At 55.0% G+C, this 54,858-nt stretch carries 57 protein-coding genes and 1 other RNA gene; 31 read left to right on the top strand and 27 right to left on the bottom strand.

The window, feature by feature from the left end; genetic code table 11:
* On the top strand, window positions 1–170 hold a 170-nt coding region (locus QSV34_RS12045), incomplete at its 5' end, for a transposase (RefSeq protein ID WP_289151995.1).
* Window positions 171–386: 216 nt separating this feature from the next.
* Here QSV34_RS12045 and secB read toward each other — a convergent pair.
* From secB to QSV34_RS12030, 3 genes are all read right to left on the bottom strand, one after another.
* On the bottom strand, window positions 387–962 hold the full coding sequence (secB, locus tag QSV34_RS12040; protein WP_289155033.1) for a protein-export chaperone SecB: 576 nt from the start codon (window positions 960–962) through the stop codon (window positions 387–389).
* Between the two features lie 98 nt (window positions 963–1,060).
* The gene (gene grxC, locus QSV34_RS12035) at window positions 1,061–1,318 is read right to left on the bottom strand and encodes a glutaredoxin 3 (protein ID WP_289155031.1); all 258 of its coding nucleotides are present in this window, start codon (window positions 1,316–1,318) and stop codon (window positions 1,061–1,063) included.
* Window positions 1,311–1,799 (bottom strand): rhodanese-like domain-containing protein, encoded by a 489-nt coding sequence (locus QSV34_RS12030; RefSeq protein WP_353738389.1) that lies wholly within the window; start codon window positions 1,797–1,799, stop codon window positions 1,311–1,313. The genes grxC and QSV34_RS12030 overlap by 8 nt, the downstream gene beginning before the upstream one ends.
* A 257-nt stretch (window positions 1,800–2,056) precedes the next feature.
* Here QSV34_RS12030 and gpmI point away from each other — a divergent pair, with 257 nt between their 5' ends.
* From gpmI to QSV34_RS12010, 4 genes are all read left to right on the top strand, one after another.
* Complete coding sequence (gene gpmI, locus QSV34_RS12025) at window positions 2,057–3,589, top strand: 2,3-bisphosphoglycerate-independent phosphoglycerate mutase (RefSeq protein ID WP_289155029.1); 1,533 nt, start codon at window positions 2,057–2,059, stop codon at window positions 3,587–3,589.
* A 6-nt stretch (window positions 3,590–3,595) separates the two neighbouring features.
* Entirely contained in the window at window positions 3,596–4,744 is a 1,149-nt protein-coding gene (locus tag QSV34_RS12020) for a murein hydrolase activator EnvC family protein (RefSeq protein WP_289155027.1), read from the top strand.
* 85 nt (window positions 4,745–4,829) lie between these two features.
* Window positions 4,830–6,128: a S41 family peptidase gene (locus tag QSV34_RS12015; RefSeq protein WP_289155025.1), complete on the top strand. Its 1,299-nt coding sequence runs from the start codon at window positions 4,830–4,832 to the stop codon at window positions 6,126–6,128.
* A 210-nt stretch (window positions 6,129–6,338) separates the two neighbouring features.
* Entirely contained in the window at window positions 6,339–6,572 is a 234-nt protein-coding gene (locus tag QSV34_RS12010; RefSeq protein WP_289155023.1) for a DUF6316 family protein, read from the top strand.
* A gap of 80 nt (window positions 6,573–6,652) precedes the next feature.
* Here QSV34_RS12010 and ribA read toward each other — a convergent pair whose 3' ends face one another.
* The 10 genes from ribA to glyA all read right to left on the bottom strand — a co-directional run bounded on the left by ribA (window position 6,653) and on the right by glyA (window position 15,174).
* Window positions 6,653–7,240: a GTP cyclohydrolase II gene (gene ribA, locus QSV34_RS12005; protein ID WP_289155021.1), complete on the bottom strand. Its 588-nt coding sequence runs from the start codon at window positions 7,238–7,240 to the stop codon at window positions 6,653–6,655.
* 325 nt (window positions 7,241–7,565) lie between these two features.
* Window positions 7,566–8,054, bottom strand: a complete 489-nt coding sequence (locus QSV34_RS12000; RefSeq protein WP_289155020.1) for a phosphatidylglycerophosphatase A family protein — start codon at window positions 8,052–8,054, stop codon at window positions 7,566–7,568.
* A gap of 105 nt (window positions 8,055–8,159) precedes the next feature.
* On the bottom strand, window positions 8,160–9,116 hold the full coding sequence (gene thiL, locus QSV34_RS11995; RefSeq protein WP_289155018.1) for a thiamine-phosphate kinase: 957 nt from the start codon (window positions 9,114–9,116) through the stop codon (window positions 8,160–8,162).
* 10 nt (window positions 9,117–9,126) lie between these two features.
* Window positions 9,127–9,564 carry a transcription antitermination factor NusB gene (gene nusB, locus QSV34_RS11990; protein WP_289155017.1) on the bottom strand — a complete coding sequence of 146 codons (438 nt, stop codon included), beginning with the start codon at window positions 9,562–9,564 and terminating at the stop codon, window positions 9,127–9,129.
* Window positions 9,565–9,706: 142 nt separating this feature from the next.
* Window positions 9,707–10,177 carry a 6,7-dimethyl-8-ribityllumazine synthase gene (ribH, locus tag QSV34_RS11985; RefSeq protein ID WP_289155015.1) on the bottom strand — a complete coding sequence of 157 codons (471 nt, stop codon included), beginning with the start codon at window positions 10,175–10,177 and terminating at the stop codon, window positions 9,707–9,709.
* A gap of 6 nt (window positions 10,178–10,183) precedes the next feature.
* Window positions 10,184–11,314 carry a bifunctional 3,4-dihydroxy-2-butanone-4-phosphate synthase/GTP cyclohydrolase II gene (gene ribBA, locus QSV34_RS11980; protein WP_289155013.1) on the bottom strand — a complete coding sequence of 377 codons (1,131 nt, stop codon included), beginning with the start codon at window positions 11,312–11,314 and terminating at the stop codon, window positions 10,184–10,186.
* 13 nt (window positions 11,315–11,327) lie between these two features.
* Window positions 11,328–11,942 carry a riboflavin synthase gene (locus QSV34_RS11975; protein ID WP_289155012.1) on the bottom strand — a complete coding sequence of 205 codons (615 nt, stop codon included), beginning with the start codon at window positions 11,940–11,942 and terminating at the stop codon, window positions 11,328–11,330.
* Between the two features lie 51 nt (window positions 11,943–11,993).
* Window positions 11,994–13,085 carry a bifunctional diaminohydroxyphosphoribosylaminopyrimidine deaminase/5-amino-6-(5-phosphoribosylamino)uracil reductase RibD gene (gene ribD / locus QSV34_RS11970; protein ID WP_289155034.1) on the bottom strand — a complete coding sequence of 364 codons (1,092 nt, stop codon included), beginning with the start codon at window positions 13,083–13,085 and terminating at the stop codon, window positions 11,994–11,996.
* A 280-nt stretch (window positions 13,086–13,365) separates the two neighbouring features.
* Window positions 13,366–13,833: a transcriptional regulator NrdR gene (gene nrdR / locus QSV34_RS11965; protein WP_289155011.1), complete on the bottom strand. Its 468-nt coding sequence runs from the start codon at window positions 13,831–13,833 to the stop codon at window positions 13,366–13,368.
* A 78-nt stretch (window positions 13,834–13,911) separates the two neighbouring features.
* The gene (glyA, locus tag QSV34_RS11960) at window positions 13,912–15,174 is read right to left on the bottom strand and encodes a serine hydroxymethyltransferase (RefSeq protein WP_289155009.1); all 1,263 of its coding nucleotides are present in this window, start codon (window positions 15,172–15,174) and stop codon (window positions 13,912–13,914) included.
* Window positions 15,175–15,337: 163 nt separating this feature from the next.
* Between glyA and QSV34_RS11955 the strand changes: the two genes are divergently transcribed.
* Genes QSV34_RS11955 through QSV34_RS11945 form a run of 3 tightly spaced genes read left to right on the top strand, consistent with a single transcriptional unit; the run spans window position 15,338 to window position 18,389 of the window.
* Window positions 15,338–16,303, top strand: coding sequence for a DUF3179 domain-containing protein (locus QSV34_RS11955; protein WP_289155007.1), 966 nt, complete (start codon window positions 15,338–15,340; stop codon window positions 16,301–16,303).
* Window positions 16,269–17,405 carry a nucleoid-associated protein gene (locus QSV34_RS11950; protein ID WP_289155005.1) on the top strand — a complete coding sequence of 379 codons (1,137 nt, stop codon included), beginning with the start codon at window positions 16,269–16,271 and terminating at the stop codon, window positions 17,403–17,405. The genes QSV34_RS11955 and QSV34_RS11950 overlap by 35 nt, the downstream gene beginning before the upstream one ends.
* 12 nt (window positions 17,406–17,417) lie before the next feature.
* Window positions 17,418–18,389 (top strand): carbon-nitrogen hydrolase family protein, encoded by a 972-nt coding sequence (locus QSV34_RS11945; protein ID WP_289155003.1) that lies wholly within the window; start codon window positions 17,418–17,420, stop codon window positions 18,387–18,389.
* Window positions 18,390–18,491: 102 nt separating this feature from the next.
* Here the strand turns inward: QSV34_RS11945 and QSV34_RS11940 are convergent, their stop codons facing one another.
* From QSV34_RS11940 to pilG, 8 genes are all read right to left on the bottom strand, one after another.
* Window positions 18,492–19,829 carry an L-serine ammonia-lyase gene (locus QSV34_RS11940; RefSeq protein WP_502929016.1) on the bottom strand — a complete coding sequence of 446 codons (1,338 nt, stop codon included), beginning with the start codon at window positions 19,827–19,829 and terminating at the stop codon, window positions 18,492–18,494.
* A 151-nt stretch (window positions 19,830–19,980) separates the two neighbouring features.
* Window positions 19,981–20,457, bottom strand: a complete 477-nt coding sequence (locus tag QSV34_RS11935; RefSeq protein ID WP_289154999.1) for a chemotaxis protein CheW — start codon at window positions 20,455–20,457, stop codon at window positions 19,981–19,983.
* A gap of 21 nt (window positions 20,458–20,478) precedes the next feature.
* Complete coding sequence (locus tag QSV34_RS11930; RefSeq protein ID WP_289154997.1) at window positions 20,479–26,457, bottom strand: hybrid sensor histidine kinase/response regulator; 5,979 nt, start codon at window positions 26,455–26,457, stop codon at window positions 20,479–20,481.
* Window positions 26,454–27,401: a CheR family methyltransferase gene (locus tag QSV34_RS11925; RefSeq protein WP_289154995.1), complete on the bottom strand. Its 948-nt coding sequence runs from the start codon at window positions 27,399–27,401 to the stop codon at window positions 26,454–26,456. Before QSV34_RS11925 ends, QSV34_RS11930 begins: the two co-directional genes overlap by 4 nt.
* Window positions 27,402–27,443: 42 nt before the next feature.
* Window positions 27,444–29,897: a methyl-accepting chemotaxis protein gene (locus QSV34_RS11920; protein WP_289154993.1), complete on the bottom strand. Its 2,454-nt coding sequence runs from the start codon at window positions 29,895–29,897 to the stop codon at window positions 27,444–27,446.
* Window positions 29,898–29,978: 81 nt separating this feature from the next.
* Complete coding sequence (locus tag QSV34_RS11915; RefSeq protein WP_289154992.1) at window positions 29,979–30,518, bottom strand: chemotaxis protein CheW; 540 nt, start codon at window positions 30,516–30,518, stop codon at window positions 29,979–29,981.
* 2 nt (window positions 30,519–30,520) lie between these two features.
* On the bottom strand, window positions 30,521–30,883 hold the full coding sequence (pilH, locus tag QSV34_RS11910; RefSeq protein ID WP_289154990.1) for a twitching motility response regulator PilH: 363 nt from the start codon (window positions 30,881–30,883) through the stop codon (window positions 30,521–30,523).
* Window positions 30,884–30,938: 55 nt separating this feature from the next.
* Window positions 30,939–31,331, bottom strand: a complete 393-nt coding sequence (gene pilG / locus QSV34_RS11905) for a twitching motility response regulator PilG (RefSeq protein ID WP_289154988.1) — start codon at window positions 31,329–31,331, stop codon at window positions 30,939–30,941.
* A gap of 13 nt (window positions 31,332–31,344) precedes the next feature.
* On the opposite strand from pilG, the gene QSV34_RS11900 reads away from it, so the two are divergent.
* The 5 genes from QSV34_RS11900 to ruvX all read left to right on the top strand — a co-directional run bounded on the left by QSV34_RS11900 (window position 31,345) and on the right by ruvX (window position 34,652).
* The gene (locus QSV34_RS11900) at window positions 31,345–31,653 is read left to right on the top strand and encodes a hypothetical protein (RefSeq protein ID WP_289154986.1); all 309 of its coding nucleotides are present in this window, start codon (window positions 31,345–31,347) and stop codon (window positions 31,651–31,653) included.
* Between the two features lie 13 nt (window positions 31,654–31,666).
* A complete protein-coding gene (gene gshB, locus QSV34_RS11895) occupies window positions 31,667–32,611 on the top strand; it encodes a glutathione synthase (RefSeq protein ID WP_289154985.1) in 945 nt (314 codons plus the stop codon).
* Window positions 32,608–33,516: an energy transducer TonB gene (locus tag QSV34_RS11890; protein WP_289154984.1), complete on the top strand. Its 909-nt coding sequence runs from the start codon at window positions 32,608–32,610 to the stop codon at window positions 33,514–33,516. The genes gshB and QSV34_RS11890 overlap by 4 nt, the downstream gene beginning before the upstream one ends.
* Before the next feature lie 95 nt (window positions 33,517–33,611).
* Window positions 33,612–34,217, top strand: coding sequence for a YqgE/AlgH family protein (locus QSV34_RS11885; protein WP_289154982.1), 606 nt, complete (start codon window positions 33,612–33,614; stop codon window positions 34,215–34,217).
* Window positions 34,218–34,220: 3 nt separating this feature from the next.
* Window positions 34,221–34,652 (top strand): Holliday junction resolvase RuvX, encoded by a 432-nt coding sequence (ruvX, locus tag QSV34_RS11880; protein WP_289154980.1) that lies wholly within the window; start codon window positions 34,221–34,223, stop codon window positions 34,650–34,652.
* A 59-nt stretch (window positions 34,653–34,711) separates the two neighbouring features.
* On the opposite strand, the gene QSV34_RS11875 is transcribed toward ruvX, so the two are convergent.
* On the bottom strand, window positions 34,712–35,857 hold the full coding sequence (locus tag QSV34_RS11875) for a PilT/PilU family type 4a pilus ATPase (RefSeq protein WP_289154979.1): 1,146 nt from the start codon (window positions 35,855–35,857) through the stop codon (window positions 34,712–34,714).
* Between the two features lie 72 nt (window positions 35,858–35,929).
* Entirely contained in the window at window positions 35,930–36,964 is a 1,035-nt protein-coding gene (locus QSV34_RS11870) for a type IV pilus twitching motility protein PilT (RefSeq protein ID WP_289154977.1), read from the bottom strand.
* 99 nt (window positions 36,965–37,063) lie between these two features.
* Between QSV34_RS11870 and QSV34_RS11865 the strand changes: the two genes are divergently transcribed.
* The 11 genes from QSV34_RS11865 to QSV34_RS11815 all read left to right on the top strand — a co-directional run bounded on the left by QSV34_RS11865 (window position 37,064) and on the right by QSV34_RS11815 (window position 46,011).
* Window positions 37,064–37,786 (top strand): YggS family pyridoxal phosphate-dependent enzyme, encoded by a 723-nt coding sequence (locus tag QSV34_RS11865; RefSeq protein WP_289154975.1) that lies wholly within the window; start codon window positions 37,064–37,066, stop codon window positions 37,784–37,786.
* Window positions 37,779–38,624, top strand: coding sequence for a pyrroline-5-carboxylate reductase (gene proC, locus QSV34_RS11860; RefSeq protein ID WP_289154973.1), 846 nt, complete (start codon window positions 37,779–37,781; stop codon window positions 38,622–38,624). The genes QSV34_RS11865 and proC overlap by 8 nt, the downstream gene beginning before the upstream one ends.
* Complete coding sequence (locus QSV34_RS11855) at window positions 38,624–39,172, top strand: YggT family protein (protein WP_289154971.1); 549 nt, start codon at window positions 38,624–38,626, stop codon at window positions 39,170–39,172. Before proC ends, QSV34_RS11855 begins: the two co-directional genes overlap by 1 nt.
* A 15-nt stretch (window positions 39,173–39,187) precedes the next feature.
* Window positions 39,188–40,366: a homoserine O-succinyltransferase MetX gene (gene metX / locus QSV34_RS11850; protein WP_289154969.1), complete on the top strand. Its 1,179-nt coding sequence runs from the start codon at window positions 39,188–39,190 to the stop codon at window positions 40,364–40,366.
* A gap of 1 nt (window position 40,367) precedes the next feature.
* Window positions 40,368–40,958, top strand: coding sequence for a methionine biosynthesis protein MetW (gene metW / locus QSV34_RS11845; RefSeq protein WP_289154968.1), 591 nt, complete (start codon window positions 40,368–40,370; stop codon window positions 40,956–40,958).
* Between the two features lie 9 nt (window positions 40,959–40,967).
* The gene (locus tag QSV34_RS11840) at window positions 40,968–41,402 is read left to right on the top strand and encodes a DUF4426 domain-containing protein (protein WP_289154967.1); all 435 of its coding nucleotides are present in this window, start codon (window positions 40,968–40,970) and stop codon (window positions 41,400–41,402) included.
* A gap of 3 nt (window positions 41,403–41,405) precedes the next feature.
* The gene (rdgB, locus tag QSV34_RS11835; protein WP_289154966.1) at window positions 41,406–42,014 is read left to right on the top strand and encodes an RdgB/HAM1 family non-canonical purine NTP pyrophosphatase; all 609 of its coding nucleotides are present in this window, start codon (window positions 41,406–41,408) and stop codon (window positions 42,012–42,014) included.
* Window positions 42,015–42,108: 94 nt separating this feature from the next.
* Entirely contained in the window at window positions 42,109–42,981 is an 873-nt protein-coding gene (locus QSV34_RS11830) for a pentapeptide repeat-containing protein (RefSeq protein ID WP_289154965.1), read from the top strand.
* 7 nt (window positions 42,982–42,988) lie between these two features.
* Window positions 42,989–44,128 carry a radical SAM family heme chaperone HemW gene (gene hemW / locus QSV34_RS11825; protein ID WP_289154964.1) on the top strand — a complete coding sequence of 380 codons (1,140 nt, stop codon included), beginning with the start codon at window positions 42,989–42,991 and terminating at the stop codon, window positions 44,126–44,128.
* A complete protein-coding gene (locus tag QSV34_RS11820) occupies window positions 44,125–44,535 on the top strand; it encodes a YbaN family protein (protein WP_289154963.1) in 411 nt (136 codons plus the stop codon). The genes hemW and QSV34_RS11820 overlap by 4 nt, the downstream gene beginning before the upstream one ends.
* A 6-nt stretch (window positions 44,536–44,541) precedes the next feature.
* On the top strand, window positions 44,542–46,011 hold the full coding sequence (locus QSV34_RS11815) for a hypothetical protein (protein ID WP_289154962.1): 1,470 nt from the start codon (window positions 44,542–44,544) through the stop codon (window positions 46,009–46,011).
* 328 nt (window positions 46,012–46,339) lie between these two features.
* Here the strand turns inward: QSV34_RS11815 and QSV34_RS11810 are convergent, their stop codons facing one another.
* The 4 genes from QSV34_RS11810 to QSV34_RS11795 all read right to left on the bottom strand — a co-directional run bounded on the left by QSV34_RS11810 (window position 46,340) and on the right by QSV34_RS11795 (window position 50,172).
* On the bottom strand, window positions 46,340–47,704 hold the full coding sequence (locus tag QSV34_RS11810) for a leucyl aminopeptidase family protein (RefSeq protein ID WP_289154961.1): 1,365 nt from the start codon (window positions 47,702–47,704) through the stop codon (window positions 46,340–46,342).
* Window positions 47,705–47,861: 157 nt separating this feature from the next.
* Window positions 47,862–48,281, bottom strand: a complete 420-nt coding sequence (locus QSV34_RS11805) for an NUDIX hydrolase (protein ID WP_289154960.1) — start codon at window positions 48,279–48,281, stop codon at window positions 47,862–47,864.
* A gap of 9 nt (window positions 48,282–48,290) precedes the next feature.
* Window positions 48,291–49,607 carry a Xaa-Pro aminopeptidase gene (gene pepP / locus QSV34_RS11800; RefSeq protein ID WP_289154959.1) on the bottom strand — a complete coding sequence of 439 codons (1,317 nt, stop codon included), beginning with the start codon at window positions 49,605–49,607 and terminating at the stop codon, window positions 48,291–48,293.
* Between the two features lie 10 nt (window positions 49,608–49,617).
* On the bottom strand, window positions 49,618–50,172 hold the full coding sequence (locus tag QSV34_RS11795; protein WP_289154958.1) for a UPF0149 family protein: 555 nt from the start codon (window positions 50,170–50,172) through the stop codon (window positions 49,618–49,620).
* Window positions 50,173–50,389: 217 nt separating this feature from the next.
* Here QSV34_RS11795 and QSV34_RS11790 point away from each other — a divergent pair, with 217 nt between their 5' ends.
* From QSV34_RS11790 to QSV34_RS11760, 7 genes are all read left to right on the top strand, one after another.
* On the top strand, window positions 50,390–50,599 hold the full coding sequence (locus QSV34_RS11790) for a TIGR02449 family protein (protein ID WP_289154957.1): 210 nt from the start codon (window positions 50,390–50,392) through the stop codon (window positions 50,597–50,599).
* Between the two features lie 17 nt (window positions 50,600–50,616).
* Window positions 50,617–50,922, top strand: a complete 306-nt coding sequence (locus QSV34_RS11785) for a cell division protein ZapA (protein ID WP_289154956.1) — start codon at window positions 50,617–50,619, stop codon at window positions 50,920–50,922.
* A 26-nt stretch (window positions 50,923–50,948) separates the two neighbouring features.
* A non-coding RNA gene (ssrS, locus tag QSV34_RS11780) (6S RNA) lies at window positions 50,949–51,127 on the top strand.
* Between the two features lie 150 nt (window positions 51,128–51,277).
* Window positions 51,278–51,859 (top strand): 5-formyltetrahydrofolate cyclo-ligase, encoded by a 582-nt coding sequence (locus QSV34_RS11775; protein ID WP_289154954.1) that lies wholly within the window; start codon window positions 51,278–51,280, stop codon window positions 51,857–51,859.
* A 51-nt stretch (window positions 51,860–51,910) separates the two neighbouring features.
* A complete protein-coding gene (gene rpiA, locus QSV34_RS11770) occupies window positions 51,911–52,594 on the top strand; it encodes a ribose-5-phosphate isomerase RpiA (protein ID WP_289154952.1) in 684 nt (227 codons plus the stop codon).
* Window positions 52,595–52,672: 78 nt separating this feature from the next.
* Window positions 52,673–53,395, top strand: coding sequence for an SIMPL domain-containing protein (locus QSV34_RS11765; RefSeq protein ID WP_289154951.1), 723 nt, complete (start codon window positions 52,673–52,675; stop codon window positions 53,393–53,395).
* Window positions 53,396–53,440: 45 nt separating this feature from the next.
* Window positions 53,441–54,553, top strand: a complete 1,113-nt coding sequence (locus QSV34_RS11760; RefSeq protein ID WP_289154949.1) for a trypsin-like peptidase domain-containing protein — start codon at window positions 53,441–53,443, stop codon at window positions 54,551–54,553.
* Window positions 54,554–54,858: the final 305 nt, after the last annotated feature.

The raw sequence follows: 54,858 nt of genomic DNA, 5'->3' as shown, positions 1-54,858 counted from the left end.
AAGAGATTTACAGGCGCCGGCAGGAGACAGTTGAACGCAGCTTCGCTGATGCTAAACAACTACACGGTTATCGATATGCTCGCTACACCAGGCTTAATAGAGTGGCTGGTCAGTGTCTGATGGCTGCAACTGCCCAAAACATCAAGAAAATTGCTCAGATGGCGGCCTGAGCCTCTATTGAGCCCTCTCTACACTCCAAACCCCTTGCTTAGCCTCTGTAAATGCCCCAGTACGGTGTTTGCGAGGCTCAACCTAGATTCGAGAAACTCTCCGGCTTTTGGGTTAGCAATGCCCAGAAACAACAAACCCCAGCAAAAATGCCAGGGTTTGTCAGCGATCTGAGCCCACCTTGTGGTGGGCTTTAAGAAGTTATGGCGAACTCAAACTCAGTGGGTGGTTTCGCCAGCGCCTTCTTGCTGTTGCTCAGCTTGTGCTTTGGCCTGTGCCAATGCTTGCACAAACAGGGCGTCAAAGTTGATGGGCGGCAACATCAGCGCTGGGAAGGAGCCTTTGGTCACTACGTTGTCGATCACTTCGCGAGCGTAAGGGAACAGCATATTGGGGCAGGCGGTATTCAGCACTTGCGCCAGCTGTTGGCCTTCCAGACCAGTAACAGTGAACAGGCCTGCCTGCTGAACTTCTACCAGATAGAGAGCTTCTTCTTCGCTCTTTACGGTGATGGTGAGTTGCAGGGTGACTTCATAAAGACCGTCTTCGATCTTTTTGGTTTTGGTGGTCATTTCCTGATTGACGTTGGGCTTCCACTGTTTGCGGAATGCCTCGACACCCTGAGGCGTTTCGAAGGACAGATCCTTCAGGTACATGCGCTGCATAGCGAACTGAACCTGGGGTTGTTCACCTTGAGCTGCAGCCTGCTCGCCTTCAGCACCACCATCGGTTTCGGTCGGTTGCTCAGTTTCGGTGGTTTCTTCGATGTTTTCGTTGGTGGTTTCGTCAGTCATGGAACTCGCCTTATCTGTTCTACTTTAGTCATTCTTGCCAGCAAGCCGCAGGGCTTACTGCCTCCTGTGCCAGTTATATGGCACCATTTTTGGCCATTTCAAGCGCTGGCCAGTAATTTGTCTAATTTGCCGTTGTGGTCCATATGTTGAAGGTCATCAAAGCCGCCTACATGGGTTTTACCTACCCAGATTTGCGGCACTGTGCGCTGGCCACTGCGCTGCATCACTTCCGCCCGCAGTTTGGGATTGCCATCGACGCCGATGTCCTTGAAGTCGACGCTCTTGCGCTTCAGCAAGCGTCGAGCAGCGATACAGTAGGGGCAGAAACGGGTGCCATAAAGTACTACATCAGGCATTAGCTTTGGCCTTCTTTTTACCTTTGGATTTACTCTTTTCCTTGTCTTTGCTCTTGTCCTTGATCTTCTCCTTGCCTTTCACCAACGGCAGGTTCTGATTCTGCCACTCAGCAACGCCACCGCGAATACGGCGCACATCAAAGCCCTGCTTGCGCAACACCTTGCCAGCGGCACCTGCATGCTGCCCCAGCTTGTCGGCCACCACCAGGGTTTTACCCTTGTATTTGTCCAACTCTGACAGCCGCGCCGCCAGCTTGTCGTGGGGGATATTCACCGCGTCGGTGATGTGGCCTGCATCAAATTCCTTGTGAGGGCGCACGTCCAGCAACACACCGTCGCCACTGTTTAGCAGCACTACCACTTCACCGGTAGACAACAACTTGCCCCCTTTGTTGCCCTCGGTAATGGCCAGCAGGTAGATCAACACCAGTCCAATGCTCACCAGCAGCCACTGCTCACTGATAAAAACGAAAAATTCCACAGAACGATTTCCTGTTACTCAACACAAGGGGCGGGAGTATACAAGACGTGAAACGTGAGACAAATCGGCAGGATAGCCTATTTGGGCACCGAGCGAAGCGCTGGTGGGCGCAGCCCGAGCCACATGGATGTGGCGAGTCATTTAAGACGTGAGACGAACCCCGCCGCCTACGTCTCACATCTCTCGTCTAACGTCTTACGTTAAAGCCTTTAAACCGTTAATATCAGCGCTGCTTTTCACTCACCTGTACAGCCACCATGACAAAGAAACCCCTGGTACTTTTAATTCTCGACGGTTGGGGCCACAGCGACTCTACCGAACACAACGCCATCCACAGTGCCAACACCCCGGTGTGGGACAAACTGTGGGCGCAGGCACCTCGCACTCTGATCCAAACATCGGGGATGGCGGTAGGTCTGCCCGAGGGCCAGATGGGCAACAGCGAAGTGGGCCATATGACCCTGGGTGCTGGCCGAGTGGTGTACCAGAACTTCACCCGTATCAATAAAGCCATTGAAGATGGTGATTTTTTTAACAACACCACTTACGTAGCCGCCATCGACAAGGCCGTTAAGGCGGACAAGGCCGTACACATTCTTGGTTTGCTGTCACCGGGGGGTGTACACAGCCATGAAGATCATATGCTCGCCGCTTGTGAGCTGGCTGCCCAGCGAGGCGCCAGCAAAGTGTATGTACACGCCTTTCTGGATGGCCGCGACTGCCCACCACGCAGCGCCTTGCCATCCCTGGAAAAGGCCGACGCCAAACTGGCAGAGCTGGGGGTTGGCCAGATCGCCAGTCTGTGCGGCCGCTACTATGCCATGGACCGGGACTCTCGCTGGGATCGGGTGCAAAGCGCCTACGACCTGTTGACCCAATGCAAAGCAGACTTCTGTGCCGACAGTGCCGTTACTGGCCTGCAGGCGGCCTATGAGCGCGAAGAAAACGACGAGTTTGTGCAAGCCACCGCCATTGCCGGTGGCGCCGCTATCGAAGATGGCGATGCGGTACTGTTTATGAACTTCCGTCCGGACCGCGCCCGCCAGATTACGCGCGCCTTTGTGGAACCAGGCTTTGACAGTTTTGAGCGCAACGCCACCCCGGCGCTGGCGGATTTTGTGATGACCACCGAGTACGCCGCCGATATCAATACACCCTGCGCCTTCCCGCCACAACCACTGGCGAATTCCATGGGTGAGTATCTGGCCGGGCTGGGCAAAACCCAGCTGCGTATTGCGGAAACGGAAAAATACGCACACGTTACCTTTTTCTACTCCGGCGGCCGGGAAGAACTGTACGAAGGCGAAGACCGCATTCTGGTACCCAGCCCCCAGGTGGCCACTTACGACCTGCAGCCGGAAATGAGTGCTGAAGAAGTCACCGACAAACTGGTGGCGGCGATAGAGTCCGGCAAATACGACGCGGTGATCTGCAACTACGCCAACGGCGACATGGTAGGCCATACGGGTGTCTTCGACGCTGCCGTCAAAGCTGCTGAATTTGTCGACCAGTGCGTAGGGCGCATCACCGACGCGGTTAACGCTGCGGGTGGCGACTGCCTGATCACCGCCGACCACGGCAACCTGGAAGAGATGTTCGACGCCGAATCCGGTCAGATCAGCACCCAGCACAGCACCTTGCCGGTGCCTTTCGTGTATGTGGGCGGGCGTGACCTGACCCTGGTGGATGGCGGCTCCCTGGCAGATGTGGCGCCCACCATGTTGGCGCTGATGGATTTGCAGCAGCCCGCCGAAATGGGTGGTCGCTCACTGGCTATTTTGCAGGGCTAACTGCTTGTGAAAGCAGGCAACAGCACAGTTCGCGCCCTTTGCCTGCTGGCGGGCCTACTGCTGTGCGGGCCGTTGCAGGCAGACAAGGCCAGCGAACAGAAAAAGCTCGACGCCCTCAAAGGCCGTATCGCGGAACTGCAAAAAAACCTGCGAGCCAGCTCCCAGGATCACAATCAACAAAGCAAAGCATTGCGCGAATCCGAAGTAGCGGCAGGCAAACTGCGCCAGCAAATTTCCGCCAGCCAACACGCCCTCTCACAACTGAAAGCGGAACTGAAGCAGCTGGACAAGGAACGCCAGCAACTGCAACGCGCCCGTCAGCAGCAGCAGGAATTCATTGGCCAACACATCAACGCCGCCTACCGCATGGGCCGCGAAGAACAGATCAAGCTGTTGCTCAATGAACAGGATCCGGCGCGCTTCAATCGCCTGCTCAAATACCACGACTATTTTCTGCAGGCGCGCAATGACAAAATCCAGGGTTATCTGGATACCATCACCAAGCTCGAACACGTACAGGCCGACATCACCAAAAAACAACAGCAACAGTTGGCTCAGCAGCAACAATTGAAACAACAACAGGCAGGGCTGAAAGAACGCATCGCAGATCGCAAAGTGGCGCTGGCGGCACTGTCGAAAACCATCAACAGCGACAAAAAGCAGCTGAGCAAACTGCAACGTGAGCGCGCCGCCCTGGAGCAGGTGATCGCCGAACTGGAACGGGCCATTGCCGAACTGGACTTGCCAGGCAACAGCGAGCCTTTTGCAAAGCGCCAAGGCAAGTTGCAGTGGCCGGTGAAAGGCCAGTTGCGCAAACGTTTTGGCAACCGCCGCCAGGCAGACATTCGCTGGAATGGCTGGCTGTTGGGCGCCAGAGCAGGAACACCGGTGAATGCTATTCATCACGGCCGGGTGGTATTTTCTGACTACCTCAGGGGCCATGGCCTGCTGATTATTCTCGACCACGGCGACGGCTACATGAGCCTCTACGCCCACAACCAGGTGTTGTTGAAAGAAACCGGCGAGTGGGTACAAAGTGGCGAGCCCATTTCTCGGGTAGGCAGTTCAGGCGGCCTGGACAACAGCGCCCTGTATTTTGAGATCCGCAAGAACAGTCAACCGCGCAATCCGGCAAAGTGGCTGAAAAGAAGCTAAAAAGCGCCCTTCGGCAAGAAACTCTTTTCCTTTTCCGCCCTCCAAACCTACACTGTTTGATTCATAACCCAATTAAGGCAACACCATGCATTGCAACCGCCGCTTGCGCCAACTTGCCATCGCCCTGCCCCTGACGCTTTTGTTGGGTAGCCCATTGAACGCTGCCGAAAGCGAGCAGGAATCTGCCCCCAAAGCACAGCTTCCCCTTGAGGAGTTGCGCGCTTTTACCCAGATTTTCGACCACATTCGCAAATCTTACGTGGAAGAAGTGGACGACCGCACCCTGCTGCAAAATGCCATTAATGGTTTGTTGGGTAACCTCGACCCCCACTCCACCTACTTAAATGAAGAAGCCTTTGCCCAGCTGCAAAAAAGCAGCAATGGCGAGGAGTTCAGCGGCATCGGCATTGAAGTGGATATGGAAGACAACGCGGTTCTGGTGGTGGCCCCTATCGACGATTCGCCGGCCACCAAAGCGGGCATCCGCGCCGGCGACCGCATCATCAAGATCGGCGACAAGCTGGTTAAAGGGCTTAACCAGGACGAAGCCATCGCGTTGATGCGCGGCCCCCGTGGCACCCAGATTATGCTGACCATTGTGCGCAAGGGCAGCGCCCGGCCACTGACTCTGGAACTGACCCGCGACACCATCAAATCCCTCAGTGTTCGCAGCCGCATTCTGGAGCCGGGCTACGGCTACATTCGCATCGCCCAGTTCCAGGTGGAAACCGGCGAACAGTTCCGCAACAGCCTGTTGAAGTTGATGGGTTCAGAAACCCCGTTTAAAGGCTTGATTCTCGACCTGCGCAACAACCCCGGCGGCGTACTGCCCGCAGCAGTGGAAGTGGCCGACACTTTATTGGACGGCGGTATGGTCACCTATACCAAAGGCCGCCTGCCCAGCTCCAACACCGAATACGAAGCCAGTTCCGATGACATTACCGGCAATATTCCCGTGGTAGTGCTGATTGATGGCGGTTCCGCATCCGCCTCTGAAATTGTCGCTGGCGCCTTGCAGGATCACCGCCGCGCCATCGTGGTGGGTACTCGCAGCTTTGGCAAAGGCTCGGTACAAAGTGTGGTGCAGATTTCTGAAACTGAAGGAGTCAAACTCACTACCGCACGCTACTTCACCCCCAGCGGCCGCTCCATTCAGGCCACCGGCATACAACCAGATATTGTCATCAAACGGGCCGATATTGTGCCCGTTGAAGGGTCGGATTATGTGGTCAGCGAATCGAGCCTGCGAGGCCACCTGTCGAATCCGGGTAAAGATTCCGCACAAAGTGACGACAAAGATTCAGCGGAAGACATTATGGACAACCAATTGGTGGAAGGTCTGAACGTTTTAAAAGGCGTTTATATCCTCAGCCGCAAGGATTAATACCACTAAACCGAGTATTTGACCGCCTGTAACAATTAAGTCACAATTCATCTGGATTCCGATGCAGAAAAAGATCAAATTAGTGGTCGGAATTCTATATTAGGAAGGACTTCTAGTATTTGCGCAAAACGTTTGTCACAATTTTTTGTCACAACGTTGGCTGAAAACAAAGCAGTATTCACAAGCATAAACCCGTGGGAGGGTATAGAAGTGGTACCAGAGTATAGAGAAGGCGACGCTGCCCAACCGGTTCCGGTACGCAGTGAACGTTTTTTTAATTTGCACAATTTCTGGTTTTTTGCCACCAGAGAAGGTGCTGCAGTGGGCCCGTATGACTCCAAACCTCAAGCTCAGGCCGGGGTAAGTGATTACATCGAGTTTGTAACCCGCGCCGACCCGTCATCACTGCAGTTCTTTACCACAGGCACCAAGTTCGGCACCTGAGGCAAATCATCAGCAAAATCGAAAAGCCCGGCTTCGAGCCGGGCTTTTGCGTTCTGAAGAACGTTCACTCAGTCAACTTTCTAATCAAACAGGTGCCCCAGCTTACCCGCCTTGGTAGCCAGATATTTGGCATTGTGGGGGTTGCAGCCAGACTGCAGCGGCACTCGCTCTACAACTTCCACGCCATGATCTGAAATGGCCTTCACTTTGCGGGGGTTATTGGTCATCAGCTTTACCTTGCTGATCTGCAAGTGCTCCAGCATCGGCTGGCAAATGCTGTAGTCGCGCATATCCGCGCCGAAGCCCAGTTTCTCATTGGCTTCCACGGTATCGTGACCGGCGTCCTGAAGGTTGTAGGCCTTAATCTTGTTAAGCAGGCCAATGCCACGCCCCTCCTGACGCAGGTACAGGATCACACCACGACCCTCGGCAGCAATTCTTTCCATGGCGGTTTGCAGTTGCGAGCCACAATCACAGCGCTGGGAAAACAGTGCATCGCCGGTCAGGCATTCGGAATGCACTCGCATCAGAACCGGCTCATCGCCGGACAGATCTCCCATAGAAAGTGCAATATGCTCTTTGTTGTTGGCGCGGTCGTCAAAGCCATGAATGGCAAATACGCCAAATTGTGTGGGAAGTTGTGAGGATTCCACAAATTGCAGGGTCACAAAACGCTCCGAAACATCATTGGGGCGGCTATTGTAGGGTCTGTTGGCGCTTCATATCCACCTCTGCTGAGAGCAATTTTTGCGCTCAACAAGGCGTAAAGAGTGCCGTGTAGTCACTCTACATAAGCGATTTACAACGCAGTGGAGCGCAAAAATAGCCTCAGCCCCCGGGGTTGGGGCTGAAAAGGCGCCCCTCGTTGTTGCTCGTCGCTACTCCCCATCATGGAGAGGGGAATGACCAAATCACATTCCTCGCGCCTAGATGGGCGCCTTTTCAACCGCCAACAGTGGCGGAGATGAAGCGCCAACAGACCCTACCGCTTGCTCAAAAAAATTGATAGGCCGCAAACAGAATTATCCAGCTGTAAATACCCGCCAGCAGGTCGTCCAGCATAATGCCCGTGCCACCATGGACGCGCTTGTCACACCAGCCAATGGGCCAAGGTTTGGCGATATCGAATATCCGAAACAGCACAAAACCCGCAGCTATCCAGCACCAGGTAGCTGGCAGTGCAGCCATGGCCAACCAGAAGCCAACAAACTCATCCCAGACAATACCAGGGTGGTCGTGCACCCCCAGATCGCGAGCGGTTTTGCCGCACAGGTAAATGCCCAGCAAAGCCGTTAGTGCCACTACCAGCAGATACCAGGGCAGCGCCAGTTGCGACAGAGGCAGGTAGAACAACACCGCCAGCACCGTACCTGCTGTACCGGGCGCCTTGGGAGAGAGGCCGGAACCGAAACCGAAGGCCAGCAGGTGGACTGGATTCTTCAGTAATTGTGGGAAGGTGGGGCTCTTTATCACTTCGCTCATTTATTAATCCTTGTCATCCTGAGGGAGCGAAGCGACCGTGAGGATCTCGCAATCACCAAGTACGGGGATCCTCACAGCCGCTACGCGGCCTCAGGATGACAATAGTCAAAAATGTTGATAACCGCTGGCGCTAAGTTCTGTACGCTGACCATTGCCATCGATAGTCCACAACCCTTCACCTTCCATGACTTCACCAATAGCGGTAATAGCAAGTTCAGATTGTAGCGCGGATAGTGCATCGAGGTTTTTCTCGGGCACCGCAAAGCAGAGTTCGTAGTCATCGCCCCCTGCCAGCGTCCATCGCAACAAACGTTTTTCCGTGTTCAGTGTTTCAGGCCATGGCAACGCTTCTAATGCCTTAATGTCCAACTGAGCTCCAACACCACTGCGCTGGCAAATATGGCCGAGATCCGCCAGCAGGCCGTCGGAGATATCGATAGCGGCACTGGCAATACCCCGCAGTTTCAGGCCCAGTTGTAGACGTGGTTCAGGTTTGAGAAAACGATTCAGTAGCTGTTGGCGGGCACCGCTGTCTGCCACATCCCAATCACCTTGCAGGCAGGCCAACCCGGCCGCCCCCATACCGGGCACACCGCTGACAAACAGGCGATCGCCAGGGCACGCACCGCATCGTGTGAGGGCTTTGTTGCGAGGCACGGTGCCATGCACCGTGATCGTCACTGACAATGGGCCACGCGTGGTATCGCCACCCACCAGAGCACAGCGATGAGTGCGGGACAGCTGCGCCAACCCCTGGCTAAAACCAGCCAGCCAATCGGCATCCACTTGGGGTAGAGTCAGTGCCAGGGAGAACCAGCGCGGCTCCGCTCCCATGGCTGCCAGATCGCTGAGGTTGCTGCCCAGTGCGCGGCTGGCCACATGCTCTGCGGCAATATCTGCGGGAAAATGAACCCCTTCCACCAGAGTATCGGTGGTCACAACCAGTTGTTCATGAGGGGGGATTTCAAGTACAGCGGCGTCATCGCCAATACCCAACACCACCCCATCGGCGAGCTGCTGCAGGCCGGAGAAGTAACGCTGGATCAGCCCGAATTCATCCATCTGGCGGCAGTCAGCCCCGCGCGGCTTGTACTTCGGCGGCACGCTTGTCCGCCGCCACTTTGTCCATCACGCCGTTGATGTATTTGTAGGAGTCGGTGGCGCCAAATTTTTTCGCCAGAGAGACTGCTTCATTGATCACTACTTTGTAGGGCACATCAATGCGGTAGAGCATTTCGTAGCAGCTCAGTTGCAATACCGCCCGTGCGACAGGGTCAAGCTCGTTTTCTGCGCGATCCAGATGGGGTTTGTAGGTGGCCTCAATGGTATCCGCCTGTTTGGCAACGCCGTGGAGAATCTCCCGGAAGTAATCGCCGTCCAGTTTTTTCATATCGTGGTCGGTGTGAAATTCCGCTTCGATGTCCACCAGGGAGCTGCCGCTCATATGCCACTGGTAAAGCGCCTGCACCAACAAGTGGCGGGCTTTTTTGCGCTGTGATGGTGTGCTCACGTTTTTCTCTCTTCAGTTTGTCATCCTGAGGAGCGAAGCGACGTGAGGATCTCGGCGTTTGAGAGTTGTGAGATCCTCACGCGGCTGCGCCGCTCAGGATGACGGTAATTACTTAAAGGTTGCGGAACTATAGATTTCTAAACTATAAATTCCGAAACAAGGTCAGCATTTCCAACGCCGTCAGCGCCGCTTCTTCACCCTTATTTTCTTCGTTGTCCGCAGAGCGCAGCTGCGCCTGTTCCAGTGTGTCGGTGGTCAGCAGGCCGAAGGCCACCACTTTGCCCTCTTTCAGGGATACTTCGCCAAGACCGCGAGTGGTTTCCGCACACACGTAGTCGAAGTGGGGGGTATCGCCGCGAATCACGCAGCCCAGTGCCAGCACCGCATCAAAGCGACTGGTATCGAGTACCTTTTGCGTTGCCAGTGGCAGCTCAAAAGCACCGGGTACACGGAATACTTCCAGGTTGTGCTCGTCAAAACCGTGGCGCGCCAGAGCGCGGCGTGCACCAGTCAACAAGCCTTCGGTAATTTCACCGTTCCAGCGCGCTACAACAATGGCAATGCGCGCTTCGCCAATATCAAAACTGCCTTCGTCCGGGCGGTATTCACTCATAACTGTTTACTCTGTATCGATCATTTCCACCACTTCCAGGTCGAAACCGGAAAGCGCGGGGAATTTAAACGGGGCACTCAGCAAGCGCATTTTGGTAACGCCCAGCTCCCGCAGTATTTGCGAGCCGGTGCCTACCTGCTGGTATACCATGGGCGCCTTGCTGTTGCTGACCGGCGCTTCATCAAACAGGTGTTGCAGCTGCTGCTCCACATCGTCGGCGCTCTCTTCATGACATAACAGCACCACCACACCGCGCCCTTCACTGGCGACTGTTTGCATGGCCTTGGGGAAAGTCCAGCTGGCGTGAGTGCTATTGGGCTTGTGCAGTGTAAACACGTCTTTAAGTGTATTCCCCACATGCACCCTTACCAACGGTGGCTCTCCATCCAGATCGCCTTTTACAAAGGCGAAGTGTTTTTCGCCTCGCGCCACATCCAGGTAGGTGTGCAGCTGAAAATCACCATAACCGGTGTTGATTTCGCGGCTGGCGATGCATTCCACGGTTTTTTCGGTGGCGATGCGATAGTGAATAAGATCGGCGATGGTGCCAATTTTCAGGTTGTGCTTTTTGGCAAATTTTTCCAGATCCGGGCGGCGCGCCATGGTGCCGTCCTCGTTCATGATCTCCACGATCACTGCCGCGGATTCATAACCGGCAAGGCGGGATAAGTCGCAGCTGGCTTCGGTATGTCCGGCACGACTCAGCACGCCACCGGGCTGCGCCATAATCGGAAAGATATGGCCCGGCTGAACGATATCAATCGGCGTAGCATTGGGTGCCACCGCCGCCTGGATGGTGCGAGCGCGATCCGCTGCGGAAATACCTGTTGTCACGCCTTCTGCCGCTTCAATAGACAGGGTGAAATTGGTACCAAAACGACCACCGGCGGTGCCCACCATCAATGGCAGGTTGAGCTGCTCGCATCGCTCCCGGCTCATGGGCATGCACACCAAACCGCGGCCCTCGGTGGCCATAAAGTTGATGTCTTCCGGGCGCACCTGGGATGCGGCCATCACCAGGTCGCCTTCGTTTTCGCGATCCTCATCGTCCATCAGGATCACCATGCGCCCCTGGCGGATTTCGTCGATCAGTTCTTCCGTGGTATTTAAACTTAAACAAGAGTTGTTCAGTGTCATGGGGTTGTGCCTTTTAAGCGTTTCTCTCTGCGGCTTGGTCACCGAGCAGTAAACGTTCCAGATAGCGGGCAATCAAGTCCACTTCCAGATTGATTTTTGTGCCTGGCTGGTAAGCGCCCATCACGGTTTTTCCCAGCGTATGGGGCACAATGTTTAAATCAAAATCACAGCCGTTCACCGCATTTACTGTCAGGCTGGTGCCATCCACGGTAATGGAGCCTTTGTGGGCGATGTACTTGGCCAGCTCTGCGGGTGCGCGCAATACAAAGCGTTCAGAGCGGGCATCCGGGTGACGGCTCACCACTTCGCCCACTGCATCCACATGGCCGCTGACCATATGACCGCCAAGGCGAGTCTGGGGGGTCAGCGCCTTTTCCAGGTTGACCGGTGTACCTACCGCCCAGTTGCCCACAGTGGTCAAGTTCAGGGTTTCCACCGACACATCCGCCACATAGCCATCACCGGGCAATTCGATTACGGTCAGGCAGACGCCGTTGGTGGCAATGCTGTCGCCAAGGTCAACGTCGCCGAGGCCCAGGTCATTGGTTTTTACCCGCAGGCGCACGTCGCCGCCGCGCTGTTCCAGCTCGGCAATTTCACCTACGGCTTCGATAATTCCGGTAAACATAGTAATCCTTGAGTCGGATGTCTGACGTCAGAAGTCGCACGCTAAACCGCCTTACATTTTTGGAACCGCAGTAATACGAATATCGTCGCCTACGGTTCGAGTATCGGTAATGGTTAACTGCAATTGCTCGGCCATTTTTTCAAATGGCAGGTTTAACAATGGCAGGGCGCTGCTGCCCAGCAATGTCGGGGCTTGATAGATCACAAGCTGATCCACCAGCCCTGCCTCTACAAAAGCCCCAGCCAATTCCGCGCCCGCTTCCACCAGCACTTCATTACACTGGCGCCTTGCCAATTCCTGCAACAGTGCCAGCAAGTCTACCTGACCGCTGTCTGCGGGAAGTGCGATGCTCTCAGCATCACTTACGCTCGCTCCCGCAGTGACAACCAGCAGCTCTCCAGGCTGATTGCGGATAGTGGCATCCACAGGTAGTTTGCCCGCGCTGTCCACCACCACTTTCAGGGGTTGGCGAATGTGCTGCTGGCCAGCCCGTAAAGCGCCAAGGTCATTATCGCGCACGGTCATGGCCGGGTCGTCCTGCAATACCGTGCCAATGCCGGTGACAATGGCGCAGCTGCTCGCGCGCAGTTTTTGCACATCGGCGCGCGCCGCCGGGCCGGTGATCCACTGGCTTTCGCCACTGGCCATGGCAGTGCGGCCATCGATGCTCATGGCCAGCTTTACCGCTACTCGCGGCAAATCAGACGTCATGCGCTTACAGAAGCCGGGGTTGAGCTGCTGGCACTGCGCTTCCAACAGTGGGCCTTCAACGGCAATACCCGCATCCCGCAAGAACTGCAGCCCGCGACCTGCCACCTTGGGGTTAGGGTCTTCCATACCGTAAATAACTTTCGCCACATTGGCGTTAACCAGCGCTTCGGCACAAGGGCCTGTCAGGCCCTGATGGCTGCAAGGTTCCAATGTGACATATACCGTGGCACCAGAGGCATCGCCCGCTGCAGCCAGAGCGTTGACCTCCGCATGGCCCTCGCCAGCCCACTGGTGCCAACCTTCACCAATCACCACACCATCACGCTCAATCACACAACCTACCCGCGGGTTTGGGGAAGTGGTGTAACGCCCGCAGCGCGCCAATTGAACGGCGCGGGCCATGTGAATTTGGTCAGTGGTGTTCATAGAAATAGGGCTTGTTCACGCTTCATATCCACCACTGCTGAGAGCGATTTTTGCGCTCAACAAGGCGGAAAAAGTGACGTGTAGTCACTCTACACCAGCTTTTTCCAACGCAGTGGAGCGCAAAAATAGCCTCAGCCCCATACGTTTTAATAAAAGGGGTTGGGGCTGAAAAGGCGCCCCTCGTTGTTGCTCGTCGCTCATTTGAAATGACCAAACCACTCTCCTCGCGCCTAGATGGACGCCTTTTCAACCTCCAACAGTGGCGGATATGAAGCGTCAACAAGCCCTACTTGGCAGCGCGGCCGTTGCTTTCCAGTTTATCCAGCTCGGCGCGAAATTCATTGAGATCCTGAAAACTGCGATACACAGAGGCAAAGCGCACATAGGCCACTTCGTCCAACTGGCGCAGCTGTTCCATCACCTGCTCGCCTACCACCCGGCTGGGTACCTCGCGCTCCCCTGCAGCCTGCAGTGCGTGTTTGATATGGGAAAGCGCTGCCTCAATCTGCTCGGTGCTTACCGGGCGCTTTTCCAACGCCCGCAGCAAGCCGGCGCGGAGCTTGTCTTCATTAAAAGGCTCGCGGTTGTTGTCGCTTTTGATCACCCGCGGCATCAACAACTCTGCCATCTCGTAGGTGGTAAAGCGCTCCTTGCAGGAAAGGCACTCGCGACGACGGCGCACCTGGCCGCCTTCGGCAACCAGGCGCGAGTCGATAACTTTGGTGTCGTCTGCGCTGCAGAATGGGCAGTGCATAGGTGCTCCTTTCAGTCGCGAGAGATGGGAGGCGAAAGACGAGAGACTCGTCTTTCATCTCACATCTCTCGTCCCACGTTACTTCCCGTAAACAGGGAAAGCAGCACAAAGCGCCAACACCTGCTCTTTCACCTGTGGAACTACCTGTTCGGAAGTGCCGTTTTCCAGGGATTCGAGAATGTCGCAAATCCAGCCGGTCATTTTCTCGGTTTCCGCTTCGCCAAAACCGCGGGTGGTAATAGCTGGCGTACCAACACGCAGGCCGCTGGTAATAAACGGCGAACGCGGATCGTTAGGTACGGCGTTTTTGTTGACGGTGATAAAGGCGGCGCCCAAGGCTTCCTCAGCATCTTTACCGGTGTACTCTTTGCCAATCAGACTCACCAGCAGCAGGTGGTTGTCAGTGCCGCCGGAAACAATGTCGATGCCTCGCTCCAGGAATACTTTGGCCATGGTGCGGGCATTGGCGACCACTTGCTCTTGATAGCCTTTGAAGTCATCGGAGAGCGCTTCCTTGAATGCCACTGCCTTGGCAGCGATCACATGACACAAGGGACCGCCCTGGCCGCCGGGGAACACCGCGGAGTTAATTTTCTTGGCCACGTCTTCGCTGTTGGTAAGAATGATGCCACCGCGGGGGCCGCGCAGGGTTTTGTGGGTGGTGGAAGTCACCACATCCGCATAGGGCATGGGGTTGGGGTAGACACCAGCGGCGATCAGTCCAGCCACGTGGGCCATATCCACCATCAACCAGGCACCCACTTTGTCGGCAACGGCGCGGAAGCGCGCCCAATCCACGACCCGTGAGTAGGCGGAGAAACCGGCAACAATCATCTTCGGCTTGTGTTCCAGTGCCAGCGCTTCCATTTGCTCATAATCCAGCTCGCCGGTTTCGGCGTTCAGGCCATACTGCACCGCGTTGTACATTTTGCCGGAGAAGTTGGGCTTGGCACCGTGGGTGAGGTGGCCGCCTTCCGCCAGGCTCATGCCCAGCACGGTATCGCCGGGCACACACAAAGCCTGGTAAACCGCGGAATTAGCTTGGGAGCCGGAGTGGGGCTGCACGTTGGCGTATTCAGCACCGTAGAGTTCCTTAACGCGCTGAATAGCGAGGTCTTCGGTGATGTCCACGTACTCACAGCCACCGTAGTAGCGCTTGTGGGGGTAACCCTCTGCGTATTTGTTGGTCAGTTTGGAGCCCTGAGCCTCCATCACTGCGGGGCTGGTGTAGTTCTCGGAGGCAATCAGCTCTATGTGTTCTTCCTGGCGAGCATCTTCTTTCTGGATCGCAGCGAACACTTCCGGGTCGTATTGGGCAATGGTCAAATCTTTGTCGAACATCTCAGCTCCACGGGGTACAAATGGACAGAAAAAATGAGCGCCGATTGTACACGAGACAACCAGCCGCCGCTATCGGCCAGGCGCCGTGCAAAAACCTGTAAACAACGCCGCCTGCGCCGCCATTTGTGGCACCATAGCGAGCAATCGCAATTGGAGACTGACCATGAAATTGGCCACCCTATTTGGCGCCGCATTACTGGCCACAATCAGCTGGGCCCAGAGCGCTGGCCACGCCACCCCATCTGCCAGCCTGCCGACCATTCTCACCGATACCTTTAACTACAATCTAAACACACCCAGCATTATCGATATTAATGAGTTAGTGGCTGGCTGCCCCAAGCGTGACTGCATTCCCTCCATCGACAACCCCAAATTCGACAGCATTCTCAACACCGATTACCTGCAAGAGGATGATCTGTTGCTGGTGGTTGAGCACGACGGTCAAACCAAGGCCTACCCCCACCGCATTCTCAACCGTCGGGAGGTGGTCAACGACCGCTTCGGCGACACCCCCATTGTGGTGACGTACTGCCCACTGTGTGCTTCCGGCGTGGCTTTTGTGGCACAGGTCGACGGGCTGGTCACAGAGTTTGGCGTTTCTGGTCTGCTGCACAACAGCGATCTGGTGCTTTACGATCGCCGCACCAATCATCTGTGGGGACAAATAACCGGGGAAGCCATTATCGGCCCGCGCTCCGGGGAAAAGCTGCAACGGGTCACCACCCGCACCCTGCCCTGGAACAAGCTCAAGGCCAGCCTGCCGCGCACGCAAATCTTGCAGCCGGACAGCCGTGACAAGGCAGCTCTGAATAACCCATCTCAATACGACAACTACGCCAAAAACGAGCGGTTGTACTTCCCGGTGAGCCTCAAGGACGCCCGCCGTAAACCCAAACAGCTGGTGTACGGCATTGACGTGGATGGTCGCGCATTGGCGGTAACCGAAAATTACCTGCAACGGAACAAAGCTTTCAACCAAACCGTGGGCAATTACACTGTGCGCCTTTTGCGCCGCCAGGACGGCTCCGTAGTGGCCTACAACATGGACACCCGGCAAACCATTCCGGTCACCCGGCTCTACTGGTTTGCCTGGTATGCTTTTCATCCGCGTACTGAACTGTTGGAGTAAGGGTTCCACCGATATAATTGCGCCTTCTACCACCGCGAGTTACCCCACTGCCATGCCCATCAGCCACGTTATTGCCCACCGCCTGCAACGTATTCCCGGCGGCGACACACAGTTCCAGTCGCGGGAAGATGAATTGCCCCTGGACGGAAAGGTGGAAGAATTGCTGCGAGAGTTAAAACGCACTTTCTGCAATCGGGCGGGCAAAAACTGGGGATTGTTCAGCAATGACAGTGGCAGCTTTCCGCTCCCTGGCTTGCTAAAAAGCTACTGTGAAGACAAGTTGGGTTTTGCCAGCTTCTCCCGCAAAGCCGCCGAACTGTTGGCCGAACAACTGGGCAAGTGCGATGCTGCCGTGGAGGCACACTTGCTTGTGTGCAGGGAAAACCTGGCCGACGCCGACTATCTCTACCTGTTTATGGTGGATCACGACGAAGCCCTGTATATCGACAACAAGCTCTCTATTCAAAGCACATCGAACATCGGCAGCTTGATGTTGGGAGCGCGGGTTAATCTGGGGGAGTGGCAAGGGGGCGGTAGCAATTATTTATCCCTTTTGCGCCTGCGCGGCGACAAACCACTCACCGACGCCTTTTTCAACACCCTGGGCTTTGACGACCCACAGATTGATCTTTACGCCGACACCAGCCAATTCCTGGAAGCGGTAGACAGTTACAGCAAAACCCTGCCGGAAGAACAGGCTCAGGAAACCCGCCACAAAGTGGTCGATTACTGCATTGAGCAAGATCGCAACGCCGAGCCGGTGGTGTTTGAAAAACTGTCGCGGGAACTCAACGAAGACAAACCCCAGGAATTCGCTCAGTACATCGAACAGAGTTACGAAGAACAAAAAGGCTTTGCAGAGCGAGCCGAAAAGCTGCCACCCAAAAAAGAACTGATCCCCCACCGGGGGCGCCTGAAACAGTACATTCGCCTCAGCGGCCGCGACCCAGAAATGAGCATCAGTTTCAACGCCGATTGCATCGGTAACAGCGTGGAATACGACCACGAAAACGATGTGCTGACATTAAAGAAGTTGCCTAAGGCGTTGCGGTCAAAGTTGTTGGAGCATCTACGCAATGAGAGCAGCCCATTGCAGTCATAACTGGAGAGCACCATGACCCACAGCAGCGAACTCACCGTGGCACTGGGGCAAATTTCCCCTGTATGGCTCGACCGCGAAAAAACCGTTGAAAAGATTCTCGCCGCCATCAGTGAGGCCGCCGATAAGGGCGCTCAACTGATTGCCTTTGGCGAGGCACTGCTTCCCGGCTACCCTTTCTGGTTGGAACGCACAGGAGGCGCCGTATTTAACTCCTCGATGCAAAAGCAGATTCACGCGCACTATCTGCAACAGGCCGTGGATATCGAAGCGGGTCATCTGGAACCGGTTTGCCAGTTAGCCCGGCAACAACAGATCTCTGTGATCCTTGGCATCGCTGAACGCCCCGCCGATCGTGGCAGCCACAGCCTGTATTGCTCACTGGTGTATATAGACACCAACGGCGTCATTCAAAACGTCCACCGCAAATTGATGCCTACTTATGAAGAACGCCTGACCTGGTCACCCGGTGATGGCCACGGCCTGCGCACGCATCCTTTGGGGCCGTTTACTTTGGGCGCATTGAACTGCTGGGAGAACTGGATGCCTTTACCGCGGGCCGCGCTGTATGCCCAGGGAGAAAACCTCCACGTCGCCATCTGGCCCGGCGGAGATCACAACACAGAAAACATTACCCGGTTTATCGCCCAGGAAGGGCGCTCCTACGTGCTCTCTGCATCCAGTTTGATGAAAGTCGAGGACTTCCCCATAGATACACCTTACCTGGAAGAGATTACCAGCGGAGGCGGCCCTCTACTGGCCAATGGCGGCTCCTGCATCGCAGCGCCAGACGGCAGCTGGGTGATCGAACCCCAGGTGGGCACCGAGGGCGTGTACGTAGCCACTATTGATCACAACAGAGTGCTGGAAGAACGGCAAAATTTTGATCCGGCAGGCCACTACTCGCGGCCGGATGTCACGCAACTGAGCGTCAATCGCCAACGGCAGTGCACGGTTTTATTTAAAGATTCAGAAGGTAACGATTAAACGGAAACGGCTGCACAATCAGGCAGCCTGACTCATAGCTCGCTCTTCAGTTCTGCCGTCAACCGTATCAAGTCCGCGGGAATATCAAATCTAGGCTAATTATCAACACTCAACAATATTCACCGGCACTTCAATCACATTTACTGCCAATCCGCCGCGGGCGGTCTCTTTATATTTATCCTGCATATCACGGCCGGTGTCGCGCATGGTTTTGATCACTTTATCCAGGGACACAAAATGTTTGCCGTCGCCGCGCAGGGCCATGCGCGAGGCGCTGATGGCTTTGATGGCGGCCATGGCGTTTCGCTCAATACAGGGCACTTGCACCAGGCCACCAATGGGATCGCAGGTGAGGCCAAGGTTGTGCTCCATGGCAATTTCGGCGGCGTTTTCCACTTGTTCCGGGGTGCCACCCAACACTTCGGTGAGTGCACCGGCAGCCATCGAGCAGGCAGAACCCACTTCGCCCTGGCAGCCCACTTCGGCACCACTGATGGAGGCGTTTTCTTTGTACAAGATTCCGATGGCCGCGGCGGTGAGCAGGAATTTCACAATCAGATCGTCACTTTTGCTGCTATCGCAAAAGTGGTGGAAGTAACGCAGTACGGCGGGAATGATGCCGGCAGCACCGTTGGTGGGGGCGGTCACTACCCGGCCACCGCCGGCGTTTTCTTCATTGACCGCCAAGGCGTAAACGCTGACCCAATCCATACTGACCATAGCGTCATTATTCAGATCGTTGCTACTGCTGGAGAGCTGGCGATACAGCTGGGGGGCCCGGCGCTTTACTTTCAAACCTCCGGGCAGCATACCTTCGGTTTGAAAGCCGCGATCAATACAGCTGTCCATCACCCGCCAGATGTTGAGCAGCTCGGTTCGTATCTGTTGTTCGCTGCGCCAGACTTTTTCGTTTTCCAGCATCAGTTTGCTGATCGAAAAGCCACTGTCCGCAGACATTTGCAAAAGCTGCTCACCGGTTTTAAAGGGGTGAGGTTGTACTGTGCTGTCCTCAATAATGCGCCCTTCTTCTGAGGCAGCATTTTCATCCACCACAAAACCGCCGCCCACCGAGTAGTAAACACGGGCATCCAGTACCTGTTGGTCGCTGCCGTAGGCGGTAAACTTCATACCATTGGCGTGATACGGCAGTGATTCGCGGCGATGAAGCAACAAATCAGTTTCGTCGTTAAAGGTCACGGCCTGTTTGTCCAACAGTTTCATACTCTGTTGTTCGCGAATGTTTGCTACCCGCTCGGCAATGCTGTCCACATCCACAGTTTCCGGGTCTTCCCCTTCCAGCCCCAACAGCACCGCTTTGTGGGAACCGTGGCCTTTGCCGGTTGCCCCAAGCGAGCCGTAGAGTTCGGATTTGACACGGGCCACCTGGCTCAGCAAGCCGCTTTCTTCGAGACAAGCAGCAAAAGTTGCGGCGGCACGCATAGGGCCGACAGTATGCGAACTGGACGGGCCAATGCCGATTTTAAAAATATCAAATACGCTGGTGGCCATAGTTTATTGATCCTGAAATAACGGCAAAGAAAAAGGGCTATCAACCGATAGCCCCAGTATGTCGCCGACAGTAGGTTTTTGTCTACAACTGCTGCAAGCGCTGCTCAATCTCTGCCAGATCCGGCATGATTACCGCCTGGTCGTCCAAAGTAGCGTACATCAGTACGCCGTTTTCATCCGGCTCATTACCCTGAGCGCGAAAATCGCTGGTGGGTGTTACCCGGGCACTGCGCGGGTAACCCTGGGTGACAATACCGTAGTATTCAAACTCGCTGTTTTCGTCTGCGGCCTTAAGCACTGCCAGGCGACTTTGCTCCGTAATAGCGGGTTTCTCCGCCCCTACCAATGCTTCATAGCAAATCACTTGCAGTTGATGCTCCCGCCAGGCCCCGGTGCCATACAACCAGGCTGGCAGGTCATCCGCGGTTTGCAGCTGGATGTCATCCATCACTTCCGACACAGCGGATACCGGCAACAGCAACGTGGTACCGGTAATGGGAATCAGCAGGCTATCCACAAAGGACGCCAGTTGCTGGGGGGTATGGACTAGTTGATTCATGCTCATTTCTCGTTACCGGTTCTACTCGACCTCTGCGGTCAGCAATTCGTCGATGGCATCGCGCAGGTCTTCTTCCCGATAGGGTTTACCCAGATAGTGATTAACGCCCAGGGACAGTGCCCGCTCGCGGTGTTTGTCACCGGTACGCGACGTAATCATGATGATGGGCAGGTTTTTAAAGCGGCCCATGGAGCGCACCCGGCTCGCCACTTCAAAGCCATCCATACGGGGCATTTCGATATCCAGCAACATCACATCCGGGTCGTGCTCACGCAGCAACAGCATGGCGTCGGCACCATCTTTGGCGGTGAGCACCTGGAAGCCTTCCCGCTCCAGGAAACGGCTGGTGACCTTGCGCACGGTCACCGAGTCATCCACCACCATCACCATGGGTACGCTGGATCGGGCGGCGGCCGCCTCGGCGTCTTCCACCCACTGTACTTTCGCCAGGGCAGAGGACTTCTGAGTGCGCAGCAGCGCCAGCAGGTCGAGAATCACCACTACCCGGCCATCACCCAGCACCGTGGCACCGGACAGCCCCGGCACCGTACTGAACTGGGCGCCCAGGGTTTTCACCACAATTTCGCTACTGCCCACCAGACGATCCACCTGCACGGCGTAGCACTGTTGTTCAGAGCGCACCAACACCAGCGGTATGGCCTGTTCTTCGGCGCTGATGCGCGGTGCGGCACCCTCTTGCAGCAGTGAGCCCAGGTGGCGCACGCTGTATTCCGAGCCACCGTATTCGTAGCGCAGTTGCGGGTTGCTGTAGAAGTTTTCCAGTTGTTGCGGCGACAACCGCACCACGCCGTCGATGGAGGTCAGCGGCAGCGCGTAGCTGTCGTCGCCAATCTCGATCATCAGGGCGCGGTTGATGGAAACTGTAAACGGCAAGCGCACCTGGAATTCAGTACCCTGCCCCTGTTGGGAACGAATGGCGATGGCACCACCCAATTGGCGCACTTCGGCGTTGACCACATCCAGGCCAACACCGCGGCCGGAAATGTGGGAAACCGTTTCCGACGTGGAGAAACCGGGCTCGAGAATAAACTGCACCACCTCATGATCGCTGAGGTTGGATTCGTGAGCCATCAAACCCTGCTTGATGGCCTGCTTGCGAATAGCATCGATATTCAGGCCGCGACCATCGTCCGCCAGCTTGATAATAATATCGCCGCCCTCGCGGGCCAGATCGATGCTGATGGTACCGCGCTCCGACTTACCCACGCCGCTGCGGTCTTCACCGCTTTCTATGCCGTGGTCAATGGCGTTGCGCAGCATATGGTCGAGAGCCGGCAGCATTTTTTCCAGCACCGAGCGATCCATCTCCCCTTCCACATTGAGCAGCTGCAGTTCCACCTGCTTGTCCAGCTCGGCACTCACCTGGCGCACAATACGGCGCAGGCGCGGCACCAGACGACTGAAAGGCACCATCCGCGAGCGCATCAACCCTTCTTGCAAATCCGTGTTAATGCGGCCCTGTTGCACCAACAGGTTTTCAGTTTCCTTGGCATTCTGACCCAAGGTGGTTTTCAAGTCCTGCAGGTCAGAAGCGGACTCCATCAGCGAGCGTGACAGCTGCTGCAACTTGGAGTAACGGTCCATTTCCAGGGGGTCAAATTCTTCGTCGCTGCCGGCGGATTCAATCTGCTCGCGGCGGAAAATAATCTGCGCCTCAGTTTCGATACCCAAGCGGCGCACCTGATCCTGGAGGCGGCGAATAGTGGTATTCATTTCCTCCAGAGCGAAACCAAAGGAGCTGATCTGCTGCTCTACCCGACCGCGGGAGATACTGGTTTCCCCCGCCATATTCACCAGGTTATCCAGCAGGGTGGCGCTCACCTTGACCATTTCTTCCGGCGCCTTGATGTCACTGTCTGCCAACAGTTGCGGTAGTGGCACCTTGCCCAGATCCGCAGCCACCGGCGCGGCGTTTTCCGCGGTATCGCTTTGCGCCACCTGACTGCCGGAAACCGACACAGCCAACTGGCGCACACCGGCATGCAGTTGGTCCAGGCGTTGCTGCAATTCGTCAAAGAAGCCGTCGTCACCGCCAGCGCGATGCTCCGACTCGATCAGCCAGCTCTCGAAGTTGTGGCTCAGGTCGCCCAGCTCATCCTGGGCAGCCATGCGGGCGCCACCTTTGAAGGTGTGCAGGGCACGCTTGATTTCATCCGGCCAGGTGCTGATATGTGGTTCTTCACGCCAGCTGTACACGGAGTTATCAATGGTCTCCAACAGCTCGCCCGTCTCCTCCATAAAGATGGCCAGCACTTCCAGGTCAAACTGGTCTTCATCGCTGCTATCCGTTACGGCAACCGGGGGAATAAAGGCCAGTGGCGCTTCCGCTACCAGCTCGCTGTGTGCAGGCTCTGGCTCTTGACCGGTTGCCTCATCGGCTTGGGTTGTTTCACTGTCAGACTGCTCAGCGGATTCCAACTCATCTGTCTGCTCGTCTTCCAGAACCTCTGTTGGTTCTGCATCCTCGACGTCTTCAAGCTGATCGTGTGGCTCCTCCTGCTGATCCATGAGTTCAGCAACGTCTTCTGCAACCGCCTCGATGGGCAGTTCAGTGTCGTCGTCCTGTTCGACACTTTCCTGTGAAGCGTCTTCCTGAGCAGTTTCCTCATGAACAGTTTCTTCCTGAACCACTTCTTCCTTAACAGTATCGTCAGCCGCGTCTACTTCGGATTGCGCTGCCTGGTGGTGCAGGTCGCTGGCCAACAATTCCAGACTGGTGACTTCTTCGTCCGCTTCCGGCATCTGTTGGCCAGCGGCGAGGGCATCAATCATTACCAGCAACTTGTCGTGGGCACCAGCCAGGGTAGTCACCACCGCCTGGGGATCAGCAACCGCTGACATATCCACCACCTGTAAGGTGTCCGCCACTTTCGCAGCCAATTGCGCCAGTGCTGGCTCCTCGGCCTTGGCCGCGGCATGACCGAGCTGGTCGTATTCTTCCACCAAAGTGTCCAGAGAAGGCTGCTCGCCGCTGTCGCGCCAGTTGGCAAACAGGGTTTCGGCATCCATCAACTGGTCCAGGCCATCGGTCATCAGCGCGATCAATGGGCGCAGATGCTCAGCAAATTCCTGCTGCGCCTGTTCGCTGATGGACGGCTCTTCTGTCTCGTCAACCAGGCTTTCTACAGACTCATGTTCAGCCAGTGCATCGGCAAAGCTGTCGTCGTCAACATCGTCTTCCGGCTGCTCGCTGGCAACCATCGGCAGCAGGCGTTGGCGGGATTCATCAATACGTACCAGCAGTTCGTCACTGCCTTCGATGGCACTGTGCTGGTCGCCGGATTCCAGCACTGGCAACGCATTTTGCAGCACCGTAACGCTATCCGTAAGCAGCTGCACCAGAGGCCAATCCACCGCTTGCTGGAAGTTGTAGAGGTCTTTGACTAAGCCTTCCAAGGGCTCCATCAATTGCGACACCGGCGCCACTTCCGCCATCAGGGCGCTGCCCTTGAGAGTGTGCAAGGCCCGCAACAAACCAGGGGTGGGCAACCCGTAATGGGGCGCCAATTGCTGGATTTCGGTGAGGAACAGGGAAACATCTTCCAGGTGGCGACGGGTTTCGTTGACAAAAATCGACAGCAGCTCACCGCTTTCATCTTCGGCCGGGCTGTTGTCAACCAAGTCCAGTTCTTCTGTTTCGCTATCGTCCGTTGTCGCCGCATCCACCTCAGTTGCGTCAGTTGCAGCCAGCACTTCCACTTCATCGTCAATGGGCAGGGCGTCTTCGTTATCGGCGCTGTCGATGCTGGACAAATCCACCGCCTGACAATGAGCCACCGCATTGGCGTTGGCAATCAGCTGATCGATTTCCGCGCTGTTGTCTTCTTCCTGACGCTGTTCGAAGTTGCTCACCATGGTGGGTAGCAGTTTTACCGCCTGCCCCACCAGCACCGGGATGTCGGAGCTCAGCGGAATCAGGTTATCGATCACCCGGTTGAGCATGTATTCAACGGACCAGGCCAGCTCGCCGACACGCATGGCCTCTACCATGCGACCACTGCCCTTGAGAGTGTGGAAACCACGGCGAATATCGCCGAGTTCGTCGCCAGTGGTGGGATTGGCCTGCCAGTTCGGCAGCTGCTCGCGCAGCATATCCAGTACTTCGCCCGCCTCTTCCACAAAAATTTCGATAATTTCTTCGTCGATATCGCTGTCAGTTTCCTGTGCCGCTTGCTCCGCGGCCTGAGCAACCAATACTTCATTTACGTCGCCCGCTGCGGACTCCGGCTCCTCGCCAAGCAGCTGACTGCTATCGTCTAACAACGTCAGCTCTTCGGTGGCCTCAGCCACTGGCTCTTCGCCGTGCAACAGGGCCGCGCTGTTTTCTGCCATGGTCAGTATGGAAATGGCGTCGGGAGTTTCCTCTCCGGACACACCGACACAGCCATCCAGGTAATACTCAATACTGGTAATGGCATCCGCCAGGCTATCGAGGGTTCTCCAGTCGGGAATGGAGGCGTCGGACAACAGCTTTTCCTGAATGTAGCGGCAGGATTTATCCAGCACTTTTGCCGGGCGTTCCAGAGACATCATCTCCAGTGCGCCACGCACTTCGGTGAGCAGTTGCGGAGCGTGCTCCAGGAAGTGTTTGTCCCACTGTGAGGAGATGTACTCGACAATACTGTCTTTGACTTTTTCCAGACCGTTGCGGGTTTCCCGCAGCAGGGCTTCGCGAGCCCGGTGCAATTCCATATTGGCCTGGTTTTCCGCCGATTCTATCTGGCCACCAGAACTGCCCCATGCCACCAGAGCGGATTCGATATCCACCAGATGGTTGGCGATATCACCCAGCAGTACCACATTCATGGTGTCGGAGCGATCGCTCACTTCCTGCATGCGCTGCTGCAATTCGTCCAAGGGCTCCGAGAGGCGGGTTTGACCAACAAACGCCAGGGAGTCAGACATACGTGTAAAGATTTCACACAGCTGGCCAATCATGCTGCCATCCAGGCCGCCTTCCAGCTGATAGCGGGTCACCATTTCCTTGGCGTTATTCACTTCTTCCAGCAATGCGGTGGCGATGGCGCGTACCGCATCGGCATCGAACGACGGCGTCAATGAGCCTTCGCCGCCAAAAGAACCCGCAGGCAAGGCCTCCCGCAGGCGGAATGCCTCGGTCACTTCAAGAATGCGGTCAGTGCTGGCGTTGCTGAACGCCACGTAGTAGAGCAGGTTTTTCAGCAAACCCTGGGGCACTTCCCGCTCCAGGGAGGAAACTCCGTGCTGCTGCAACTGGCGAATTTCCCGATCCAGACCACGCAGCAGCGAAGTCACCGCTGACGAAGTGGGAATACTGTGGTGGCTGATGCCTTCCTGTACCGCAAGAGCGACCCGCCACAACTGGTATTGGGCGGTGCCTTTGCTGAGCTCACTGAGGCGGCTGAACACCCGGTTGATGTAACCCAGGTTCTTGTCCCGGTCGGCACCGCGAATCAACCCCAACAACGCCACCTGGTACATCTGGCGTAGCTTTTTGACCAGCTCTACAAATGCGTCGTTGTTTGGCAGGGTACTGCTGTTTCCTCCGGTGCCGATATCACTGATATCCATATGGGGTGAAAACAACGAACCCTCAGATAACAGCGGCTTGCCACGCACTGCGCGCAGGTCGTTGATCAGGGAAATCAGGGTGGCGGGCTGGTCACTGCCACTGCTGCTCACCTGGCGGATGTACTGAGGCAGTTTCAGGGAAGCCTGCACCAACACTTCGCTGGCTTCCGTTACGTTGCTGATGCGGTTTTCCAGCAAGCCACTGACCAGTTCTTCCATTTCTTCTGCCAACAGAATCGCACCGTGGCATTCGGTGATTTTCAGGGTGCCATGCACCTGGTGGATACTGCTCTGGCAAAAGCGGATCTGCGGCTCATCGCTGGGGTCTTTGAGGTAAGCATCCAGGGACTCGTAGGCCTGTTTTAACGATGCTTCAATTTCGTCAACCAACCAATCCAGGCTGTGCAGACTGCCGTTTTCTCTGTTCACTTACGAATCCTCATTGGCGCCGGGTGTGAAACCCCTGCGCTTGCGCTGATACATGTGTTGCGCCGATACATTTGTACTGCCGGTTCCGCCACGCGTTCTGTATGCGGCGGTTGCCAGTTAGCCAATTCTCCGGGGCCAACAATCAGGTGGCCACCGGGCTTCAGATTGGCAGCCAGACCGGCCACCAGTTGCTGGCGTTGCCAGCGGCGAAAATAGGGCAGCAGGTTTTGGCAGTAAATCAAATCCGCACCTTGCATTTGCGGGATATGCTGCGAACTGTCTGCCGCCACCTGTAGTACATTGCCGCGAATAAAACAGGTGCGGCGACGCAACTGCTCGCCTACCTGGTAGTCACCGTTCTTACGGCACTGAAAATAGTGGTCTCTCTGACGCTGGCTCAGGGCCGCCAACTGCGCTGAGGAGTAGATACCATTGCGAGCAGTAGCGATGGCCTGAGCGCTGATATCCATACCGATCACACCGTAGCTTACCTGGTGATCGAGGCAGTTGTCGGCAAGAACCAACGCCAGGGAGTAGGTTTCTTCACCGCTGGAGCAACCCACGCTCCAGGCGGTAAAGCTGCTGCCGGAATTATTCTTCTGGTGGTTTTGTTGGCGCTCATTTTGATAGTCCTGCCAAATCCGGCCCACCGCATTCATGGATTCGCGGTGGCGCAGAAAGCGGGTATCACGCACCAGAATTCGATCCAGCAGTCGTGTCCATTGCGGGTGGTTGTCCCCGCCACAGGCCAGTTGCCGGTAGTAATCCATGGTGTCAGTAAAACCCAGCTCATCGGCCAATTCACCGATGCCCGCTGCCAGCCAATCGAGGTTCAGGCTGGCCGCACGTACGCCGGTGCGGCGCTCCAGCAGTTGCTGCCACAGCTGCGCCTGGCGGTGGTCAAAACCGCTGCGAGTGCTCTGCACACTGCTGGTCGACATCATTGAGTTCACCGCCATGGAAGTGGCCAGTACCAATAATAAAAGTTAGTAACGACGCTCTTTGTCGTCTTCCAGATCGCCATCCAGTTCGACGATAAAGTCCTGGTCGTCTACCGGTTGCTCTCCATCCAGGTCTGCGTCCAGATCAAGGTCGCTGTCGCCATTGGCCAGATAATCCGTATCGGCGGCAATATCAAGGCCATCAAGATCACTGCCTTCTGTAGCTTCTGCTTCAACTGGCTCACTGGCATCGTCTTCCGCCAGGGTGTCGGCAATGTCTTCTGCCATGGCAACCAGCTCGTCAGTGGGCTGTGACTCATCATTTTGAGGCTGTTCAGAGTCCTCCGCAAAACGCGGCTTAAAGCCGGCGAATTCTTCCGGGTGGCGGTCAAAGTCCTCATTGCCCAGCAGTGCATCGTCTTCAGCAAGTTCTTCGTGCTCGGCCTGTTGCACGTCGCCAAAGTCATTGGCTGCAGCCACTGACGCAGAGGAAAGCTGCCCTGGCAGTTTGAAACCACTCACTGACTCACGCATGTCTACCGCCATCTCCGCCAGTTCACCAACCGAGGATGCGGTGGTGGTGGTACCGGACAGGGTTTGCGAGGAAATTTCCTGAATCACGTTCATAGTGCCGGACACATGGCTGGCGGTTTTCGCCTGCTGGCGCGCCGCCGAGGAGATGTCCTGAATCAATTCCGCCAGGTCGGCAGATACGTTTTCAATTTCTTCCAGTGCCACACCGGCGTTGTGAGCCAGATCAGCACCCTTCACCACTTCGGTAGTGGTGGATTCCATGGAGCTCACCGCTTCGTTGGTGTCGGTCTGAATGGTTTTTACCAGCGAGGCGATCTGTTTGGTGGCCGCTGCGGAGCGTTCCGCCAGGCCCTGTACCTCGTCCGCAACCACCGCAAAACCGCGACCAGCTTCACCGGCCATGGACGCCTGAATGGCGGCGTTCAAGGCGAGGATGTTGGTCTGGTCGGCAATTTCGTTAATCAGGCTAACAATATCGCCAATTTCCTGTGACGACTCACCCAGGCGCTTGATTCGTTTGGAGGTGTCCTGAATCTGCTCGCGAATGGTGTCCATGCCATCGATGGTATCCCGTACCACCTCACCGCCTTTCTTGGCGATGGATACCGAGCGCTCTGCCACCACAGCGGATTCGGAAGCGTTGGTGGATACCTGATCAATGGTGACCGCCATTTCGTTAATGGCCGCAGAGGCGCCAATAATTTCCTGCGCCTGATGTTCGGAGGCTTCCGATAACTGGAGTGCCGTGGCACGGGTTTCACTGGCGGAGGCATTTACGTTTTCCGCGGAATCCTGAATGCGCGCCACCAGGGTGCGCAGCTGGTCAATAGCGTAGTTAATGGAGTCGGCAATGGCGCCGGTAAAGTCTTCCGTTACTGTGGCCTCCGCCGTCAGATCACCTTCACCCAAGTCACCGATTTCATCCAGCAGGCGAATCAGAGCATTCTGGTTGCGGTCGTTTTCTTCTGCAGTTTCCAGCGAGCGACGGCGGGTAGCCACCAGAGACTGAACAATCATCAAGATCACCAGGACAATCGCCAAGCCACCGCCTAACAACGCGGTTTGCTGGTTGAGTTGGCGTTCGCCCTGCAGGCCGTTAATAGTGTCGCCCAATATGTTGATTTCATTAACCAGGTTGCCGGACTCATTGAGTACCGCTTCACTGGCTTTACGGGCAGCAAACAGCACCGGTGTGGCATTGTAGATTTCTTCCACCTGGCCGCTGACAAATTCAAACTGCTTGTTCACTTCATCCAGGCTGGCGCGGGCATTGCGGTTGGCCACACGGCTGATGGCCATGGCGGTGTCGCCTTTTAACAGACCATTAAGCACCACACCAAACTTGCGGGCGTCCTGGTTAAATTGGTCGGCAGCGGCTTCTGACGCAGCACCGCCGGCGAGCATCTTGTCGACATTTCGGCCGATACGCTCCGCCAGCCAAGCCTGCTCCTGGGCGTTGGCAATCTGGTCGCGGGGAGAGCCACCGCTGATCAGCAGGTCCACCACTTCCACGTGCTTTTCCTGCAGCGCTGGCAGGGTGTCATTGAGGTTGGCGGCCACTTCATTGAGCAGCAAAATAGTGTCTTTGTCGTTGAGGATCACTTCGGTATTGCTTTTTACCGCACCCCAGCTGCGCTCCATATTGGCAAGGGCAGTGCCCGCCATTTGCGCCTCGGCAGACAATTCCGCTTTCAGCTGTGACCAGGTACTGTCGATGCTGGCCACCTGGCCCGACAAGGTATCGAACGCTTCCCGGTTACCACTGGTGGCTTCCCGCAATGGCCCTGCCAATGCTGAAGATAACGAGCGCAGCTCGCCCACTTTCTCACGGTTATCACTGTCCCGCGCGGAGTCCTGAATTACTATCCACACGTTGTAGGCGACGAATCCCAGCACCGCCACCAGCAAGATCGCCAGTAACAGTTGCAGGCCGCTGAATTTTGCCTTTTTGGCACCGCTAATCATGGTATTTCTCCGTGAAATAAATCTGATGTTCTGTTTATTATTGTGTCGTTGCTTTGTTTCAGTGTTTGTTTAGATATTTTGTCAGGCGGTAACGCTTAGAAAGCGTACATCGCTCACCAGCCGCAGGGGCCGAAATACGCCCCACACTTTGTCGCCATCCCGGTAACCGCCTTCCAGATAGGGGGAAATGGCACCGCAGTCGTCCACCTCTTCCACAAAGGTATCCACCGGGAAGTGGCGCATACCCAGCACTTCATCCACCTGTAAACCGGCAAATACCCCGTGCATATCCATCACCAGCACCCGCTGCTGTTTGGGGGCGGTGGTTAACCGGGAACCGGCAAATTCCGCCAGGTCGATAATTGGCAACAGGCGACCACGGACATTGGCCACCCCGCGCACCCAGCTCTGTACCCGCGGCAGGCGAGTGCAGGCTGGTACTTCAAGTAATTCGACAATGTCGCTGAAAGGCACCGCAAATTGTTGCCCTTGCAGGGCGAAGCACACCACCGACACGGTGGGTACTACCTGGTCTTCGCTGGGCAGGCGGCGGTCGCTCTGGCGGCAGTAGGTATCCAGTGCCACCAGGGTTTGAAATGCGGAGGAGGCGCGCAATCCCACGGTCAGGCCACCACGTCGTTAATGGCCTGAATCAGGCTCTTTTCATTGACGGGTTTGGCCAGGTAGGCGCTGGCGCCCTGGCGCGCGCCCCACACCCGATCGGTCTGCTGGTCTTTGGTAGTGACAATAATCACCGGAATATGACTGGTTTCCTCACCGCGTGTAAGTTGCCGGGTGGCCTGAAAGCCGTTGAGCCCTGGCATCACAATATCCATCAGCACCACATCTGGCTGCTCCTGACGGGCCATTTCAATCCCCAGTTCGCCAGACTCTGCGGACAACACGCTGTGACCACCTTTGGACAACATGGTGGTGAGCTTGTGAGTCTCGGTGGGAGAGTCGTCTACGATTAACACTTTTGCCATAACGGAAATAACCCCTTAGTTATTATGTTTTGAGGGTCGGGTAGCGGGTGCGCGATCACGCAGTTTGCGGTTGCGCGTAGCGATCCAACGCCTCAAATAATTCGTTCTTGCTGAATGGCTTGGTGAGGTAATCGTCGGCACCGACGATACGCCCCTTGGCCTTGTCAAACAGCCCGTCCTTGCTCGACAGCATAATCACTGGCGTGTGGCGGAACTGACTGTTGTTTTTGATGAGCGCGCAGGTCTGGTAACCGTCCAGTCTGGGCATCATGATATCCACGAAAATAACATCGGGCTGACAGTCGGCAATTTTTGACAGGGAGTCAAAACCGTCTACTGCGGTAATCACATCACAACCGGTTTTGGACAGCAGCGTCTCCGCTGTACGGCGGATGGTGTTACTGTCGTCAATCACCATCACCTTGAGGTCTTTGCGACTCTCTTCCATAACTACAACACCATTGATTGGATTATTTATTTTTTTGCCGCTGGCGGCGGGTTCCAGCCCCTTTGCCAACGCGGCTTTTGTAACACACTTTATCGGCACATACTATCGCGGACTTGATCGAAAGTACGCCGTTGAAAAACCATTTTTACACCCGTTGATGACTCCTTTCAGCTCAGGGTCACAAAAACATCAATTTCAGTTGCCAGACAACCGCCAACCACTTACCTTTATCGCCATGTTTCTGGCCTTGGCGGCACCTTGTCACAACATGAATGACCGTCAAACACCGTTATCATACGAACTTCCTACTGCCAAAACGTGATACAGGTATCAGTATGACTATACAGCTCGGCGTGATCATGGATCCGATCCACACCATCAACTACCGCAAAGACACTACTCTGGCCATGATGCTGGCCGCCAGTCGCAAGGGCTGGGATCTCTGGTACATGGAACAGGGAGATCTCGCTCTGGACAACAGCGTTGCCACGGCTCGTATGCGCCCGCTTCAGGTATTTGCCGACCCGGACAATTTCTACCAGTTGGGGGAGCCGCAAATTCGCCCGTTGAATACCCTTAATACGGTGCTGATGCGCAAAGACCCGCCCTTTAACAGCGAGTACATTTATTCCAGCTACATTCTGGAAGCCGCCGAGCGCGACGGCGTGCTAGTCGTTAACAAACCCCAGAGCCTGCGGGACTGCAACGAGAAGGTGTTCGCCACTCTGTTTCCCGAATGCACCCCGCCGCTGCTGGTGAGTAGTGACGAGCAACAGCTGAAGGCCTTTCACCGGGAGCACGGTGACACCATTTACAAGCCTCTGGATGGCATGGGTGGCTCGGCCATTTTTCGCGTCAAGGGCGACGACTCCAACCTCAGCGTGATTATCGAAACCCTCACCAACTACGGCCAGCAAACCATCATGGCGCAGCGCTATATCTCGGAAATCAAAGCCGGTGACAAACGCATCCTGATGGTGGATGGTGAACCCATGCCCCACTGCCTGGCGCGCATTCCCAGCCAGGGGGAACTGCGCGGCAACCTGGCAGCCGGTGGCAGCGGAGTCGTGCAACCTTTGAGTGACCGGGACCGCTGGATTGCCGAACAGGTAGGGCCAGAGCTGAAAAAGCGCGGCCTACTGTTTGTGGGCCTGGATGTGATCGGCGACTATCTCACCGAAATCAACGTCACCAGCCCCACCTGCATTCAGGAAATTGATCGCGACAGCGGTTCTGATATTGCCGGCCAATTAATGGATGTCATTGAGAAAAAGCTTTGAGCAATCCAGCCGCGGAAAAAAACAGCTTTCACAATGTGGAGCAGGCGCAGATACCCGTCGACAGCGGCGGCGACCAGCTGGGCTTCGCCCTGTTTCTGGCCATTGCGGTACACGCGCTGATTATCTTTGGCATCGGCTTCACCATTGCCCTGTCGAGCCCACCGGCGCCCACACTGGAAGTGACGCTGGCGCAACACAACACGGAACAGCAGCCCGAAGAGGCGGACTACCTGGCCCAGCACAACCAACAGGGCAGTGGTGACCAGTCTGACAAAGCCCAGATCACCACTGACCGGCAATCGCCTCTGCCAGCACCGGCAGTGCAGGAAACCGAACCTGTCGCCGCCACCCCGCAACAGCGTCGCCACGCCGAAGCCACGGCACTACTGACCACCACCGCTGCCAGTGACCGCAGCACCCCCAGCGCCGAACGAGCAGAGCAGGACACTGGCGAACAAGCCGAAAACTTCGACCAGGCAACCCGTCAGGAGCTGGCCAGCCTGCAGGCGCGCCTCGATCAGCAGCGCCAGGAATACAGCCGTATGCCGCGCATCAACCGGCTCACTGCCGCCAGCACTCGCTCTGCCAACGAAGCCGCATATATGCATTACTGGGTGCAACGCATCGAACAAACCGGCAACCGCTTCTACCCGGAAGAAGCCCGCCGCCGGGGTATCTTTGGCAACCTGCGTCTGGCAGTTACCCTGTTGCCAGACGGCGACGTGGAAAGTATTGAAATACTGCAGAGTTCCGGCCAGGCAATTCTCGACCAGGCCGCCATCCGCATCGTGCGCCAGGCTGGCCCTTTTGACCCATTCCCCAGCGAGCTGAAAGAGTGGGACAAGTTCGAAATCATTCGCACTTGGCAGTTTATTGCGGGCAATCAGCTAAAAACTGACAGTTAGACGTTCACTTCGAACCCACTTCGTCGAACATCCAACGTCAAACGTCTAACCACGGACTATTGAAATCCCACCACCGGGGCCCAATACTTACCACCATGAAGCCCAAACGCACATCCAGCCTGATCCCTCCCAGCGAAGAAGTTCGCAGCGGCAGCCTGCGCGACCACTTTCTGATCGCCATGCCCGCCATGGCGGACGGCAATTTTTCCGAAGCATTGGTGTACATTTGCGACCACAGCAAAGAGGGCGCCATGGGCCTGGTGATCAACCGCCCCATGGACGTTCCACTCAGCACAGTGTTCGAGCAGATGCAACTGGACAGCAGCAGCCCCCTGGACAGCCAACCACTGCTTTCCGGCGGCCCAGTAAGTGTTGAGCGCGGTTTTGTACTGCACACCGGTGACGATCAAAGCTGGGAATCCACCATGAAAGTTTCCCCGCAAGTGAGCCTGACCGCCTCCCGCGACATCATCGCCGATATGGCGGCGGGCAATGGCCCCAGCGACGCGCTGGTGGTACTGGGCTACGCGGGTTGGGGCGCCGGCCAACTGGAGCAGGAAATCGCCGACAACGCCTGGCTTACAGTACCTGCCGACTCCGAAATCATCTTTCGCACTCCGTTTGCCGAGCGCAATAGGGCCGCAGCGGCTTCTATTGGTGTGAACCTTCAACACCTCAGCCACAGCTTTGGCCGCGCTTAAAAAATGTTAGCTGCCGTTAAAACCCTGCTCGCCTTCGACTACGGCACCCGCTCCATCGGCGTCGCCGTGGGCCAAACCATCACTTGCAGCGCCCGCCCGCTCACCGAGCTACGCGCCAAAGACGGCACCCCCAACTGGGACGACTTGAAAAAGCTGTTGGATGAATGGCAGCCGGAATTGGTATTGGTGGGGTTGCCACTGAACATGGACGGCAGCGAAAGTGAATTTGCCGTTCGCGCCAGAAAATTTGCCCGCCGCCTGCACGGCCGCTTTGGCACGCGAGTATTGATGGTGGATGAAAGACTGACCACCCAAGAAGCCAAATCCATGGCAGGGCACAGAGCAAGCTACCGGGATGAACCCGTGGATGCAATTGCAGCACAGTTGATTATGGAGAGTTGGCTAGGGGAGCCAGACTGCGGTAAGGAGCCTTAAAAAAACCGTTTCGGGTTTCGGGTTACGCGAAACACGCAACCCGTAACTCGCAACCGAATCTAAAAATTCCGAAACGGATCCATTTCCTGCTCTTCCTCCACCTGCAAATCATCGGCAGCATTGGACAGGTAGTTGGCATCGGTTTCTGACTGCAGTTTGATCATCAGGCGCAGGTCGTTCTTCGAGTCCGCGTGGCTGAGGGCATCTTCGTAGGAGATAATACCCTGGTCATACAGGCGGTAAAGGGCCTGGTCGAAGGTCTGCATGCCCTGCTCCGTAGAGTTGGTCATCACTTCCTTGATTTTGTGTACGTCACCCTTGCGAATCAGGTCACTCACCAGCGGGGTGTTGATCAATATCTCAATGGCGGCACGGCGACCACTACCGTCGGCAGTAGGAATCAGCTGCTGGGCCACCATGGCTTTCATGTTCAGGGACAGATCCATCCACAATTGCGAATGACGATCTTCCGGGAAGAAGTGAAGAATGCGATCCAGCGCCTGGTTGGCATTATTGGCGTGCAGGGTGGCCATTACCAGGTGGCCGGTTTCGGCGAATGTCACCGCGTGCTCCATGGTTTCCCGAGAGCGAATCTCACCAATCAAAATCACATCTGGCGCCTGTCGCAGGGTATTCTTCAAGGCCACTTCAAAAGACTCGGTGTCCACCCCCACTTCCCGCTGGGTAACAATGCAACCGCGATGCTGGTGGACAAATTCGATGGGGTCTTCGATGGTGATGATATGACCTTTGCTGTTGTTGTTGCGGTAGCCAATCATCGACGCCAGCGAGGTGGATTTACCCGTACCGGTGGCGCCCACAAAAATAATGATGCCGCGTTTGGTACCAGCCAGATCCGCCAGAATCGGTGGTAGATGTAAATCTTCAAAGGATGGAATTTTGGTTTCGATGCGACGCAGCACCATGCCCACGTGGTTGCGCTGGTAAAAAGCACTGACGCGGAAGCGTCCGAGACCGGTAGAACTGATGGCAAAGTTGAGCTCCTTGGTGCGCATAAACTCCTTGCGCTGGTCATTGTCCATCACCGACAGCACCGCCTCACGGGCTTTCTCCGGGCTCATGGGACCAGAATTTACCGGCATTAACTGACCGTTCACTTTCACACAGGGGGGCACACCGGCGGTTATAAACAGGTCCGATGCCTTTTTTTCCACCATCAGTTTTAGCAGTTTGTCGAAGTCCATGGTTCCACCCTGTAATCCAGTTTGTTGTTATTTTGGTTTACATCTGTCATCGCAAGCGTATTGCGACGATCTTTAGAAATCATCCGGTATCTTGGCTTTCTCCCGCGCCTGTTCTTTGGTAATCACTTTCTGTGCAATCAGTTTGTGCAGACACTGATCCATGGTCTGCATACCCAAGGCGCCGCCGGTCTGGATGGCGGAGTACATCTGCGCCACTTTGTCCTCGCGAATCAGGTTACGAATAGCGGGGGTACCCACCATGATTTCGTGAGCCGCCACCCGGCCGCCACCAATTTTCTTCATCAGCGTCTGGGCGATTACCGCCTGCAGGGATTCCGACAACATGGCGCGCACCATGGATTTTTCCGCCGCTGGGAATACGTCGATAATCCGGTCGATGGTCTTGGCCGCGGAGTTGGTGTGCAGGGTGCCAAATACCAGGTGGCCGGTTTCCGCTGCGGTCAGCGCCAGGCGAATGGTTTCCAGGTCACGAAGCTCACCCACCAGAATCACATCCGGGTCTTCCCGCAGGGCAGAACGCAACGCCTCGTTAAAACCGTGGGTGTCTTTGTGCACCTCGCGCTGGTTCACCAGGCACTTTTTACTCTCGTGCACAAATTCGATGGGGTCTTCCACCGTGAGGATATGCTGATAGCGATTCTCGTTAACGTAATCCACCATCGCCGCCAGAGTGGTACTTTTACCGGAACCGGTGGGGCCGGTCACCAGCACCAGGCCGCGGGGCAGCATGGATAGATCCCGAAATATCTGCCCAAAGCCCAAGTCTTCCATCGTCAGAACCCGGGAGGGAATGGTACGGAACACTGCACCGGCACCGCGGTTCTGGTTAAAGGCGTTCACCCGGAAGCGCGCCACACCGGGGACTTCAAAGGAGAAGTCGGTTTCCAGAAACTCTTCGAAATCCCGCCGTTGTTTGTCGTTCATGATCTCATACACCAGGGCATGTACCTGGCGGTGATCCATGGGGGGCAGGTTGATGCGGCGAATGTCGCCGTCAATGCGAATCATCGGCGGCAACCCGGCTGAAATGTGCAGGTCGGAGGCACCCTGTTTAACACTGAATGCCAGCAGCTCGGTAATATCCATCCATACGTCCTGTTTGTTGCTAATTATTATTACTGTGGGGCTTTGTGAGCGATTGCATTAGAATGCATAACGTCGCTCTAGTATATGCCCCATGCCACCATGAATGTAACCTCAATCAGCGCCAATCTGAACGCTGTGCAGCAACGTATTGCCGACTCATCGGCGGCTGCCGGTCGCGCTCCTCAGGAGATCACCCTGGTGGCCGTCAGCAAGACCAAACCGGTGAGCGCCATTGAAGCCGCCTGGCAGGCAGGCCAACGCCACTTTGGCGAAAATTACCTGCAGGAAGCACTGGAAAAGGTTCAACAGCTGCACGGCAAAGGCATTCACTGGCATTTTATCGGCCCGCTGCAGAGCAATAAAACCCGTCTGGCGGCAGAAAACTTTGACTGGGTTCACACAATCGAGCGAATCAAGGTGGCGCGCCGCCTCAACGACCAGCGGCCCTCGGCGCTGTCGCCGCTGAATATCTGCCTGCAGGTAAATATTGACGGCGAAGCCAGCAAATCCGGCATATCTCCGCAGCAACTGCCCGAGCTGGCCGCCGCTGTCGCACCATTGGGCAACCTGCGATTGCGTGGCCTGATGGCGATTCCCGCCCCCGACAACGACCCTCAGCAACAACGCCAAACCTTTGCCAGGCTGGCACAACTGCTGGATAATCTGCGCCGCCAACTGCCCGATCAACATCATCTGGACACCCTTTCCATGGGCATGTCCGGGGATATGGACGCCGCCATTGCCGCCGGCTCAACCATGGTGCGCATTGGTACGGACGTGTTTGGAAAAAGAGAGCCCGGAAAACAACACCACAATGACTGACACCAACTCACGTATCGCCTTTATTGGCGCCGGCAATATGGCAGGCAGCCTGATTGGCGGGCTATTGGCACACGGCCACCCAGCAAACAACGTGCGCGCCAGCACCCGCAGCCAGGCCAGTGCAGCACAGGTACAGGACACCTTTGGTATCGACTGCACCACCGACAACCGCGACCTGACTGCATGGGCCGACGTACTGGTGCTGGCCGTCAAGCCGCAAATGATGCGTGACACCTGTGAGTTATTGGCGGATGCCCTGGATCACCAGCCATTGATCATTTCTGTGGCAGCAGGCATCACCACACAACTGATGGACAAATGGCTTGGTGGAAACCGCGCCATCGTGCGCTGTATGCCCAACACCCCATCGGCGCTGCACACCGGAGCCACCGGGCTTTATGCCAACACCAAAGTCAGCGCTGAGCAACGCCAGCAAGCGCAACAGCTGTTGCAGGCGGTGGGCATTGCCGAATGGGTGGCAGACGAACAGCTGATGGACGCCGTTACCGCCGTTTCCGGCAGCGGCCCCGCTTATTACTTCCTGTTGATGGAACTGATGGAGAAGGCCGCCACCGAGCTGGGACTGGACGCAGGCACCGCCCGCCGCCTCACCATCCAGACCGCTCTGGGTGCGGCTCGCATGGCGGCGCAAGGAGAACACGATCCCGCGGAATTGCGCCGCCGGGTCACCTCCAAAAACGGCACCACCGACCGCGCCATTACCACCTTCCTTCAAGAGGGGCTTGCAGATACCATTCGCAAAGGCATGACCGGCGCCCGTGACCGGGGCCGTGAAATGGCGGCAGAAAATAAAGAGAACCCAACGGATATCAACTAATGGCTTTTGTAACTGACATAATCAGTTTTATTGGCGGCTTTTACTGCTACCTGCTAGGCGCTCGGCTGCTGTTGCAGTTGGCCCAGGCTGATTTTTACAACCCCATTTCGCAAATGATTGCCCGTTTTACCGCGCCGCTGGTGCACCCGTTGCAGAAGGTGCTGCCTCCCATTGGCCGCTTTAATACCGCCACCTTTGTGATACTGCTGGCTATCCAAACCCTGATCGCCGGCCTCCAATACGGGGGCGGTAGCATCCTCGGGCTGTTCGTGATCGGCACTTACTACAGCGTAGAAACCGCACTGAATATCTACCTGTTCAGCTTCTTTGTTATCTTTATCGCCAGTTGGGTAGCTCCCGGCTCGTCTCATCCGGGTCTGCAGCTGGTGCACCAGATTGCCGAGCCGGTGATCAAACCCATACGCAACCTGATCCCCCCCATGGGCGGCCTGGATTTTAGTTTGATGATCACCATGTTTGCCCTGTGGATGCTGGACAAACACCTGATTACCCCTCTGTTTTCCGCCCTGCTCAGCAGCGTTCAATAACCGTAGCCAAGGATCATGACAGATAGCAGCCAACCCGACTGGCCCGACCAATCCGTCGGTATTGTTGAACCCCAGCGCTTTCACTTTGACGAACCTCTGGAGCTGGCCTGTGGCCGTACCCTGACAGAGTACGAGCTGGTAGTGGAAACCTACGGCGAACTCAACAGCGAGTGCAGCAACGGCGTGTTGATTTGCCACGCCCTGTCCGGCCACCACCACGCCGCCGGCACCCACCACAAGGGCGATAAGCCCGGCTGGTGGGACAACTACATCGGCCCCGGCAAGCCCATCGACACCGACAAGTTCTTTGTGGTGTCGCTCAACAATATTGGCGGCTGCCACGGCAGCACCGGGCCCAGCTCCACCAACCCGGCCACCGACAAACCCTGGGGGCCAAGTTTCCCGCCGCTGCGGGTACGGGACTGGGTACACAGCCAGGCGCGCCTGGCTGATCGTCTGGGCATCCAACAGTGGGCCGCCGTCGTTGGCGGCAGCCTTGGCGGTATGCAGGCCATGCGTTGGGCACTGCTGTACCCGGAACGCCTGCGCCACTGTGTGGTGATCGCTTCCTCCATGAAGCTGAGCGCCCAGAACATCGCCTTCAACGAAACCGCACGCCGCGCTATCACCTCCGACCGGGATTATCACGACGGCGACTATCTGGGCCACCAGACTGCCCCCAAGCGCGGCCTGGCACTGGCGCGCATGATTGGCCATATCACCTACCTGTCGGACGAGTTGATGGGCAATCGCTTTGGCCGCGAGCTGCGCAGCGGTGACCTGCTGGGGCAAAACAATGCCCCCATCGAGTTCCAGGTGGAAAGTTACCTGCGCCATCAGGGGGACAAGTTTTCCGGTCTGTTCGACGCCAACACCTACCTGCTGATGACCAAGGCGCTGGATTACTTTGACCTTGCCAGAGAGTACGACAACGACCCGGTGGCAGCACTCAGCCAGGCCCAGTGTGACTTCCTGATCCTGTCGTTCAGCAGCGACTGGCGCTTCTCTCCGGAGCGCTCCAAAGAATTGGTTGACGCACTGGTGGCCGCTGGCCGCAACGTCAGCTACGTAAACATTGAGTCCGCTCACGGTCACGACGCCTTTTTGCTTCAAGATCAGCGCTACCGCACGGTGTTTGGCAATTACATGAACAACATCGCCGAGCAATTGGCTGCCACAGGTGAGGGCCTATAAGGTGCGCGTAGATTTCGATATTTTGCAGCACTGGGTCAGCCCCCGCAGCCGGGTTTTGGATTTGGGCTGCGGCGATGGCAGCCTGTTGAAAGCCCTCAAAGAAAACCAGCAGGTGGAAGGCTACGGTCTGGAGATCGACCCAAATCAGATCAGCGCCTGTGTCGGCAACGGCGTCAACGTGATTGAGAAAAACCTCGACAATGGCTTGGCGAACTTTGCCGACAAGAGTTTTGATACGGTAATCATGACCCAGGCGCTGCAGGTCATGCGCGAGCCGCACAAGGTGCTGGAGGAAATGTTGCGGGTGGGCAAAACCTGCATCGTCACCTTCCCCAACTTTGGCAATTGGCGCGCCCGCTGCCACCTGATGTTCCGTGGCGGCATGCCGGTCACCAAACAGTTGAGTTACCAGTGGTACGACACCCCCAACATCCACTTTTGCACGGTCAGTGATTTTGAATCGCTGTGCGATCAGATGGGCATCCACATTCTCGATCGCCAGATGGCTGCCGGGCACAGCCCCGACCAGCAACTGAAAGGAATATGGCCTAACCTGTTTGCAGAGACTGCCATTTACCACCTGAGCCGTTAGGAGGCCCCCATGAAAACTCTCGGCCTGTTTATTGCCACCGCGCTGCTGGCTATCGGAGCCCACGCCGGTGGCGATACCTATAAAGTGCACGACGGCAATAAAATTTTCTACAGCACCTTTAACAGCAGCTTTATTCCGGCAGAAGTGGCTGCCGCACACGACATTGTGCGCAGCAAAAAACGCGGCCTGGTAAACATTGCCGTGGTGCCTGCCGATCAGGTAGTCGGTGGTGTGCAAGCACTGGTGAAAGGCACCGTATCCAACCTGTTGCAGCAATCCCAACAACTCGATTTTTTCGAAGTGCGCGAAGGCGATGTGGTTTACTATCTGGCGTCGTTCAAGTTTGATAACAAGGATTCCCTGACCTTCAAAATTGACGTTAAGGCAGACCCCAACAAACCCAGCTATCGACTGAAATTTCAGCAAACCTTTTACAGGGATTGAGGCATGAGCGACAGAGTCGTACTAGCCAGCGGCAACGCCGGAAAACTCAACGAATTTCAGCAACTGCTGGCGGACTGTGACATCGACGTTGCACCACAATCGGAATTTTCCGTACCGGAAGTGGCAGAGACCGGCCGCACCTTTGTGGAGAACGCCATTCTCAAAGCCCGCTGCGCCTCCCACTACGCCGGGCTGCCTGCCATTGCCGACGACTCCGGCCTGGAAGTAGATTACCTGAAAGGGGCGCCGGGCATTTATTCCGCGCGTTTTTCTGGCCATGGAGAGTCTGGAGAAGACGCCAGCGACGCCCGCAACAACCAGAAGTTGCTGGAACTGATGCAGGACGTGCCGGAAGAACAGCGCACCGCTCGCTTCCAATGCCTGCTGGTGTATCTTCGCCACCCGGACGACCCCACGCCGCTGATCTGCCAAGGCACTTGGGAAGGTCGCATTCTGTTTGAACCCAAAGGTGACAACGGCTTTGGCTACGACCCACTGTTCTTGGTGCCGGAGCATAACTGCGCCAGCGCGGAATTGCCGAAGGTCGTAAAGAACCAGATCAGTCATCGGGGCAAGGCGATGGCCAATTTACTGCAAAAACTAAAAATCTGATAGCTCCTAGTGCATACAAACAACAGCCCACACCTACTCTTTAACCAATCTACTATGGTTAAATAATCGTCATCTCTTCCCAAGGATGCATTCAATGCAAAAAAACGATGAAGAGCGGTTAGATATTTTAGAAACTCGCCTTATAGAACAAGATCACAGGTTACTCCATGTATTAAATAACTTTTTTATTCAAAGACGAGATTGGCCAAAAGGTGACCCAAGGCGCACAGCTGCTTTCAAAGCCCTTTTGCATCGACTGTTTTTTTCACCGTCAACTGTAGCAACAGCTGGAAGTTTGATTGCAGTCGCCTCTCTCATAGTTTTATTTCAGCAAAATGCAATACTCTTCGATCAGAACCAGTTAATCAGTGATCAAAACCATTTCTTCCAAGAACAAATTTCTAAACAAAGCGCACAACTAGAAATTCAAAAGCAGCAAATAGAGGATCAAAACGAGCAGTGGATTAGTCAACGTCGTTCTCAACTATTAGACATACTCTATGAAGACGGACCAGATGGAAATCTGGCAAAAAATATCAGGGCCAAAAGCGAAGCCGTTAACGCGTTTATTAAGTTAGAACGCAGGAACGACCCAGATACAAAAGTCGACTTAAGCCAAATCAACTTAATTGGGGCAAACCTAACTAACATGGATTTAAGTAATGTGGACTTATCTCATGCAAAGATACAAAACGCCAATTTAAGAGGCACAAACTTTGCCCACTCAACCCTTGAAAAGGCATCTCTTGAAGGAAGCAACCTATGGTCGAGTAATTTCAACGATGCATCTCTTCGAGGTGCAGACTTGTCAAATACTAAGCATATAGGACTAACAAACCGTTGGAAAAACACCAATATTTACGGCGTTATTGGCCTTACGAAACAAAATTTGGTGTGGGTTAAAAGGCGTGGTGCCGTAGAAATTGGCTATAGGCCAATGCCACCCAGCATGTTTGAGATTCGCTAGGCACGCAATGTTACTGCTTCCTCCATTATCACTTTACATCCATATCCCCTGGTGTGTACGCAAATGCCCCTACTGCGACTTTAATTCTCACGCTGCTGGGGGGGATATCCCTGAAAAACAGTATGTGGCAGCACTACTGCACGATCTGAAAAACGATCTGCCCTATGTGCAAGGGCGCCGAATTCATTCGATCTTTTTTGGTGGTGGTACGCCGAGTTTGTTTTCCGCCTCCGCTATCGAGATGATTCTGCAAGGCGTGGAACAGGAGATTGGTTTTGACGGCGATATAGAAATCACCCTGGAAGCCAACCCCGGCACCTTTGAACAGGAAAAGTTTGCCGGTTTTCGCGCTGCTGGCATTAACCGCCTATCCATCGGCATCCAGAGCTTTGACGACTTGCACTTGCAACAGCTAGGCCGTATTCACAGCGCCCGCGAAGCGCATACCGTCGCCAGCATGGCCCGCGCAGCCGGGTTTGATAATTTCAATCTCGATTTAATGCATGGCTTGCCGGGGCAAACGGAGGAAGATGCTCTCAATGATCTGCGCCAGGCCATCGCCATCGAGCCCAACCACCTGTCCTGGTACCAGCTCACTATCGAACCCAACACCGCGTTTTACCGCCAGCCACCACAACTGCCAAAAGACTCGGTACTGGAAGCTATTTCTGACAGAGGCCAACAGCTGTTGGCGGAGAGCGGATTTCAACAATACGAAGTGTCCGCCTATTGCAGAAATAAGCAAGCATCGCAACACAACCTCAACTACTGGCAGTTTGGTGACTACCTCGGCATCGGCGCCGGCGCCCACGGTAAAATCACTCTGCTAAATGAACAGAAAATAGTTCGCACACGCAAAACCCGCACCCCCAAAGACTATTTTTGCAAAGAAAAAAATTTCTGTGCAGCAGCTGATTCAGTTCTCAACGAACAATTGCCGGTGGAATTTTTAATGAATGCACTGCGCCTGAATCGCGGTGTCGACGCGGCATTTTTTGAAAATTACACCGGCCTGTCGCTGGACAGTATCAAGCCCGCCTGGCAACAGCTGCAGCGACGAAAACTGATGGTGGACGATTCACAACGCCTGCAGCCCACCGCAACCGGGCACCGTTTTCTGAACAGCTTATTGGAAGCTTTTTTGTGAAACGGCACTTGCTGATATCTTGCGGTTGGCTGGCGTTGTTCTTGGGTGCCATTGGCATTGTTCTGCCACTGCTGCCTACAACCCCCTTTGTGCTGCTGGCCGCCGCCTGCTTTGCCCGCTCTTCACCACGCTTTCACCGCTGGCTGCTGTCCCATAAAACCATGGGGCCGATCATCGCCCGTTACCAGCGAGGCGATGGCATCTCCAAAACCGTACGCAATAGGGCGGTACTGGTTCTGTGGTTAGGCATGGGGATTTCCATGTGGATTATTGGCCAGTGGTGGAGTTTTGTACTGCTGGGAGGTATTGGATTGTGTACCAGTATCTATTTATGGCGACTAGCCAAAGACCAATGTGCTGTTAATGGTCTACGCTTTAAACAACCGTCAGATAAACCACAAGAATAATCAACCATGGACATGAAAATGGGATTTTCTCAGATTCACAGCAAACCGTCGTTTCGTGTTTACACAGCATCACTCTTGTTTGCCGCCCTTTTATCCGGATGTAACGAGTCAGCAAATCAAGCCCAGGACGACCCAATTGCTCCGCCAGAAACAAACGACGTTGGCGCCCAGGATACAGACTTCAACAGCTCAACTTTCAACAACCACGACATTAGCCGCACTCAGTACCAAGTCGATCCCGGCTTTATCAGCGAGGGCAAATTAAATATTGGTGATGGGGTGGATATGTCAGATCCCGGTGCACCACTGCGCCGGGTGGGGCAGCAGCCGTTGAAATTGGCTACCCAACTAAAATCGGTGCCCACTGAAGATTACACCCTGACTGAAAACTTTCGCCTGCAAGAAACCAGCTCCGTTCGCGACGAAGCCAATATCCTCTCTGCGTATTTTCAGGGCTCATACAACTTTGCCTCCGCAGATGTTGCTTACGAACAGGCTCGCCAGGAACGCCAATCTTCCCACTCCATCTATGCAGTGATCGACGCCAAAGGCATTGTCCACGACATTGTGGAATCCGCCCCCAACGGCGAGGTTAAGTGGAATACAAATGTTGTGCCCCGCTTTGAAAACGGTGGCGCAGATAATGCTGAATTCCGCCAACAGTTTCTGGCGGACTACGGTTCCCACTATATTTCCGCCATCACCTATGGCTACCGGATTGCTGTGCGCGGCAAAATTACCGAAACCGACAGCAGTAAATCCAGCAGAATCAAAGCGGCGTTTAAAGCTGCATTTGTCTCCGGTAGTGCGGAAGGCGGCATTTCCAATGACAATCGGCAAATACTTACCAACAGCAACGTTGAGCTGATGTTCGCCGCTCGGTCAGGGGGTTTGTACGTGGATGGGGAACGCCGCCCAGGCGTGCTCACTAACTTGGACGATATTCTCACCATGCTCAAGGATATGCGTGAGGGCAAAATAAAAATTCATAGCGCACCTATCGCGGCCACCGCACGCAGCTACTGGAGCCACTTGCCATTGGAATACAAACGCTCGCGGGCACTGTTGAGAGATTATGGCACGCCACCACTGCCGGAGAGCGTGTACGGCGTACCCAGAGGCACCGTGATTGCCTGGCAACCCAGAGAAACCTACTTAAAAGAAGATAACGACGGAAATACCTATTTACAACCGCCTCTGGGATGGGCAATTTGCAACGGTGAAGACGGCACCCCCGACTTGCGAAACCGATTTATTCGCGGCACCAACCTATTCGATAGTGTTGGCAAAAGCGGCGGCCAAAGCAGCCATACACACACCGCAAACAGTGCTAAAACAAGCTCAACAGTCGATATTAAAAGTGGTGCGTTTGGAGCAAAAAACGCAGCAACTGGCAGCCATAAACACGATATTACGGTTGAGAACAGCACCAATCTGCCGCCGTTTTTGAGTTTGGTTTATATCGTTAAGTTGTAGTGAAAAAGGTTAATAACCAGCAATCAAAATATTAGCCAAGAAAAGTATCACTGCTGCGATTGCACACCATAGAGCTATAGACGACCTACGTATAATAGATATGTACTTTGCACTCCCCCTTTCATAGTCAAACAAAACCCAAGGGGTAAAGAACATTGATAAGGGAACCAAAGTGAAAAGAACTCTTTTCTTTTTCGGTAAGTTTTTTTCTACCGATAAGAATTCCAAAAGAATACTCATCGATGAAATGGTAGCAATAGCTATGCTTACTACCCCTACCATTTCAAGAAATCCCTCAACATCCATCCTTATTCGTCCAAAAGCAAGTTTATTCCAAGTAACGCTTTTTTAAGGTTTCAAAAACCGCCCTCATTCCAAACGCCTCACCCCCCACCGGACGACCTGACTGTTTGCGATTATTCCAGGCCATAATATCGAAGTGCACCCAAGGGATATCCTTGCCCACAAATTCCTGCAGGTATAACGCCGCAGTAATCGCACCACCAAAAGGGCCGTTGGCGCAGTTAGACAAATCGGCGATCTCGCTTTTCAACATTTGCTTGTAGGGTTTGTGTAAGGGTAATTGCCACACCGGGTCGTCAACGGATTCACCACTGTCGGCCAGGTCTTCAGCCAACTGCTTATCGTCGGTAAAGAAACCCGGCAGTTCGGTACCCAGCGCTACTCGGCAAGCGCCGGTTAGAGTCGCAAAGTCGACAATCAATTCTGGATTTTCGGTGCAGACCTCGGTCAGCGCATCACACAACACCAGGCGACCTTCCGCATCAGTATTGTCGATTTCCACAGTTAACCCCTGGCGGGTAGTAATCACATCGCCGGGGCGGAAGGCGTTGCCCGCTACCGCATTTTCTACAGCGGGAATCAGCATTCGCAAACGTACCGGCAAATTGTGAGACATTATCAGCCGTGCCAAGCCCGCCACATGGGCGGCACCACCCATGTCTTTTTTCATAAAGCGCATTCCAGCAGCGGGTTTTAAATCCAGACCGCCGCTATCAAAACATACGCCTTTACCCACTAGTGTTATCTTGGGGTGACTTTCATCTCCCCAGCGCAGGTCGAGCAACCGCGGCGCATGCACACTGGCGCGGCCAACAGCGTGGATGGTTGGGTAGTTTTCTGCCAGCAAATCATCGCCAACAATCTGGCTGAATTCAGCGCCAAATTCGTTAGCCAGGCTTTCCACCACCTCCGCCATATGCTGGGGCATCATGTCACCAGCAGGCGTATTCACCATATCCCGTACCAGTGCCACTGCTTGCACTAATTTGTCCGCCTCATCCACTAATTCCTGAGCTGGCAAAACCAGTTGCGGGCGTTCTTTTTCTTCCCTTTTTTTGTAGCGATCGAAATTGTAAGCACCCAAACCCCAGCTAAACGCTGCCAGCTTTTGCTGCGCTTCATCCGCTTCCAGACGATAGTCACCAACCGGCAAACTGGTGGGTAAATCACCACACATAAAATGATTACTAGCATCACCCACACCGAGAATCACCTGATTCAACACACCATCCTCACCGGGCACCAAACTAATTCCCTTACCCTTGAACTCGGTACTGGCCAGCCAGTTTTGCAGGGGCTCCGATTGTTGCTCTAACCACGAATCGTAGTTAGCGGTTTCTACCAAGGTGATTGGGGTGCCGTGGTCGCCTGTAGTAAGTAGCGTGTTCATATAAATTTCCAAAATCGTAAATTATAGGGTGGGTGAAGCTTTGCCGTGCTTCATTCACAAGTTGAAAACTGTCATCGCGAGCGCAGCGCGGCGATCCAGAGGCTTTGCTTTTTTAGACGCTAGATTGCCGCGTCGCTACGCGACTCGCAATGACAAATCAGGGCTTTTGGCAACTTTCCAGATATTCTGAAAGTCGCTTTTTAAGCGCAGAGATCGCATCGGGAGCATTTATAAACTCTTCCACAGACATCAGTCGCCAAAACTGCCCCTCTTCACCAAAACAAATTTTATCCGCGTCTGCTTTATCGCTTCTGGCAACAAAGAAAAACGAAAAGCCTGTATTGGTATAATTTGCAACACGCACTTTGTAAATCAGCTTTGATTCAGGAAGCACCAATGAGAATTCTTCTGCAAGTTCTCGCAATACACACTGTTCTGGCGTTTCGTTTCCCTCGCGACCACCACCGGGAAAATCCCACTGGCCTGGAAAAGGTATATCCGAGAAATCATCACGCTTGTAGACCAGCAGCTGATCGCCAATAAAGTAAGCAAGTTTACATCCAGTAAACGATTCCATCGCCACCCTCTAGCCCGCAGCCATCAACTGCTCAATTTCTTCCGGCGCTTTGGGCACCCCCACCGTCAAGTTTTCATACCCATCCGCGGTAACCGCCAAATTATCTTCAATACGAATACCAATACCGCGCCATTTTTCTTCCACATTCAGGTTGTCCGGGGCGATGTAGATGCCCGGCTCCACGGTCAGCACCATACCCGGTTCCAGTACACGAGAGTGGTCGTCTACTCGATAGTCGCCCACGTCGTGTACATCCAGACCGATCCAATGCCCGGTTTTGTGCATATAGAATTCCCGGTGGGCGCCACTTTCTATCAGTTCTGCACGCTCGCCACGCAGCAGTCCCAATTCCAACAAACCATCGACAATTACTTTGACTGCGGCATCGTGACCAGCACTCCAGGGGTTGCCAGGTTTGACTTGTTCAAAGGCCGCCTGCTGAGCGGCCAATACAATTTCGTAAAGCGCGCGCTGCTGTTTACTAAAGCTGCCATTCACTGGGAAGGTGCGGGTAATATCCGCTGCATAACCGTGCAGTTCACAACCGGCATCGATCAATACTAAGTCACCGTCTTTGAGGCGGTCGCGATTTTCAATGTAGTGCAGAATACAACCGTTGGCACCGCCGCCAACAATAGAGCTGTAGGCCGGTGAGCGAGCGCCCGCCATGGCAAACTGGTGGTGCAACTCCGCCTCCAATTGATATTCGTACAGGCCGGGTTTGCACACTTCCATGGCGCGGCAGTGGGCGGCGGCGCTGATTTCTCCGGCGCGGCGCATCACTTTGAGTTCAGCGCTGCTTTTGTAGAGCCGCAGGTCGTGAAGAAAATGATCCAGGTCGCTGAATTCATTGGGGGGCACGGCACCGGTTTTCACTTGGCTACGGATGTGGTTGATCCAGCCCATCAACTGGTTGTCGAATTCCGGATGGCGACCCATGGAGTAATACACCCGGTCGCGCCCTTCCAGCAACCCCGGCAGGATGTCATCGATATCGCCAATGGGAAAAGCATCATCGGCCCCATAGTGCTCACAGGCACCTTCCGGCCCTTGGCGGTAACCATCCCAGATTTCCCGTTCACGGTTGCGCTCGCGACAAAATAATACGAACTCGCCTTGCTCACGGCCGGGCAATAACACCAGTACGGCCTCCGGCTCAGGGAAGCCGCACAGGTAATGGAAATCGCTGTCCTGGCGGTACAGATATTCGGTATCGCGGCTGCGCACCCGTACTGGTGCAGCGGGCAGCACAGCAATGCTGTTGTCGCCCATCAAATTCATCAGGGTACGGCGGCGGCGAGCAAACTCGGCGGCGGGAATAGCCATTGGGTTTCCGTTAATGAATCGTTGGCTGCTGGGCACTGCTGACGGTATTCACTTCCGAGTGCACCATTAGCGCTGCCATGCGCACATATTCGGTCACCTCAAAGAAGTTGGTTTCACTTTCTTCGCTCTCCAGCTCGGCGGGGTCGATCTGGGCAATCTGTGCCAAATCCTTAAGCGCGTCTGCAGCATCAGGGGAAAACTGTGTATCGCTGGAGAGGCCAGAAAGCCCCAACCCCACCAAAAAACCCTGGCACCACTGGCCAAGGCAGTCGAGCCGTTGGGCCAGCTCGTAATCATCATCCGGCAGCAGCAGCTCAAAGCCAAAGCCGGTATCGCGCAATTTGTCGCCGGCCAATTTGCCGAGAGCGAGTAGTTGCTCGGATATAGAAGAAAATTTGTCGGAATCTTCCGGGTAATGTTCGGCTATTGCCGCCAGGCAGGCGTCGTCTGTGAGTTTTTGCCCACCGGCGATGCGGCCACACAACATGCCGTGCAGTTCGGAGGGGCTTTCGTTTATTGCGGCCTTGAAAAAGGCATCGGCAACGCTTTCAAAATCGACTTTCATGGTATTTAGGAGCGTTCTCAAGCAAATTAAGTGCAAATGCTAACACACAACCCGGAGCCGGGTTTCGCCTTAAAGAACATCACAGAAAGTGTCGATAATCACAGAAGCTAGCGCCGTATTCTAGAAATCACTTTAAATCGTTGACCCTTGCTATGGGTCACAATATAGTTAGCGGTCAATACGTAGCCACTCGGCTCTTTGAGGTAATCGCAAGCTCATGCAGCAGGATCAGCTCCAACACATTGAACAAAAGGTCGATCGCCTGATTGCCCTGTGCACCCGACTGCATCAGGAAAACAAAACCCTGCGGGAGCGGGAAGCCAGTCTGTTGCGGGAGCGCAGCAAACTGATTGAGAAAAATGAGCAAGCCCGCAACCGGGTTGAGGGCATGATCACTCGTCTGAAAAGCCTCAACAGCGAAGCCTGACCGCGAAGGAATCCACAGTGAGCAACACCACCAATATCAAAATTCTCGACAAAGAGTATCAGGTCAGCTGCCCGCCGGACGAGCGCATTGCCCTGCTGGACTCAGCCCGCGTACTGGATCAACGTATGCGCAATATCAAAAACAGCGGCAGCGTGCTGGGTTTGGAACGCATTGCCGTAATGGCCGGGCTCAACCTCACCTACGACTTGATGAAAGTGCAGCAGGATGGCGCTATGGGCGATGAGGCCAAACAGCGCCTGCAGGATTTAAACAACACCCTGGATGATGCCCTGCAGCAATTTGAGAACGCCGAACTGTTTTAAGCCGCCCCTCACGCGCTATAATCCCCTCAACCCTGGGGTGTTCGCCAGTCAACGAATGTCCTGAGCCGATAGCGTTACCCCCGGAAGCTCTTTGTCGGCACTGTTGTGCAAGTCCGTGCGGCGGAAAGCCTGATGTGCCTCTGGAGCCTCCACCTTGAATCGTACGGTTCAAGGCTAACGTTGGCAGCGGCATCTTGGGGCCCCTTTGGACGTTGATGGAACATGTAGGTCGGGCTTTAGCCCGACTCTAAAACACCCAGAACGTCGGCCCTCTTCATAAAAGAGAGTGCCGACCTACAAGGTAATAAGCCCTCTCGTCAAACGTCGAACCTCAAACGTCCAACATCCGCCTCCAATGGATAAGAAAAAGATACGCGCCGAAATTCGCCACCGCCGCCGCACCCTGTCGCCACAACAACAGCGCCAGGCCGCTGAGGGCTTGTCGAGGCAAGTTTCCAACCTCGCCGCTTTTCGCCACGCCCGGCGCATCGCTCTGTATTTGGGGAATGATGGGGAGATAGACCCCCTGCCCACGCTGTTGCTGGCGGAGGCCGCGGGTAAGCGCTGCTACTTGCCGGTGTTGCACCCACTGAAACACAATCGCATTCACTTTGTGCCCTACCGCAGCGGCGATCGGCTGACTGTCAGCCATTTTGGCTACCCGGAACCCACCCTTGCCGGCAGCCGCATCACACCCGCCTGGGCAATGGACTTGATCCTGATGCCGTTAGTAGCTTTTGACGCCAGTGGCAACCGCATCGGCATGGGGGGTGGCTTTTACGACCGCACCCTGGCATTCACCAAAGTCAGCCCGCGACGGCCCACGTTAATTGGCTTGGCTCACAGCTGCCAACAGCTGGATGAAATCGCTGCCAACCCCTGGGATATCCCCCTGGATGCTATTGCTACAGAATCCAGAGTGATTTCCTGTCGATAGCCCGAAGCGGTATCGATATAATGCCGCCCACTCCCCTGAATCGAGCCTCCGATGACTCAAGATGAACTCAAGCAGGCGGTCGCCCAAGCCGCTGTCGACTACACCCTGACACGCATAGACGACAACAGCATTATTGGCATCGGTACCGGCTCTACCGCCAACTGTTTTATCGACGCACTGGCGGAACACAAAGCCAAATTCTGCGCTGCAGTAGCCAGCTCTGAAGCCTCAGCGGAACGCCTGCGCAGACACGGCATTGACGTGGTAGACCTCAACAGCGCCGGCACTCTGGACATTTACATTGATGGCGCCGACGAAACCAACCCCGATCTGGAACTGATCAAAGGCGGTGGCGCTGCACTGACACGGGAAAAAATTGTCGCCGCTGCATCCAAAGAATTTGTCTGCATTGCCGATGGCAGCAAATGGGTTGATACCCTGGGTGAGTTCCCGCTGCCGGTGGAAGTCATCCCCATGGCCCGCAGCTACGTAGCGCGGGAGCTAACCAAACTGGATTGCGACCCGGTGTACAGGGAGGGCGTTGTCACCGACAATGGGAATGTCATACTCGACCTGTACAACTTCTCCATCCCCAACCCCAGGGAAACCGAAGCCCAGATCAATAGCATTGTAGGCGTAGTCACCAACGGTCTGTTTGCCCAACGGCCAGCGGATGTGCTGCTGTTGGGCACCGAAGAAGGCGTACAAAAAATTGAAGGCAATTCCAACAAATAAACTCCAGCGAATATCCACAGTTTTAATATAACGCTTATTGCACAATAAGGATTTATAAAAACACGCAAGGACACAGCAATGAGTACGCCGAAAACCAACCACTTTCTTACCGCCCTGCTGATCGCCGCGGGGCTTGCCACCGCTGGCTACTTTATTGGCCAAACCATGTACAACGCCAAGGTGGCGCTCAACACCGCCGAGGCCAAAGGACTCGCCGAGCGCCGGGTGCGGGCCGACCAAGCGAACTGGCAAATTCTGTTTACTGTTGACGGCAAATCCAGAGAGCAAATCCCTACCCTTTACCAGCAGGCCGAAAAGCACCAGCAGACCATTATTGCCCTGCTGCAGGAAAACGGTTTTGCCGAAGACGAGCTGGATATTGGCGTGGTGGATTACCGTTATCAGGAATACCGCGATGAAGACCAAAATCTGGTGGACCAATCTCACCAGCTGATTGGTTCCATCAGCGTGGAAACCGACAAAGTGGATCTGGTGGCGCAGGTGCGCACCAAAGTAAACAAACTCATTGCCACTGGCATGAACATCAGCAACCGGGCTCCCACCTACCGCTTTACCCGGCTCAATGACATCAAACCGGAGATGTTGCGGGAAGCCACCAAAAATGCCCGTATCGCCGCCAATGAATTTGCCGAAAATGCCGGTGTCAAAGTGGGCGGTATTCGCGATGCCCGCCAAGGCAGCTTTTACGTACGTGACGCCGGTGAAAACTACGGCGACACTGAGAAAATCGACAAAGATGTGCGAGTGGTGACAACCATCACTTTTTACCTGACGGATTAACGCTATACCTGAAATCTGATATTTACGGACGATAGTGACGGGATTATGAAAAACCAGACAACCTTGGCACTCGCAGCCCTGCTTGCCACCAGCTTGACGTTGCCAACCATTGCCACTGCGCAGATTTATAAATACAAAGATAAAAACGGCCGCTGGGTCTACACCGATAAAAAGCCCAGCGAAGACAAAAACGCCGACACCATTGGTGAAGAAAAAACATCTGGCGGCAATACCGATAACGGCCCCAAGGTCGATCTTAAACAGCAACTGGAATCCAAATATCCCGCCAGTTCCGCGGAATTAAAAGCCTCGCTGGCGGTAGTGACAGTGCGCACCAAATCCGGCTTCGGTTCCGGCTTTTTTGTTACCGATAATGGTTACTTGATTACCAATAAGCACGTTGTGCGCCCTAATAAATTTGGCCAGTTGCAGCAGCAGGATAAACAACTTGAAAACGAGGCGCAGAACCTTCGGCGGAGAAAATCCTGGCTAAAGGAAGAAAAATCCCGCATCGCCAGTAACGAAGGTCGTTTGAGGGAAATGAAAAAGTCCGTTGAATCCCCTGGACTATATCGCAACCCAGTTACTCGCGAGGAGTACGAGGCTCACAAAGCCAATCACGAACAGCGCAAGAAAGACTACAAACAGCAGTTGCGCGAAACCCAACAACAGGAACGGGATTTCAAAAAACGGCAGCGGAGTTTTGCGCTAACCAGTAGCGCTACTGCCATCGCCAAACGCTTTACGTTAATCCTCAAAGACGGCCAAGAGATTAATGCCAGCCTAGTAAAAATATCCAAAGAACACGACTTGGCGTTACTAAAAGTCAGTGGCTATCACACTCCTTTTCTGACACCGGCCAATTATCCATTGCCGAGCCAGTCACAACCCGTGTTCGCTATTGGCAGCCCCAAAGGTGTAACTGACTCCATTACCGCCGGAAAAGTAATGTCCATAAGAAAAAACCGCATTATGGTGGATGCCAAAATTCTGTCCGGTAACAGCGGCGGCCCTCTGATTGATGACAACGGCTATTTACTGGGGGTAAACACCTGGCGCATTAATGATAGTCGCTTTAGTGGCGATAACGGATTTGGAGTGGCGATCCCAATCAAAGTGATTATGCAGGAATTTGGGCAGTTAATTAATGGCAGTTAATTAGGGATTTTTGTAAAAGCTATTCTACAAATTATTATGGAAATCACTTTTTTACAGGTATATAGACCGGCAGGTAGGCCAGACCTTTTTGTATAGTTTTGATATTTACTGGACTACTTTTTTCTATTTGATCTACTCATAGGTAAAACCACCGCACATAAAAAAACCGGCGCCAAATGAGACTGTGTAAAAACCAGTTTTCGAACGGCCGACTTCAAAGCCTTCACTTTTTGAGTGGAGGCTTTGTCGTTTAAAGGCAGTTGTTTCTCACTTCAACTCCCGGAGTAGTGCATTAACCCCATACC

Origin of the sequence: Porticoccus sp. W117 (genome assembly GCF_030341905.1) — a bacterium.
In the GTDB taxonomy this organism is placed as follows: Bacteria; Pseudomonadota; Gammaproteobacteria; order Pseudomonadales; family Porticoccaceae; genus SCSIO-12696.
This window is presented reverse-complemented; position numbering and strand designations above follow the sequence as displayed.

Bases quoted from the DNA above. Each gene is read 5' to 3' on its own strand.
- QSV34_RS11805 (WP_289154960.1), bottom strand. From the start codon at position 48,281: ATGGAATCGTTTACTGGATGTAAACTTGCTTACTTTATTGGCGATCAG.
- metX (WP_289154969.1), top strand. From the start codon at position 39,188: ATGACAGATAGCAGCCAACCCGACTGGCCCGACCAATCCGTCGGTATT.
- QSV34_RS11795 (WP_289154958.1), bottom strand. From the start codon at position 50,172: ATGAAAGTCGATTTTGAAAGCGTTGCCGATGCCTTTTTCAAGGCCGCA.
- proC (WP_289154973.1), top strand. From the start codon at position 37,779: ATGACTGACACCAACTCACGTATCGCCTTTATTGGCGCCGGCAATATG.
- QSV34_RS11815 (WP_289154962.1), top strand. From the start codon at position 44,542: ATGGACATGAAAATGGGATTTTCTCAGATTCACAGCAAACCGTCGTTT.
- rdgB (WP_289154966.1), top strand. From the start codon at position 41,406: ATGAGCGACAGAGTCGTACTAGCCAGCGGCAACGCCGGAAAACTCAAC.
- QSV34_RS12000 (WP_289155020.1), bottom strand. From the start codon at position 8,054: ATGAGCGAAGTGATAAAGAGCCCCACCTTCCCACAATTACTGAAGAAT.
- QSV34_RS11830 (WP_289154965.1), top strand. From the start codon at position 42,109: ATGCAAAAAAACGATGAAGAGCGGTTAGATATTTTAGAAACTCGCCTT.
- QSV34_RS11935 (WP_289154999.1), bottom strand. From the start codon at position 20,457: ATGAATCAACTAGTCCATACCCCCCAGCAACTGGCGTCCTTTGTGGAT.
- gshB (WP_289154985.1), top strand. From the start codon at position 31,667: ATGACTATACAGCTCGGCGTGATCATGGATCCGATCCACACCATCAAC.
- QSV34_RS11760 (WP_289154949.1), top strand. From the start codon at position 53,441: ATGAAAAACCAGACAACCTTGGCACTCGCAGCCCTGCTTGCCACCAGC.
- ruvX (WP_289154980.1), top strand. From the start codon at position 34,221: ATGTTAGCTGCCGTTAAAACCCTGCTCGCCTTCGACTACGGCACCCGC.
- QSV34_RS11920 (WP_289154993.1), bottom strand. From the start codon at position 29,897: ATGATTAGCGGTGCCAAAAAGGCAAAATTCAGCGGCCTGCAACTGTTA.
- hemW (WP_289154964.1), top strand. From the start codon at position 42,989: ATGTTACTGCTTCCTCCATTATCACTTTACATCCATATCCCCTGGTGT.
- rpiA (WP_289154952.1), top strand. From the start codon at position 51,911: ATGACTCAAGATGAACTCAAGCAGGCGGTCGCCCAAGCCGCTGTCGAC.
- pepP (WP_289154959.1), bottom strand. From the start codon at position 49,607: ATGGCTATTCCCGCCGCCGAGTTTGCTCGCCGCCGCCGTACCCTGATG.
- QSV34_RS11955 (WP_289155007.1), top strand. From the start codon at position 15,338: ATGAAATTGGCCACCCTATTTGGCGCCGCATTACTGGCCACAATCAGC.
- pilG (WP_289154988.1), bottom strand. From the start codon at position 31,331: ATGGAAGAGAGTCGCAAAGACCTCAAGGTGATGGTGATTGACGACAGT.
- QSV34_RS11790 (WP_289154957.1), top strand. From the start codon at position 50,390: ATGCAGCAGGATCAGCTCCAACACATTGAACAAAAGGTCGATCGCCTG.
- QSV34_RS11810 (WP_289154961.1), bottom strand. From the start codon at position 47,704: ATGAACACGCTACTTACTACAGGCGACCACGGCACCCCAATCACCTTG.
- QSV34_RS11765 (WP_289154951.1), top strand. From the start codon at position 52,673: ATGAGTACGCCGAAAACCAACCACTTTCTTACCGCCCTGCTGATCGCC.
- thiL (WP_289155018.1), bottom strand. From the start codon at position 9,116: ATGGATGAATTCGGGCTGATCCAGCGTTACTTCTCCGGCCTGCAGCAG.
- QSV34_RS11870 (WP_289154977.1), bottom strand. From the start codon at position 36,964: ATGGATATTACCGAGCTGCTGGCATTCAGTGTTAAACAGGGTGCCTCC.
- QSV34_RS11855 (WP_289154971.1), top strand. From the start codon at position 38,624: ATGGCTTTTGTAACTGACATAATCAGTTTTATTGGCGGCTTTTACTGC.
- QSV34_RS11975 (WP_289155012.1), bottom strand. From the start codon at position 11,942: ATGTTTACCGGAATTATCGAAGCCGTAGGTGAAATTGCCGAGCTGGAA.
- glyA (WP_289155009.1), bottom strand. From the start codon at position 15,174: ATGTTCGACAAAGATTTGACCATTGCCCAATACGACCCGGAAGTGTTC.
- ribH (WP_289155015.1), bottom strand. From the start codon at position 10,177: ATGAGTGAATACCGCCCGGACGAAGGCAGTTTTGATATTGGCGAAGCG.
- gpmI (WP_289155029.1), top strand. From the start codon at position 2,057: ATGACAAAGAAACCCCTGGTACTTTTAATTCTCGACGGTTGGGGCCAC.
- QSV34_RS11945 (WP_289155003.1), top strand. From the start codon at position 17,418: ATGACCCACAGCAGCGAACTCACCGTGGCACTGGGGCAAATTTCCCCT.
- QSV34_RS11875 (WP_289154979.1), bottom strand. From the start codon at position 35,857: ATGGACTTCGACAAACTGCTAAAACTGATGGTGGAAAAAAAGGCATCG.
- QSV34_RS11885 (WP_289154982.1), top strand. From the start codon at position 33,612: ATGAAGCCCAAACGCACATCCAGCCTGATCCCTCCCAGCGAAGAAGTT.
- QSV34_RS11775 (WP_289154954.1), top strand. From the start codon at position 51,278: ATGGATAAGAAAAAGATACGCGCCGAAATTCGCCACCGCCGCCGCACC.
- QSV34_RS11940 (WP_502929016.1), bottom strand. From the start codon at position 19,829: ATGCGTGCCGCCGCAACTTTTGCTGCTTGTCTCGAAGAAAGCGGCTTG.
- QSV34_RS11925 (WP_289154995.1), bottom strand. From the start codon at position 27,401: ATGATGTCGACCAGCAGTGTGCAGAGCACTCGCAGCGGTTTTGACCAC.
- QSV34_RS11840 (WP_289154967.1), top strand. From the start codon at position 40,968: ATGAAAACTCTCGGCCTGTTTATTGCCACCGCGCTGCTGGCTATCGGA.
- QSV34_RS11865 (WP_289154975.1), top strand. From the start codon at position 37,064: ATGAATGTAACCTCAATCAGCGCCAATCTGAACGCTGTGCAGCAACGT.
- secB (WP_289155033.1), bottom strand. From the start codon at position 962: ATGACTGACGAAACCACCAACGAAAACATCGAAGAAACCACCGAAACT.
- grxC (WP_289155031.1), bottom strand. From the start codon at position 1,318: ATGCCTGATGTAGTACTTTATGGCACCCGTTTCTGCCCCTACTGTATC.
- pilH (WP_289154990.1), bottom strand. From the start codon at position 30,883: ATGGCAAAAGTGTTAATCGTAGACGACTCTCCCACCGAGACTCACAAG.
- nrdR (WP_289155011.1), bottom strand. From the start codon at position 13,833: ATGCACTGCCCATTCTGCAGCGCAGACGACACCAAAGTTATCGACTCG.
- ribBA (WP_289155013.1), bottom strand. From the start codon at position 11,314: ATGACACTGAACAACTCTTGTTTAAGTTTAAATACCACGGAAGAACTG.
- QSV34_RS12015 (WP_289155025.1), top strand. From the start codon at position 4,830: ATGCATTGCAACCGCCGCTTGCGCCAACTTGCCATCGCCCTGCCCCTG.
- QSV34_RS11950 (WP_289155005.1), top strand. From the start codon at position 16,269: ATGCTTTTCATCCGCGTACTGAACTGTTGGAGTAAGGGTTCCACCGAT.